Below are 57,671 nucleotides of genomic sequence, written 5' to 3'. Positions count from 1 at the left end.
TCGGCGGGGTGGGTCGCCTCGATGACGTGGACGCCGCCCGGCAGGAGCAGCGAGGCGGCGAGCCGGAGGTGGCGCTCGAGCGCCGCCGGCGTGGCCAGCTGGTGGATCGCCGAGAGCGGCACGAACGAGAGATCGACCGGCGCGACGTCCGGGCGCTCGTCGAGCTCCGCGCACGAGAAGCGGATGCACGCCCCGGCGCCGCGGGCGCCCGCGGCGCGCTCCGCAAAGGCGATCATCGCCGCCGAGCCGTCCGCGCCGGAGCAGCCGACGCCGAGCTCCGCGAAGGCCTCCAGGTGCCGCGCGGGCCCGCAGGCCCACGAGAGGACGCGCTGCACCGGGCGGCCGCCGAAGCGGCGCGCGCACGCGAGCAGGAAGTCGCGCTCGGCGGCGTAGTCGCGGTAGCCGAACGCCGCGTCGTAGAGCGCAAGCTCGGCCGGCGGCGTATGGCCGCGCGCGGGCGCGTCGCCGCGCGCGGGCCCCTCGCCGCGCGCCGGCGCCTCGCCGGCCGAGGGCGCCGCCGAGGCGCGCGCCGGGGCGACCCGCTTCGTGTAGATCATGAGATCGTCGCCCGGCGCGTAGAAGTCGGCGAGGACCGCCGCCCGCGTGAACTGCACCGCGTCGTAGAAGCGCACCGCCGCGCCGTGCCCCTCCCGGCTGCCCGTCTCCACGCGCACGAGGCCGCCGCCCTCGCGCGCGATCTCGCTCTCCATCGTGGCCACGAGCCCCCGCGCCACCCCCGACCGGGCGAAATCGGGCGAGGTCGCGATCCAGTACAGGTCGTACGTGGACTGCGTCATCGGCGTGCGGCCGTAGCAGAGGTACCCGAGGAGCCGCGGCGCCCCGTCCCCGCCCGGGGCGCCCTGGAAGCTCAGCACGAACCTGTAGCCATTACCGTCCGTCGAAGGCTGGCCGAGCGTCACGTCGACGAGCTCCAGCGCCACCGCGCGCTCGTCGTCGGTGAACGCCGGGACCGACTCGAGCAGCGCGGCGATGAGCGGCCGGTCTTCCGCGCGGAGGCCGCGCTGGGTGATCACGGCGCCTCGGGCGCGGCGGCGAGGGCGCCGCGGGCAGCGGAGCGCGCCGCGGCGCGGCCGCGCGCCGGCGCGCGGCCCCGCGCGCGGAGCAGATCGTCGTGGCGCGCGCCGCGGGCGAGCGCCGCGCGGAGGATCTCCCAGACGACGTCGGCGTACGTCAGGCCGGCGCGCGCCGCCGCCCGCGCGAAGCCGGCGTCCGGCGAGAGATCGCAGTTCGGGTTGACGTCGATGACGTGCGGCGTGCCGCGCTCGTCGAGCCGCACGTCCACGCGGCCGTAGTCGCGCAGGCCGAGCACCTCGAACGCGCGGCGGCCCACGGCGACGACCCGGCGCAGCTCGAGCGGCCGCAGCACCGCCGCCGAGGAGGGCGTCCCGGCCGACGCGGCGGTCTCCGGGCGCCACTTCGACTCGTACGTGACCACGTGCGGGTGCCCCTCTGGCAGGCCCTGAAACGTGACCTCGCCGGGCGGCAGCACGCGCGGCGTCGGCCACCCGAGCAGCGAGACCGAGATCTCCCGCCCGTGCACGTAACGCTGCACCACCACCGGCTGGCGGCACTGCGCGACGACCGCGGCGACCTGGTCGCGGAGCGCCCGGCGATCGTGGACGACCGAGCCACGATCGATGCCCATCGAGCCGTCCTCGCGCTCCGGCTTGACGATGACCGGGAACGCGACCTCCGGGATGCGATCCGGGCCTTCGACCCGCACCGTCGCCGGCACGCGCACGCCGGCGCGCGCGAGGATCCGGTTCGCCTCGGCCTTGTGCAGGCAGCTCCGGAGCGCGACGTGATCGCTGCCCGTGAAGCGGAGATCGAGCCCCGCGAGCAGCCACGCGCACATGACCTCGTGGCGGCTGTCGCCGTCGAGCGCCTCGCACAGGTTGAAGATCACGTCCGGGCGATGGTCACCGATGGCCGCGAGCACCTCGCTCGGCCGGAGCACGGGCCGGTGCGCCACGCGCACGCCCGGGGCCGCGGCGAGGGCCGCGAGCACGCTCTCCGCGACCACCGCGCTGCCGTCCTCGCGACCGAGCCGGAGCCGCCCGCTCCCCACCCGCTGCGCAAGTGGCGGCTCGTCGACGGCTTCCTCCGGATCTCTGTTGGACAGGATCAGTATCCGAGGCTCAGGCACCGCACGCCTCCGAGCCTGCGCGGAGCAGGGGAGCCCGCGACGGCCGCGCCGGGCTCAGGGAGCGGCCGGAGAGAGGCCTGGCCATCGGCGAACGCGGAGACGTTACCCTGTCGAGAGACACGCGAACGAAACGGAATCCATGCATGCAAGTGGCCACACTTCACCAGCTTGCCCGGCAATCGCAAGGGGAGATTTGCCTGTCTGGACGGAAAGGAAGGCGCGACGCAGCGCGGCTCAAAGCCCCGCGCCGGATCGGATCCGGCGCGCGCGGCCGGGAAGCGAGCTTTCCGAGCACAACGTATCTCGGACAACAGGCTCTTCACACGCCAGCCACACGCGCGGGAGCGTCGGAGACGAGAGGAGACGGCTGGGCTGCAGGGGGAAGGGTCGAGTCCGGCGGCGAGAGGGGAGAGCGCCGGACGCGCTCGCGGCGAGCGGGCGGCCTGCCGCCGAGGACGCCTGAAAAGGACTTCCCTTTCCGGCGCCCTCGAGCCTCTGTCGGTCAGGCGGCCTGGCCTTCGGGGCGCGGCCTGCGATCGGCCGGGAAACAGGCCTGGATCTCGTCCATGCCGAGCGTCTCCTTCTCGAGGAGCGCCCTGACGAGCGCCTCGATCTCGCCGCGCCGGGACCTCACGATCTCGATGGCGCGCGAGAGCTGCGCTTCCGTGAGCGCCCGCGCCGTCTCGTCGACCCGGTCGAGCAGGGCCGGGCTCCGCGAGGGGTGCCCGTCGCCGACGCAGATGGGGCCGAGGTGGCTCATGCCGAGCTCCGCGACCATCTTCCACGCGATCGTCGAGGCGCGCTGGATGTCGTCCGAGGCGCCCGCCGTCATCGTCCCGAGGACGACCATCTCGGCGGCGCGGCCGCCCATCAGCATGCAGATCTGATCCTCGAGGTACTCTTTCCGGTACATCAGCCGATCCTTCTCGGGCAGCGCCTGGGTCACGCCGAGCGCGCGGCCCCGCGGCAGGATCGACACCTTGTGCACCGGATCGCAGCTCGGCGCGAGGAGCCCGACAGCGACGTGCCCGGCCTCGTGGACGGCGGTCGCATAACGCTCGTCCTCGTCGACGAGCACCCCCTTGCGCTCGAGCCCCATGAGCACCCGGTCGCGCGCGCGGTCGATGTGCGTCGGGTCCACCGCGTCGGCGCCCTCGCGGGCCGCGAGGATGGCCGCCTCGTTCAGGAGGTTGGCCAGGTCGGCGCCCGAGAAGCCCGGCGTGCCGCGGGCGATGTAGCCGAGATCGACCTCCCCCTGGAGCGGGATCGGCCCGGCGTGGACGTTGAGGATCTCCTCGCGGCCGCGCACGTCGGGGAGCGGCACGGTGACCTTGCGGTCGAAGCGCCCCGGCCGGAGCAGCGCCGGATCGAGCATGTCGGCGCGGTTGGTCGACGCGATGACCACGATGCCGGTCTCGTGGTCGAACCCATCCATCTCGACGAGCAGCTGGTTCAGCGTCTGGTCGTGCTCCGCGGAGGCGGAGTCGCCGTGCCCCTTCGCGCGAGCCCGCCCCACGGCGTCGATCTCGTCGATGAAGACGATGCACGGCGCGGACTTGCGCGCCTCGGCGAAGAGCGCGCGGACGCGGGAGGCGCCCACGCCGACGAACATCTCCTGGAAGCTCGACCCCGACGCCGAGAGGAACCGCACGCCCGCCTCGCACGCGACGGCGCGCGCGAGCAGCGTCTTGCCGGTCCCGGGCTCGCCCGTCAGCAGCACGCCGCGCGGCGGGCGGCCACCCAGGCGCGCGAAGCGATCGGGGCTCTTCAGGAACTCGACCGTCTCGGCGAGCTCCTGCTTGACCTCGTGCATCCCCGCGACGTCGGCGAAGCGCACCGCCGCCCGCGCCGCCCCGGCCTTCACGTCGGAGAAGACCTTCGGGCTGCGCCGCCGGCTCACCGTGAAGAGCGCGAAGCCGACCGCGGCCAGCACGACCACCGGGAGCACCGCGGACGCGGCGTGCGACGGATCCTCCCGGGAGGCGAAGTCGACCGAGGCGCCGGCGCCCGCGAACCGGGAGACCAGCTCCTGCCGGAGCGTCGGCTCGTCGACGACGGCCGTCACCACGGCGCCGCCCGCCTGACGCACGAGGAAGCGATCCCCGCTCACCTCGACCGCGGTCGCCTGCCCCGCCTGCGCGATCTGGAGGAGCTCGGTGTAGGTCGCCGTACGCTGCGTGGACGACTCGCGCGCCGCGCGAAGCGCGAGCCCGAGCGTGACCGCAAGCACCACCCCCATGAACCCAAGCAACCAAAGCCGGCGCCCCGCGGGCCCCAGCCGCTTACTCACCTGCAAGAACCAGGAATTCACTGCTGCGCCACCTCACTGCTCCGGCGTCGGGCCGGAGCGGATCTCAGGTGTAGCAAGGATACGAACCTCAGGAAGTTCCTTCTGCCATCATTCTGACGATCTGAGCCGTAGAAACCTGCGAAAGGATGGCAGCAGCGCAAAACGGACTACGGAGAACGGACAGCGGCAGGATGAACGTCTATTCGATGTTGGGAGGATTGGGAGGATCGATTGACGAGCTCGCCGAGCGCGGATTGACGAGCTCGCCTGGTAGCCCCCTTCTCGGGGTGAGGTCGCCGGTGGAGCAGGAACCAGGAGAGAGGGGGCAGAGAGGGGCAACCTGCGCGCTACGCCCCGGCGGCTCGCGCGAACTCGGGCGCGAGCGGCAGCGAGAAGCGGAATGTCGTCGCGCCGCCAGGGCTGCTCTCGACGGAGATCGTGCCCCCGTGGGCCTCGACGAGGCCCTTCGTGATGTAGAGGCCGAGACCGACGCCGCGGACGCTGCGCGGATCGGCCTCGGGCGCGCGCGAGAAGCGCTTGAACAGGTACGGGAGCGACGCCTCCGGGATACCGCCGCCCCAGTTGGTCACCGCGATGTGCGCGCTGGCCCGCTCTGCGCCGACGGTGACCGCGATGTCGCCCTCGGGTCGACCGTACTTGGCCGCGTTGGAGAGCAGGTTGGTGACGATCTGCTCCAGCCGCCCGGGGTCCGCCAGGACGGCCGGCACATCGCCGTTCACCTCCAGGCGCAGGGCGTGGCCCGCGGTCACCTCGGCCGACTTCTCGAGGATCTCGCCGAGCTGCGCGCGCAGATTCACCGGCGAACGATCCAGCGTGAGCTGCCGCGCCTCGATCCGCGAGGCGTCGAGGAGGTCGTCGATCATGCGGCGCAGCCGCTCGATGGACGAGGTGATCCTGTCGAGCTGTTTTCGGCAGTCCGCGACGGGCTTCTCGCCGGCCGCGCGACCCAGGAGCTGGCTCGCGGTCGCGATGACCTGGATGGGCTGGCGGAGATCGTGAGCGATGACGCCGATCCACTCCTGACGCTGCCGCTCCATCTCCTTGAGCGCCGAGATGTCCTGAAAGACGGCGACGGCGCCCTGGAGCTCACCGTCGTCCGAGCGCACCGGCGCCGCGCTGACCAGCACCGGGACGAGGCCCCGGTCGGCGCGCCGCAAGAGCCCTTCGACGCCCGCCACGACCTCCCCGCGCTGAAGGGCCCGGATCAGCGGGCGCTCGTCCCAGACGAGGGGCTCTCCCGCCGGCGTCCTGTGCTCGAAACGCAGCCGGTTGCCCCAGGGATCGGGCTCGTCCACGGAGCTCGACGCGTACTGGAGCGCGAGCTTGTTGCAGCTGATGAGGCGCCCCTTGGCGTCGACCAGGATCGCCGCTTCAGGCAGCTGCTCGACGACCGCCTCGAGGCGCTTTCGCTCGTTCGCCTCGGCCCGGCGGATACGCCGCTCCGCCTCGTGAGCGCTCGCGATCTCGGCCTCCATCGCCTTGCGGCGCCCGATGTCGCGGCAGATCGTCGAGACGCCGGTGACGCGGCCCGACGCGTCCACGATCGACGACACCGCGACCTCGATATGGATGCTCTCCCCGCCCTTGGTCCGGCTCACGATCTCGTAGCGCTCGACGCGCTCGCCGCGGCGCAGGCGCGCGAGGATGGCCTCCGCCTCGCGGGCGCGCTCGGGCGGGCCCAGGACGGGGAGCTTCTTCCCGATCACCTCGCAGGCGTCGTAGCCGTAAAGGCGCTCCGCCGCCCGGTTCCAGCTCAGGATGGTCCCGTCGAGGGAGGTGCCGATCACGGCGTCGTCCGAGGCCTGCGCGACGGTCGCGAGGAAGGCCCGCGCCTCCTCGGCGCGCTGCCGCGCCTCGTCGAGGAGGTTCATGCGCGCCGCGCTGACCCAGAGCATGGCCCCGAGCAGGAGCGTCGTGATGGCGGAGGCGAACAAGAACGACGCCGCGATGGGGTAAGCCCCGATATCCGCGCCGAGCAGGAAGAGACGGCCGATCGCGAGCGGAATGAGGACGATGTAGGGCAGGAGGCGCCGCAGCAGGACGCCTCCGGGCCCCTTGGCCGTCAGCGTGGAGAGCACCATGCAATCGGGCCGCGCCATGAGGAGCCCGGCGCAGAGGGCGACCAAGGCGAGCGCGGTGTGGAGCGCCATGCCCGTGAACGGCAGGAGCGGCGGCAGCCCATAGAAGTAGCCGACGCCGAACACATAACCGGTCAGCGCGGTCGCGGCGAACGCCGCGGCCAGGAGCGCGCTCCACTCCAAGAGAAGGCACGCTCGCCGCGTCTTCACGGGCAGCGAGAGGAGCGAGAGGCCGATCAGGATGCAGCAGAGCGCGGTGTTCGGTGAGGACCGGCCGGGGAACGCGCCCGGGAAATCCACGCGCCCCGAGAGCAGCAGGCGATCGAAGCCGAGATCCCACGCGAAGACGTACTGCGCGAGGACCACGACGCCGAACGCGAGGACGACGGCGGCGCACACCCGTCCCAGCCGGCGGATCGCCGCCGGGCCGTCTCGCGCGCCCAGCGCCCAGAGCGACACCCCCGCCAGGACGAGGGCGGCGGCGGTGTTGGGCACCATGCTCGGCAGGCCGTCCGCGATGGAGATGAGGGCGGTCGACCCGATCCACCAACCGAGCAAGGCCACGCACCCCAGGGCGAACGAGCAGGTCGCCGCGACGGCGACACCGCGTCGTGCACCGCTCGAAGGCACCATCGCCCCGTCGTTCATCGGGTCCTCCCGGCCGGAGCATAGTACCGAGCCACCGGGAAAGCGGGGCTTCGCGCGCAATTCAAACGCGCAGACTGGCCGGCACACACGCCGTCCGATCCGGATGCATCCGGGCGGTCCAGCACGAGCCGACCTCATCCGCTGCGCCGGATGCAGGCAGGGAAGCGCGGCTCAGATCGGCCGCGCGAGCCCGAACGGCGGCGCCCTCGCGCGGACCGCGCGAGGGCGTGCGCGAGCGCTCAGCGCTTCGTCCCGAAGACCGCCGCGTCGACGGAGAGCCTCCCCGGCCCGACGAGGAGCAGCGCGAGGGAGATGCCGAGGTAGACCGCCGCCGCCTCCCAGGAGGGTCCGCCCATCGCAACGAACGGATCGCCGCTCGAGACGTGAAACGCGACAGCGACGGCCATGGTGACGGCGAGGCCCAGCGACGCGACCGGCGTCAGGAGGCCGAGGATCCAGGCAAGGCCGCCCCCGAACTCCGAGAGCGCCGCCAGCGCCTGCAGGAACCCCGGAATGGGCGCGCCGGCGGGCATCCAGCTGAAGGGGGCCTGGATCTTCCCCCAGCCATGAAACATGAACGCGGCGCCGATAACGACGCGCAGCGCGAGCAACCCGACCGAGGCCGAGAACGGCACGTCGGTCACCCGCAGGAATCTCTTGAGCATCGGGATCACTCCTCTCGGCTCGGTAGTAAGGAGGAACGCCCGGGACATCAAGCGCGTACGCGAGGGCCGGCGCCGCCGGCCCCGAGGCGCCGCGCCCCCGCGGCCCGGGCACGGCGCGCCGGCCCGCGCCTCACGCGCTGGTCCGGGCCTCCAGGTCGTGGCGGTGCGCGGCGGCGGCGCGCTCGTCGCGGAGCGCCTCGAGGCACCGCCGCTTGATCGCCGCGAACTCGCCCGAGCCCACGATCGCCGCGGTCCTCGGCCTCCCGAACGGCACCGCGATCTCCGCGCCGACGCGGCAGGGGCGGCGGGTCATCAGGGCGATGCGGTCGGACAGGAAGATGGCCTCGTCGATGTCGTGCGTGACGAACAGCACCGTCGTGCGGACCTGGCGGAAGACGTCGAGCAAGAGCTCCTGCATCGAGAGCCTGGTCTGGGCGTCCAGCGCGCTGAACGGCTCGTCCATCAGCACCACGCGCGGCTCGGTGATCAGCACCCGCGCGATCTCCACGCGCTGCTGCATGCCGCCGGAGAGCTGCGCCGGATAGGCGTCCTCGAACCCCGACAGCCCGACCAGCGACAGCAGGCGCCGGGACGCCTCCCGGCGCTCGCGCTCGGGGACGCCGCGCATCTTGAGGCCGAAGCCGACGTTGTTCAGCACCGTCTTCCAGGGGAGCAGGGAGCTCTGCTGGAAGACCATGCCGCGCGACGGCCCCGGCCCCTCGACCCGCTCGCCGCCGACGACGATGCTGCCGCGCTCCGGCGCCACGTACCCGGCGACGGCGTTCAGGATCGTCGACTTCCCGCACCCGGACGGGCCGAGCAGGCTCACGAGCTCGCCGCCCTCGACGCTGCCAGAGCTTCGGCGAGGCGAAGAGCTCCCGCGCCGCGGCGAGGACGTCGGTCGGCGCGGGCACGTTGAGGAACGTGACGACGCCGAGATCCGCGCGGGCCATCGACGCCCACTGCCAGAGGCCGACGCACGCCGCCACGGACAGGGCGCGCAGGAAGGCGCGGCGGAGGTCGCGCCGCGGGCGCCCCTCGCGGGGCGCGCGGCCCGGCGCGGGGGACGGCGCGCCCCGCCGGGCCGCGCTCGCCGGGGCGGGCGCGAAGGCCGCGCCCCCGGCGAGCTCCGCCCCGGCCGGCGCGCTGCGCTCGGAGATCATCGTCATGGCGCCGCCGCCGTGAGCTTCGCGCGCTCGGCCCGCAGGGTCGCGAAGTCGACGACCGCCGCGCCGTTCTCCGCGGCCCACCGCTCCGCGTCCTCCTTCGCCAGGAACGCCGACAGGCCGCCGTCCGGGCGCCTCGCGTACCACGCGCGATCGGCGAGGAGCTTCACCCCGCTCGCGCGATCGTGCACGAACACAGCGCGGATCTCCTTGCCCTCGATCGCCAGCTGCCCGAGCGCGGCGAGCGCCGTGCCCGGGCTCGCGTACGCGCGCACCTTCGGCTCGCCCGCGACCCAGATCTGCGCGACGAGCGTCGGCTCGGCGATCGGCTCGCCGGACAGCGCGTCCTTCCCGGACAGCGGGAGCTTCGCGTAGCTCGCGAGCCGCGCCTCGTAGTCGAGCCCGAGCTCCGCCGCCGCGCGCCGGATGTACCGGTCGTCCACGAACGCGCCGACATCGAGGGTCGTGTCCGTGCGCTTCAGCAGCGTGAGCGTGTCGACCGCCACCTGGAGGGCGCGTCGGACCTCGGGCTTGATCGTGAAGTCCCGCGTCTGGATGCCGAGCGGGCCGTGGAACATGTAGGCGACCTCGGCGTCCACGCCGGTCACCTTCTCGATGAGCTCGCTGTACTTCTCGGGCTCCTCCGCGAACAGGCGGTCGGCCTCGAGCGCGGCCTTGAGGAAGGCCACGACGATCTCCGGGTATTTCTCCGCGTACGCCTCGCGCACCAGCACGCCGTGCGCCGTCGGCACCTTCACGCTGGAGCCGTCGTAGATCTTCCTGGCGAAGCCGCGGAAGGGGAACAGCTCGGCGAACGGGACGAAATCGGCGCGCGCGTCGATCTTGTTCGCCTTGAGCGACGAGCCGCCCACCTCCGGCGACTGCGAGACGAGCGTCACGTCCTTGTCCGGGTCCCAGCCGAGATCGCGGATCGCCCGGAGCAGCATGCCGTGGGCCGACGACCCGAACGGCACCGAGATCTGCTTGCCCCTGAGGTCCTTCAGGCCCTGGGCCGGGGAGCCGCTCGGCACGACGATCCCGTTGCCGCTCCCCAGCGCGCTGCCGGAGAGCGTGGCGATGAAGCGGCTGCGGCTCCCCTGCTTCTGGAACGCCACGCCGTTCAGCACGCCGGGGAAGTCGGCCATCGCGCCGATATCGAGCTTCTCGGCCACCATCTCGGTCGTCAGCGGCGGCCCCGAGGTGAAGTCCTTCCACTCGATCTCGTAGGTGACGTCCTTGTACTTGCCGTCCCTCGGCAGGTGCTTCTCGAGCAGCTCGAGCTCCCGGATGAGCAGCCCGCCGGTGGCGCAATTGATGGTCGTGTCCTGCGTCCCGATCGCGATCCGGATCGTCTGCTTCGCCTCGGGCTTGCACGACAGCCCGGCGACGACCGCAGCGAGCAACGTGAGGACGACGAGCGCGCGAAGTGCCCTGGTCATCGGATCAATCCCTCGCAAAGGTCTCATGTCGTCCTGTCCCCGCCCGGATGGCATCGAGCGCGCGGCCGGCCGCCTTCCGCACCTCGACGTCGGCGTCGCCGAGCAGCCGGCGGAGCGGCGCCTCCGCGGCCGCCGCCTCGATCTCGCCGAGCGCCTGCGCGGCCGCCTTGCGCAGATCCGCGAGGTCGCTCCCGAGCAGCCCGACGAGGTCCTCCGTGGCCGAGGCGGCCCGGAGCCGCCCGAGCGCGAGCGCCGCCTCCTTCCGGACCTGCCAGGCGCCGTCGTCGAGCGCGCTCCGGAGGTACGGCGCCGCGAGGCCGTGCGCCGAGCGGCCGAGCACGATGGCGGCCTCGACCCGCACCCGCCAGTCCGGATCGGAGAGCAGCCCCACGAGGTCCTGGACGAGCGCGGGTTCGCCCGGCGCGCCCAGCGACTCGAGCGCGCCGATCGCCACCTGCCGCACCCGCGCGTCGGGATCGCGCAGGCTCGGGCGGAGCGCCGGCGCGGACTCGGGCCGCCGCAGGTAGGCCAGGGAGAGGACCGCCTCGCGCCGCACCTCGGGATCCGGGTCGCCGAGCGCGCCTTCGAGGGGCGCGAGCGCCCGCGGGTCGCGGATCTCGCGGAGCGCCACGATCACCGAGGTGCGGACGAACGGGCTCGCGTGCCCCAGCGCCTCGATGAGGTGCGTGGCGGCGTCTGCCCCGCGGATCTCGCGGAGCGTTGTGGCGGCCGCCTCCCGCACGTTGGCGTCCTCGTCGTCGAGCGCCCCGACGACGGCGGGCACCGCGCGGGCGTCGCCGAGATCCTCGAGGTGCCCGAGCGCGAGCGCCCGCACCGTCGGATCCTCGTCGCGGACGGCCGCGATCAGGGGGTGGATGATCTCCGGATCCGAGAGATCCTCTATCTGCGTCAGCGCCAGCTGGCGCGCGCCGGGGTCGGGATCCCCGAGGATGCCCTCGAGTTCCCGCGCGAGCGAAGGCTGTGTCATGTCGTCTCCGCCGTGGGGTCGCTATCGGATGAGAAAGGGGATCTTCACGGTGATGGCCTCTTTGGGGCAATCGATCTCGCACGCGAGGCAATACCAGCACTCGTCGTAGGCCATGCGGGCCTTCTTCGTCTCGGGATCGATGGCGAGGCAATCGACCGGGCACGAGTCGATGCAGATGCGGCAGCCCTTGATGCACGACGCCTCGTCGATGACGACGGGCAGATCGAGCCGCACGGCGGCCTCGGCGTGGCCCACGGACCTGGCGCTCTGCGCCTTGACGGATTCGCGGTTGAGCAGGTGACCCATCGCTTGATTGACCTCGTATTCTCGCGTTCTCGCGCGCTCGTCAGGCCGACGCGCGCTGCTCCTCGGCCGGGATGCGCAGCCGGTGGTAGGCATTGCGCTCGCCGTCGTCGATCGGGAAGAGATAAGGCTCCACCGGCCCGTTCGCGGAGTGGAGCTCCCGGTAGAACTCGAGCATCATCTGCCCGCTCCAGTAATCGCTCTCGATGAAGCGGTTCCCCCGCGCGTTGACCGTGTGCCCGCCGAGCGGGCCTGTCACGTACGCGCACGCCGGACCGTTGTAGTCCTTGATGAGCGGGTTCACCTGGAAGCACTCGATGCCCGAGAGCTCGGCGCCCGCGTGGTACGCCATCGAGTAGCCGTCTCCCGCGTTCGACGGGTTCTCGTACGTCCCGTGGAGGTAGCCCGACGCCGGCAGCCCGAGCCGCCCCGAGGCGCCGCAGCACAGGATGACCGCCCTCGCCTTGATGATCTCGAGTTGTCCTTCCCGGGTGTCGAAGCCGATCACCCCGGCGACGTGGCCGTCGGTGACGAGGATCCGCGTCGCCATCACGCGGTTGACGACCTTCACGCCGGCGCGCTTGACCATGCGCGTCAGGATCTTCTTGAGATCGTAGCCCTCGGGCATCGGGAGGACGTAGCTCCCGTTGTGGTGGACCTTCTTGACGTCGAAATCGCCCGATCGCGTCTTCTGGAACTTCACGCCCCAGGAGTCGAGCTCCCGGATCATCGCGAAGCTGTTGCGCGCATATTCATAGACGGCGCGCTGGTTCACGATGCCGTCGTTGGCCACCGTGATCTCCTTCACGTACTGCTCCGGCGTCGCGTGCCCTGGGATGATGGCGTTGTTCAGCCCATCCATGCCTATCGCGATGGCGCCGCTCCGCTTGATATGCGCCTTCTCGAGGAGGACGACCCTCCCCCGGGGCAACCGCTGTTGCGCCTCCACCGCTGCAGTGGAGCCTGCGCTGCCGCCGCCCACGACGACGACGTCCGCCTCTGTCACGCGAATGTCCATGACAAGCCCTCAAGGTTTCGGGCGCGCGCACACGACGACCCCACCGCCTCTCGGCCCAATGGCCAACGGCCAGCGGCCGGGGTCGGACGCCCGGCGTCTCTCATCACAGACGCGATATCCGTTTTAACAGACGGCCTGTGCTTCGGCAACGGCTTTGTTGTTGCTGGCGCAGCAACGGCCGGATGTCGGGCGCCGTGGGAGGGCGCCTTGCAAGCGAAGCGTCAGGGCCGGGGTCTGGCGGCGCCGCCATCGCGGATGTGCGGCGCGCGGGCAGGCTCACCCCCGGCGGGGATCCCCGAGCCACCCAGAAAGATTCGCCTTTCCACCCTGGTTGTCTCCCCGGAGACGCGGGCGGGACGCTACCATGCGGGTCAACCCGTAGTCCTCCCATGGATCGGGGGAACCGAGCGCGGACCTCGTTCATCACCGGTCACCCGATTCACCGCGCTCGGCGCCTCCCAGCCAGGGCGCCCGCGCGCCGCTTCGCTGCATGGCCAAGCACCCGTCCCAGCTCGCCGACCTAGAGATCCAGCGCCGCCTCGGCGCTGGCGGCATGGCGGAGGTCTTCCTCGCCAAGAAGCGGGGCGCCGAGGGGACGTACAAGCTCCTCGTCGTCAAGCGCATCCTCCCCGCGCACGGGGCCTCGCGGCGCTTCCGCGCGATGTTCGTGGAGGAGGCCCACCTCGCCACGCGCCTGAACCACCCGAACATCGTCCAGGTCTACGAGTTCTCCGACCACGGCGAGGACGGGCTGCTCCTCTCGATGGAGTACGTCGAGGGCTTCGACCTCGGCAAGCTGATGCGGGCCGCCCAGCAGAAGGAGTCGCGGATCCCGCCGCTCGTGTCGGCGTTCATCGTCTCCGAGGCGGCGAAGGGGCTGCACTACGCCCACGAGCGCAAGGACGAGGGCGGCATGCCGCTCGCCATCGTCCACCGCGACGTCTCGCCGCAGAACATCCTGCTCTCGCTCGAGGGCGTCGTGAAGATCGCCGACTTCGGCATCGCCAGCGCCAACCTGTTCCGCGAGGAGCCCGGCGTGCTGAAGGGCAAGTTCGGGTACATGTCGCCCGAGCAGGCGCGCGGCGAGCGCGTCGACCGGCGCAGCGACATCTACGCCCTCGGCGTCGTGCTCTACGAGCTGCTCGCCATGCGCTCGCCGTACGGCAAGCTCGACGACGAGGCGCTGCTCCAGGCCGTGAAGGAGGGCCGGTTCGACCCGCCGTCGTCGCACGCGCGCGACATCCCCGCGGAGCTCGAGGCGATCGTGATGCGCGCCATGGAGCGCGAGCCCGAGGCCCGCTTCCAGACCGCGCGCGACCTGGCCGGGGCGGTCGCGCGCGCGCTGCTCGCGCGGCAGGAGCTCGTCGACAACGCCTCGGTCGAGCAGACCGTGGCCCACCTGCTCGGCCGCGACCGCGCGGAGGAGGCGCGCGAGGGCGCCGCGCGGCGCATGGAGGGCGCGGACGGCGCGGAGGAGCAGCCCGCGGACGACGGCTCGGTGGCGCAGCCGCAGACGCTCGCGGCGGTGCCGGCCGCGCGCACGGGCGGCGACGCCGAGGGCACGGGCGCGCCGCGCGCCGTGCGCGAGGTGCGCCACGTCGCCGTGGTCACGCTGCGCATCGAGGGCGTCGACGCGCTGCTCGGGGCGCAGGGCCGGCTCGCCGGCAAGCGCAGCGGGCGCTCGATCCGCACGACCCTCGACGCGATCGCCTTCAAGCACGGGGCGATCTGGTCGTGGGAGTCGCACGCGAGCGCGCGCGCGGTGGTCGGGCTGCTCGCGAACCCCTCGCGCGCCGCGGCCGACGCGGCCTCGCTGGCGGTCGACGTGCACGAGGCGCTCGCGGGCGCGTCGGAGGACCTGCCCGTCGAGCTCCGCGCCGCGATCGGCATCGTCCGCGGCATCGCGTACGGCGAGCGCGACGAGCAGGGGCACCTCATCAACCACGCGCTCAAGGAGCCCGCGAACTTCCTCGCCGAGCGCATCGGCAGCCGCACCCCGTTCGGCAAGACGTGGGTCGCGGGCGGCGTCTACCGCCTCGTCCGCCGCGACTTCCGCTGGGGCGACGCGCCCTCGCTCGACCTCGACGACGCCCGCGGCTACCCGGTCCCGCACCAGATGCGGCTCTACGCGCTGCAGCGCCCGCTCACCCGCGAGGAGCGCATGGCGGAGATCGCGCTCTCCCCGAACGACCTCGTGGGGCGCGACGCGGAGCGGGCCGACCTGCACGCGGCCTACCACCGGGCGATCTCGCCGCCCGTGAAGGGCAACGTCGAGCCGCCCGCGCGCTTCGGCGAGAGCGAGCCGCCGGGGAGCCGGAAGAGCAGGCCCCCGAGCATCTCGAGCAGGCCATCGAGCCCGCCGGTCGGCGCGCTCCGCGGCCAGTCCGTGGCGCGCGTCATCGTCGGCGAGATGGGCATCGGCAAGAGCGCGCTCATCTCCACGTTCCTCTCGGAGCTCCCCGGCGACGCGCGCGTGCTCCACGTCGAGTGCTCGCCCGTGAAGAGCGAGCTGCCGCTCGCCACGGTCTGCGACGTGCTCCGCGACGTCACCGGGATGGGGCTCGACCACGCGATCGACGACGCCTCCCACGTGATCCGCGCCCTGCTCGGGCCCATCGCGCGCTCGCCGCTCGGCGCGCGCATCGTCACGCGGCTCGCCGAGCTCGTCACCGGCAAGCAGCTCGAGCACCCCGAGGAGGAGGCGGCCGCCTACGGCCGCGACGTGGTGGTGCGGGGCGTGAAGTACCTGCTCGGCTCGCTGGCGCGCCACCAGCCGCTCGTCGTCGTCATCGACGGCCTCCAGTGGGCCGACCGGCCGAGCCTGGAGCTGCTCTCGGAGCTCCTGAAGCAGCGCGCGGAGCGGCTCCCGGTGCTCGTGCTGCTCCTCACGCGCCCCGAGGAGCGCGTGACCCCGTTCATCGAGGGGCTCGTGCGGATCGAGCTCCGCGGGCTCGGCGCCGAGGAGCAGATGCGCCTCGTCGAGGCCCGCCTCGGCGTGCGCGACGGGGTGGCGGCCGTCTGCGGCGAGCTCGTGCCGCGCGTCGCCGGCAACCCGTTCTTCCTGCTCGAGATGATCGACGCGCTCCTCGAGCGGGGCACGCTGGAGATCGTCGAGCACCCGGGCGGGCGGCACGAGCTCGTGCGCCACGACCGGACGGGGGATCGCGGCGAGCCGCTGCCCTCGACGCTGGAGCAGCTCATCGGCGACCGCCTGCGCGAGCTGCCGCCGGCGGAGCACGACGTCGTGAACTGGCTGGCGGTCGCGGGGGGGCCGCTGCTCAAGGACGACATCCTGAACCTGACGCGGCTCGCCGACGACGAGGCGGTGACGCGCCTCTGCGCCCGCGGCCTGTGCGATCGCCGCGCCGGGGCGGTGGACTTCCGGCACCCGCTCGTGCGCGACGTGGCCTACCTCGCGCTCGACGGCGCGAGCCGCGTGCGCATGCACCGGCGGCTCGGCGAGCACCTCTCGACGACGCCGCTCTCGCAGGGGCTCTCGGCGGCGATCGTGGCGCAGCACCTCGCGCGGGGCGAGGCGCCCGGGCCGGCGGCGGAGCTCTACCTCGACGCCGCGCGGGCCGCGCGCGCGGGGCACCAGGCGCAGCTGTCGCGGCGGTACTACGAGCGCGCGCTGTCGCTCCTGCCGAACGGCGACACGCGGCGGATGATCGCGCACGAGGCGCTGGAGGCGATCTTCCGCCACCTCGGCCGCCGCCGCGACCGGCGGCGGCACCTCGCGGCGCTGCGCCAGCTCGCGAAGGAGAGCGGCCACGCCCGCTGGGCGGCGCTCGCCCTCGTGCGCACCGCGCGGTTCGACCTCGACGACGGCTACCTCGCCCGCGGCCTGCCGGTGGCGCAGCGCGCGGCCGAGATCGCGCGCATCGCGCGCCGTCCCGCGCTCGAGGTCGAGGCGCTCACGATCCTGTCGGAGGTGCTGCGCGAGCTCGGCGACGTCCAGGGCGCGATCAGCGCGTCGGATCGCGCGCTCCGGGTGACGCAGGCGGGCGGGCTGACGCCGCGGGCGCGCGCGGAGGTGCTGCGCACGAAGGGGGTGCTCCTGCGCCGGGTCGGCCGCGTGCAGGAGGCGGTGGAGGCCTACGCCGAGGCGATCGCGGTGTTCCGCGCGGTGGGGGCGCGCCGCAGCGAGGCGCGCGCGAAGAACTCGCTCGCGGTGGCGATGTTCGTGCTCGAGCGCTTCGAGGACGCGATCGCGGTCGGGCTCTCGTCGATCTCCATCGATCTCGCGATCGGCGGCCGGTTCCAGATCGCCAAAACGTTGAGCAACATCGGCCACGCCTACGCGAAGCTCGGGGACGTACCGCGGAGCCTGGCGTACATGAAGCGGGCGCGCGAGGCCCACGAGCGCTATGACGATCAGGATGCGCGGGCCGACACGCTCCTCTGCTCGGCAGGGATCCTCCTCGAGGCGGGCGATGTCGACGCCGCGCGCACGCTCTGCGCCGATGCGGGCGCGCTCATCGCGGTGACCGGCAGCGTCTACGACATGATCCACGAGCGCAACGTCCGCGGCCTTTTGGCCAGGGCGCGAGGCGATATCCAGGGCGCGATCGCGAACGCCTCCGAGGCGCGGCAGCTCGCCGAGTCGCAGGGGCTGATGAGCTACCACGCCCACGCGACGGCGATCGAGGCGGCGTCGCGGGTGGACGCGGGGGAGGTCCACTCCGGGGTGCTGCTCGCGCGGACGGCGCTCGGCGCTGTCGAGGCGGGCAGCTCGGAGTACGGCATCGAGGTGCGCGATCTCTGCTGCGAGGCGCTGCAGAAGGGCGCGCCGGCGAGCTCGACGGACGCGTACCACCGCGCGGCGGCGCACGTGCGGAGGGTGGCGGGCTACATCCGCGACGCGCGGCTCAGGGCGCTGTTCCTGGAGCGCACCGTGGTGCGGCGGGTCCTCGCCGCGGAGGCGGACGGACCGGCGGCGGCGCACGACCCGCTCCGCCGCGGGGAGATGGCATGACGGGAACGGGCGCGAGGACCGGGGCGAAGCCGCGGCGCAAGGTGGCGGTGATCCTCTCGGGCGGAGGCGCGCGGGGCGCGTACGAGGTCGGCGTGCTGTCGTACGTCCTCGACGCGTTCGCCCGCCTCCGCGGGGCGCCGCCGCGCATCGACATCCTGTGCGGGACGTCGGTGGGCGCGGTGAACGCGTGTTACCTCGCCGCGCACCTCGACGATCCGACGCTGGGGGTGCGGCGGCTCGTCAACCTGTGGACGCAGCTGAAGCTGGAGACGGTGCTCGGCTTCGGGGTCCGGCAGGCGATCTCGATGCCGAAGCTGCTGTTCGGGGGCGGGTCGGAGGGGGTGGGCCTGTTCGACGTGTCGCCGATGCAGCGGCTCGTCGAGCGGGAGATCCCGTGGCGCGCGATCGCGCGGACGCTGCGCCACGGCTACCTCTCGGCGGTGAGCGTGTCGGCGACGGAGATCGGGACGGGCCGCACGGTGATCTTCATGCAGACGGGCCCGGACGGGGCGCTGCCGACGACGGCGCCGCCGCGGACGATCATCCGGGGGGCGCTGATCGGCCCGCAGCACGCGCTCGCGTCCGCGGCGATCCCGATCCTGTTCCCGCCGGTGCGGATCGGCCGCGACCTGTTCATGGACGGGGGCGTGCGGCAGAACACGCCGATCGCGCCGGCGCTGCGGCTGGGGGCGACGCACGTCCTGGCGATCGGGCTGTCGCGCGAGGTGAGGAGCATCGACGCGGGGGACAGCGGCAAGCCGCCGGGGATGGCGCTCGTGCTCGGCAAGGTGCTGAACGCGTTCCTGCTCGACCACATCCAGACCGATTTCGAGGTGCTGACGCGGGTGAACCACATGATCGAGGACGGGGAGCAGGCGTTCGGCCCGGATTTCCTGCAATCGATCAACGGGGCCGCGGCGCTGCGCGGGGCGCTGCCGTACCGGCGGGTGGAGACGCTGGTGGTGCGGCCGAGCGTGGATCTCGGGCGCCTGGCGGCGGAGCACGTGAGGGCGGGCAAGCTGCAGGGCGGGCCGGCGATGATGCGGAGGCTGCTCTCGCTGGTGGACGTCGGCGCGGAGAACGACGCGGATCTCGCGAGCTATCTCCTGTTCGACGGCTCGTTCACGCGGAAGCTCATCGAGCTCGGGCGCGCGGACGCGGAGGCGAGGCGGCACGACGTCGTGGACTTCTTCGGGAGCGCGGCGGAGGAGGCGGAGCCCCGGTTGTCGGACAGCGCGGAGTGGTCGATCCCGCCGCCTGTGGGGCCGGGGAGATCGGTGTAGGGCCGCGGCAGCGGAGGTCGTTCGGTCGCGCTCAGGGCCCCAAGCGCGCCCCCCCCCAGCGTTCACCAACGTGAACGTGAACGTGAACGTGAACGTGAACGTGAACGTGGTCGTGGTCGTGGTCGTGGTCGTGGTCGTGGTCGTCGACGACATGATCGTAGACGTGAACATTCCGCCGGTACCTTGGTCGACGATTGACGGGACGAGACGTTCACGTTCACGCCTGAGCCGTTAACGACCACGACCACGACCACGACCACGACCACGACCACGTTCACGACCACGACCACGACCACGACCACGTTCACGACCACGACCACGACCACGTTCACGACCACGACCACGACCACGTTCACGACCACGACCACGACCACGTTCACGACGGCAGTGGTCGCTGCTGGGGGCTGGCTTGGGGCCCTGAACGCGCATGGTTAACACCTATGCCACGGGGGCCTACCGCGGCTGCCGTGGATGGGGAATCAAGCAGGACCTTCGGCGACGTGGGCCCAGGGCGCGGACAGTCAGCGCGCGTCGCGGCCCCGGCGGCCCCCTCAACGGCCCAGACCCATTGCGACCCCCTGGCGACGCCCCTCCCAACGGACTCGATCCGTTGCGCCCCCCCTGGCGACGCCCCTCCCCGCGGACTCGATCCGTTGCGACCTCCCTGGCGACGCCCCTCCCAACGGACTCGATCCGCTGCGCCCCCCCTGGCGACGCCCCCTTCCAACGGATCCGGTCCGCCACAACCCCCTGGCGACGCCCCCCTCCAACGGATCCGGTCCGCCGCAACCCCCTGGCGACGCCCCCTTCCAACGGATCCGGTCCGCCGCAACCCCCTGGCGACGCCCCCTTCCAACGGATCCGGTCCGCCACAACCCCCTGGCAACGCCCCCCTCCAACGGATCCGGTCCGCCGCAACCCCCTGGCGGCGCCCCCTCCCAACGGATCCAATCCGTTGCGCCCCCCCGGCGGCGCCCTCAGCGCCGAAGGCAAAGTATCTCGGAGACAACGATCTCAACGAGATCGTCGACGATATCGCCCTTATGATTGACATGCTTGTCGAGGAACATGGCCTCGACGTGCAAGCGCTGGCCGACAGCCCGCATCGTCACGGCGTCGAGGCCGGCCTCATCGGCGAAGCGAAGCACCACCCGCAACACCCGATCCCGCGACAGAGGCATGCGCGGGTCGGCCCCACCGCGACGCTCCTGCGCATCCATCGACCGAGCCTTGCGCGGCGTCCGTGGCGAGCGCTCCCGGGAGTTCGACCCAAGCCTGCTGGGTATGCCGCCATGACGCCATGACCCCTCCCTGCTTCGCCGTTGACAAGATTACGCAACAAACACATTGTCTATCGCCTCGTCACTCGAAGGCTCACACAACGCCAGCGTGCCTGTCCTTCACCAAGGCTGACGCCGCACCGATCGCCGGCATGACGGCGTTCAGAGGCCGCGCGACGTCGGGAAGAGCCGCGCTGGCAAACGCGTACTCGTCGGCGTGCGCGACAACATCGTCGTCACCGGCTGACGGCTCGGATTGGAGCGAGAACCATGACCATCAACTCGAAGATCCTGATCACGGCGCTGGGGGTGGGAATACTGGGTTGGGCATCCGTGGCGCGCGCCGAGGCTCCCTCCGCAGCACCCGAGGCGGAGAGCGCTCCGAACGAGTTCGCCCCGGCCCTGCGCCGCGGGGAATGGCTCTCGTCTCTGGGGCTGCACGCTTCGCTCGGCCTCGCCTTCGGCGGCGATGAGCTCGCCGAGCTCACGTACTCGGACGGCTCCACGACCGCCGTCCACGCCGGAGAAGGGGTCTCCCTCTCCGGTGGACTGACCTGGACGCCTCTCTGGCTCGGAGATCGCGTGGGACTCGGTCTCGGGCTGGACGCCGGGTGGAAGTACAAGAGCACCCTCGTCGACGCCGATGGCTCGATCAAGCTGGAGCGCATCCCATTGATGGCCTCCGTCCGAAGCCTGGTGGCAATCGACAGCTCGTGGCACGGCGTCGTGGCCGCGGGCGGGATCCTGGAGCTCAACCCGCACCTCTATGGCGACGGCGTCCTCGGCGGCGCCGATGCTCGGTTCGACGACGCCTTGGGCGGCATGCTGGAGCTGGGCGTTCTGTGGGGTCGTCCGGAGGGCTTCGGGTTCGAGATGACAGGGCGCTGGACGATCCTGAGCTACGAGTACATGGGCGAGAGCAGCAACGCCAGCAGCGGGTCCGTCAACCTGACGGTCCACTACTTCCTCTGAGGAGAGGAAGGAGCCGAGCCCTGATTCGACGCCAGGCGGGCGGCGCGCCGCGCGGATCGGCGATCGTCGAGCGATTCGGTACCAGCGGCGGACCCGGTTCGTTGCGAGCCGCCGGCCCTGCTCGGCCGACCGCCCCTCAGCGCTCCTTGTCCTTCTTGGCGCTCCCCTTCTCGCTCTTCTTCTTGGCGTCGCCGCCCTTCTTCTTCTCGGGCTTCTCGCTCTTCTCGGGCTTCGTTTTCGACGCCACCTTCTTCGACTCGCCGCGGCCGAGCGAGATCTCCAGGCGATCGCCGCGCGCCTTCGCCTTGTAGGCGGGCACGCCGTCCTTGAACTGCAGGGTGACCTCCGCGCCGTGCGCGGTGTTGACCACGCGCACCGACGCGATGCGCTTGTCTTTGCGGGCGAGGCCGCTGCCCGACGACAGCGCCCGCCGATCGGGCAGCGATACCGTGAAGCCCATCGCGCCAGCCGCGCCGTTCAGCTCCTCGATCGGGCCGTCCATCTTGAGCTTCAGGACGATGGGGTTCCTCACCGACCCCTGCCCCCACTCCCGCGGCCCCTCCCGGTCGCCGTCGTCCGCCGCTTCCACCTCGTCGTCCTCGCCCGGGCCGCCCGGGACCGCCGCGCCCGGCGCGAGCGCGCCGCCGGCCAGCGCGCTCGGATCCGCCGGCGGCGTCGGCGGCACAGGCTCCGTCGTCGACAGCGGCGTCGCACCGAACAGCGGGACGTTCGCCGTGAGCGCGCCGCCCGGCCCCGCGGCCGCCGCGAGGGCAGGCGCGCCGGAGGACGCCGACGCTGGCAGCGCCGGCGCGCCCGCGGCCGACTCGGCCCCGGCCGCGGGCGCGTCGCCGCCCCGCAGGCCCAAGAGGCGCGCCGCCCCGAACACGACGAGCACCGCCGCCAGCCCAAGGAAGCTGCCGACCGCGGCCGCCTTCTTGTTGAAGCGCGGCGGCTCCCCGTCCTCGCCCGCCGCCTCCTCGGGCTCCTCGCGCACCAGCCGGCGCCCGCCGGACTTCAGCGCGCCAGCCGGCGGCGGCGCCGTCTTGCGGCGCGGGCCGCCGTCCTTGCCCGACCCGTCGCCGTCGCCGTCGCCTGCCCGCGCGGCGCGCCGCGCCTTGATCCTCGCCACGAGGCCCGCCATCGCCGTGGCCGCGCGCGCCCCGGCGCCGGCGAGCGCCGGCGCGAGCTTGCCCGCCACCGCCTTGCCCGCCATCGCGGCCTTCTCGCCGACCTCGCGCAGCCGGCCCGGCTGCGCGTCGGCAGCCGCCTCGGCGCCCGCGTCCTCGGCCGCGCTCCCCGTGGAGGACGGCGCTCCGTCGTCCGCGGAGGACGGGGCCGCCTCGGCGCCCGCGCGCGCTTCCCGGGCCGAGAGCGCCGGCGACACGTCGCTGTCGTGGTCGTCGTCCGCGTGGGCCGCCGCGCCGCCGCTCGCGCCGCCGCTCGCACCGCCGCTCACGCCCGATGAGGCGCGCTCGCCCCGAGGCTCGGCCGCCGGCGCCGAGGAAGGCCGCGCCGTCGCGCGCTCGCCCTGAGGATCGCGCGCCGGAACCGTCGGCGCCGAGGAAGGCCGCGCAGCCGCGCGCTCGCTCTGATGATCGCGCGCCGGGACGGTCGGCGCCGACGACGGTCGCGAAGCGGCGCGCTCGCCCTGCGGCGGCGGCGACGACTGCGCCCGCGCCGGCGCGCCGGCGTCATGGGAAGATCGCGCCGGGGCCGGGGGGAGCGCCTCGGGCGACGAGGGCCGCGGCCGCGGCGCCCTGGCCGCGCGGGGCGCCTCGTAGGCCAGCGTGACCACGAGCTGCGGCACGCTCGTCGCCGGGTCGACCTCGACCTTCACGTGATCGATGTACGCCTCGCGGCGCGTGCCCTGATCGACCTCCTCCAGCTCGAGGGAGCGGCCCACCTTGAGGAACTCCAGGTTGGAGCCGACCTCGAGGTCGTCGAGCCCGCCGCCGCGCACGCGCGCCTTCATCGGCGAGCCCAGACCCTCGATGTGGAGCCGCACGCGGGAGCCCCGCTGCGCGGCCCCGGGCGACGCGGCCGCGGCCTGGACGGCGAGCGCCGGCGCAGGGCCCGCGGCGCCCGCGTCGATCGACGAGCACATCGCGCGCACCGCCTCCTCCGACCCGGCGTCGAGGCCGGTGAAGCGCAGGCCGAACTCGCCGCCGCGCGCCTGCTCGGCGCGCCAGCAGACCTCGCCCTCGACGACCAGCTCCTTGCCGAGCCCGTCGAACCGACAGATCAGGGCGTCGCCGACCCGCGGCAGGTACGCCGTGCGCAGGCGCATCCCCTCGGGTGACATGTCGATCGACTCGGCCTCGAAGCCGCCGCCCGACGTCTCGCCGACCGCGACGAGCGCCTCGACGCGGACCCGCTGCCCGGCGCCAGCGCGCCGCTCGCCGCCGCCCTCGCGCTCCCTGTCCAAGGATTCCGGCGCCTTGCGAACGCCCTCTCCCTCTGCGCCTCGACCGTTCATACGCCCATACCTCCGCCGCGAAGCCGCGTCCGCCGTCGCGGGCCCTCCGCGGTGCAGAGCGCCCATTGGCCGGCAGTACGGCGTAAGCCCCGCGCTGGCCAAGTTTTGGAGGCCCTGGCCATGCGCCACGTGCCACGTGAACACGCGCCGCCGTGATGCGCAGCGTTGTGGCGCGGGGAGCAACGGAGCCACCGAGCAACGGGGGCGGAGGCGGTGAGCGATGGGCGGCAGGCGGTGACTGGCGGTGACAGCTGGTGATCGCGCGCTCGCTTCACCTGGCGCTCGGGGGGGCAAACGTGGGAAACTCTCGCGATGGGCAAGGACGAGCCCCCGCAGAACCAGGACACGCCCGCGCCCGCCGCGAATCAGGATGTCGTCTTCATCCATGGCCCCGTCGAGCAGGGGGAAGGCTTCCGGGTGATCCGGAGCCGGGAGGACCGGCTCGAGATCGGCGAGCTGCGGCCCACCGAGCACGGGCGCCCGCTGAACGGGGAGCTCGTGAAGCTGACGCAGCGGTCCGAGCACGCGCGGCTCTTCGACGTGGAGGTGCTCCTCCCGGCGGCGCGCGAGTCGCCCCGGTCAGGCCCCGCTCAGGTCGCGACCGACGCCTACCGCTCGAACTGGGAGGCGATCTTCGGCCCGCGAGAGGCGAGCAAGCTCGCCAACTGAGCGCCCGCGACCGCGGGCCGTCAGCGAGGGGCCATGGCGGCGAGCTGCCGCGCCTGGCCGGTCTTCCGGAGCGCGTACGCGATCCCGCGCTGGAGCGTCCCCTGGACGACGGTCTCGCTGAGATCGATCCCGAGGCTGACCAGCGTCTGCGACACGTGGCCTCGGATCCCGGTGATCACCGCCTCGGCGCCGAGCAGCCGCAGCGCGGTCGCGGCCCGGACGAGCGTCGCGGCGACGCTGCTGTCCACGCCCTTCACGCCCGTGATGTCCAGGATGACGACCTGCGCCGACGTGTCCGCCACGCCGTGCAGCGCCGTCTCGAGCGCCTCGTCCGCCCGCTCCGCGTCCAGGGTCCCGATGAGCGGCATGACCATGATCTGGTCGGTGATCGGGATGAGCGGCGTCGACAGCTCGGCGAGCCGCTCGCGCTGCACGCGGATGAGGTCCTCCTGGAGGGCGGCGCGCGCCCGCTCGGCGCTCTCCCGCTCGACGAGCTCCGCCTCCAGCTGCGCCTTCGCCGCGGAGAGCTCCGCTGTGCGGGCGGCGACGGCCGCCTCGAGCGCGTCGTTGGCCCTGCGGAGCTCGTCGCTCGCCGCCTGGAGGCGCGCGTAGAGCAGCGCGTTCTTCACGGCGATGGCGGCCTGCGCGGCGACCAGCTCGAGCACGTCGAGGCGGGCGGGCGAGAACACCTCGGGCGCGGCGTTGTTCTCCAGATACAGGACGCCCGAGATCTCCCCCTGGCTCACCATGGGCAGCGCGAGCACCGATCGCGGCTTGCGCGCCGCGACGTAGGGGTCGCCGTCGAACCGCCCGTCCTGCGCGGCGTCGGCCACGACGACGGCGCTCCCGGTGCGCATCGCGAGCTCGATCACCCGCGCTGCGGCGGCGCCGCTCTCGCGCACGGGCGTCGACGGGCCGACGCGCACCTCGCCCTCGTCCTCGGCGACGGCCTCCACGCGCGGCCCGCCCTCGTGGTCCAGGATCAGCGCGCCCCGCTGGGCGCCGACGCTCTCGACGGCGAGCCGGAGCAGCCGCGTCATCACGCGGCCGAGGTCGATCTCGCGCGCCACCGCCTGCGCGGCGCGGATGAGCGCCGCCGCGTCGAGCAGCGCCACGCGCCGCGCCACCGTGTCGGTCGTCGACGAGCCGACCGAGGTCAGGCTCGACAGGACGCTCGCGGACGCGGGCTGGCCCGCCGCCGCGCGGGGGAGCAGCTCGACGTACGCCTCCTCCATCTGCCGCAGCTTGGCCGTGGCGCCCCAGCGCGCGTAGGCCTGGTACGCCTCGACGAGGCACGAACGCGCGAGCCACGGCACGCGCCTCGCCGCGAGGAACCTGCCGAAGAGCTCGCTGACGAGCGCGCGGTAGCGCACGTACCCCGCCTTCTCCGCCGCGTCGCTCGCCTGCTGGTAGAGCTCGAGGATCGGCTCCAGCGCCTCCCCGGCGACGCGCGCGCGCTCCGCCCGGACGAGCAGCTCCAGGTGCCGGAGCTCGGGGCAGTCCCGCGCGAGGACGGCGAGCTTGTCGTGGTTCGACGCGAGCATCTCGGCCAGCGCGCCGCCCTCTTCCCCGCTCGCCCGAGGGCCGAGCGCCAGGAGGGTGAGGCAGGTGTAGAGCGGCAGATCGACGATGCCGATGTACTGGCCCGTCACGGCGCGGGCCCGCTCGTGCGCGCGGCGCGCCATCCGCAGCGCGCCCTCGTAATCGCCGTAGAGGTACGCGAGCGCGAGCTTGTTCGTGTAGTAGAAGCCAGCGACGATCGCGAAGGCCATCACGTCGAGCTTCGGCACGAAGGCGTCCTCGTCGAAGCCGGCGTCGCTCAGCGTGCCGCGGTCCAGCGTGCGCCCCTCGAGGTTCTGGATCACCTGCAGCGCGACGGTCTGGACCGCCGTCGACAGCGGGTCCTTCGTGCGGGAGGTGAAGCGCAGGAACCCGCCGACGTCCTCGCGCACGCGCCGGAGCTCGCCTTCCAGGCTGAGCTTCATCTGGGCGACGAGGTTGGAGGCCGCCGACGCGAACATGAAGTCGCCGGTCTCCATCCCGGCGACCCGCGCCCGCTGGAGGACCTCGAGCGCCTCTCGCTGCGGCCTCGAGTGGCTCATGACGACCCCGAGGTTGAAGTCGACCTTCGCCCTGATGGCGTCGACCCGGTACCTCTCGTTCAGGGCGACGCCCATCCGCACGATCCTGTAGCCCTCATGCGGCTGGCCCCAGAACGCGGCCAGGTAGAAGCCGTGGAGCGCGTACGCCACGCTGGCCATCGGCGAGATCCCGTGCCGGAGCGACAGGTTCGTCATCCTGACGGCGAGGAGCTGGGCCAGCGGCAGGTTGACGATGTACGCCGAGGGCGAGCCGTAGCCGAGCATCTCCACCACGATCCTGACGCGCGGATCGGCGAGCTCCGGGCCCGCGACGATGTCCTCGCTCCGCCGGGCGGCGAAGCCGCGCTCGGCCTCGGCGAGCTCCGCGCGGAGCGCGGCGGCGAGCGCCTCGCCCTCGGTGGGCACCTCCACGCCGAAGAGGCGCAGGCCCTTGAGCGCCACACCGAGCGAGTCCCCCCAGCGGTGCTGCGCGTTGTAGAGGACCATCCGCAGGCAGTAAACGCGCGCGCGCTGGACATCCGACGTGGCGCGCTCGAGGAGGGCGTCGAAGAGCGCCTCCGCCTCGTCGCAGCGGCCGCTCAGGTACGCGCACTCGGCCTTCGCGGCATAAATGTCGAAGATGTCGAAGACGTCGAAGGCGAGGCCCGCCTCGCCGGCCCACGGATCCGGGCCGAGCGCGGACGCCGCGGCGCTCAGGTAGCCGAACGCGGCGTCGTACGCGGTCGCCGCCTGCGCGCGCCGCCCCGCGGCCAGGTTGAGCCGCACGAGCTCGCCGCGCTCCGCCGGATCGTCGATCGGGGCCGGGGCCAGGTTCAGGTGGCCGACGACGACGAACAGATCCTCGTCGCTCGGGTCCTCGCCGAGGCTCGCCGCGAGCAGCCGGCCGATGCGGCAATGCAGCCGCTTCCGCTCCGGCTCGTCGATGAGCGCGTGCGCCGCCTGCTGGACGCGATCGTGCAGGAACCGGTACGAGACGCGGAACGAAGGGTCCTCGAGCAGCCTGCCCGCGACCGCCGCGTCGCCGGCGTGGACGAGGCGGTACTCGGGATCGAGGGGCACGACGAGGCCCGCCCGCAGGGCCTCCCAGAGGGCCGCGGCCACCTCGCCCGGGGGCTGCTCGGCGGCGAGCGCGAGCGTCCGGAGGTCGAAGCGGTGGCCCACGCAGGCGGCGAGCCGGAGGGCGCGCTGCGCGCCGGGCGCGAGCCGCCGGATCTTCGCGGCCATCAGCTCGACGACGCCCTCGGCGCCCTCCGCGCTCCGGGCGCGCTCGAGGCTCCACGCCCACGCCCCCGCGGCCGGATCGAAGCGCACGATCCCCTCGCCGGCGAGGGCGTGCAGGAGCTGGTGGATGAAGAACGGGTTGCCCGCGGTCCGCTCCAGGATGAGCGCCGCGAAGGCGTCCGTGTCCTCGAGGCGGCAGCGCAGGGCGTCGGCGAGGAGCCGGCGGATGTCCTCGATCTCGAGCGGCCCGAGCCACACCTCGGAGGCGGACGCGCCCGCCGCCCGCAGGCCGCCGACGAACCTCGCCAGCGGGTGGGCGTCGTCGACTTCCTGGTCGCGGTAGGCGCCGATCACGAGCATCCCGCGGACGTCGGGATCGGTCATCAGGAGCTCGAGGAGCTTCAGCGAGGCCGGGTCGGCCCACTGGAGGTCGTCGATGAAGAGCACGAGGAGGTGCTCCTCCGTGACGGCGCGGACGAAGGTCTGAAACGCCAGGCTGAAGCGGTTCTTCGACTCGCTCGGCCCGAGCGGCTGCACGGCGGGCTGGGGTCCGACGACGCGCTCGAGCTCGGGGATCACGTCGACGACGACCTGCCCGATCGAGCCGAGCGCGGCGCTCAGCCGGGCCTTCCAGCGCGCCACGGACTCCTCGCCCTCCGACAGGATGCGCTCGCACAGCTCGCCGAACGCCCGCGCGATGGCCGCGTAGGGGGTGCGCTGCCTGAGCTGGCCGAACTTCCCCGAGACGAAGTACCCGGGCCGCCGCGCGAGCACCTTGTAGACCTCGCGGACGAGGGCGGACTTGCCGACGCCGGCGTGGCCGGAGATGAGGAACAGCTCGACGGCGCCGGCGCCGGCCGAAGCGCGCTCGCACGCGGCCACGATCGCCTGCGCCTCGGCCTCGCGCCCGTAGAGCTTCTCCGGCAGCCAGAGCCGGCCGCCCGCGTCGCGCTCGCCGAGCGGGAAAGGATCGACGCGGCCGTCGGCCTCGTACCTCCGGAGGCACTCCTCGAGATCGGCGCGCAGCGCCTCGGCGCACGGGTACCGATCGTCGGCGGCCTTGGAGAGGAGCTTCATGACGAGATCGGAGACGACGCGCGGGATCTCGGGCGACGCGGCGTGCGGCGGCGCCGGCGTCCTGGCCAGGTGGCAATGCACGAGCTCCATGGCGCTCGGCGCCGTGAACGGAGGCGCGCCCGTGAGCAGCTCGTAGAGGGTGACGCCCAGGGAGTAGAGGTCCGTCCGGCAGTCGAGGCTGCGGTTCATCCAGCCCGTCTGCTCGGGTGACATGTACGGAAGGGTCCCCTCCGCGGCGCCCGGGTTCTCGGCCCTCGGCGCCTCCTGCGACAGGCGCGTCGCGATCCCGAAGTCGGAGAGCTTGACCACCAGCGGATCGAGGCGGACGAGGATGTTGTGCGGCTTGACGTCCTTGTGGATGATGCCCGCGTGGTGGAGCGCCGCGAGGGCGTCCGCGACGTGAATGCCGATCCGAAGGGTCGTGCCCAGGCCGAGCCGCTCGCTCCGCGAGACGATATCGAGCGACGCGCCGCCGAAGTCCTCCAGGACGAGCACGGGCCCCCCGTCGCTCTCCTCGACGTCCAGGACGCGAAGGACGCCCGGGTGCGCGATCTCGCGCGTGATCACCAGCTCGTGGCGGAGCCTCGCGATCGCGCGCGGCGACGCCCGCCCGGCGCTCGGCCCCTTCAGCACGACCGGCTGCCCGTCCGACGCGCGGCGCGCGCGGCACACGGTGATCATCGTCCCCTCGTGGAGGGTGGCCTCCGCGGCGTAGCCCTGCGGTGAGCTCGCCGATCCGATGACATGAACCGCCCCGGGTGTCGTCATGCGTACAGGTTACAACCGATACGGAACGTGCCGTGAGAACGTTCACACAACGTCGGGAGCCGCCGCGGCCGCAATCAGTAGCCCAGCGCACATGGTATCGATATTCCTCAATCGTTACCTTGTCTCGATCTCCTCCGGTGCGCGGGCGTGCCGAATCTTGAGCCGCGGTGGACCTCTGGAGAACACTGCTGGGCGTGTTCCCGACGCGCCGGTCGACCGTCCCGCCCTTGACAGCGGTCGCGCCCTTCACGCAAAGGCGAGGCGTGCAGGCGCTACCGCTGACGGCGACCGACGACGAGGCGCTCGCGCGCGCCGCCGCGCAGGGGCACCCGGGCGCCGCGCCGATCCTCTGGCAGCGGTTCGCGCCGCTCGTGCGCCGGATCCTGACGCGCACCCTCGGGCCGGGCGACGAGGTCGACGATCATGTGCAGGACACGTTCCTGCGCTTCTTCCGCGTGGCGAAGGACCTCAGGGACCCTTCGCTGCTCTCGAGCTTCATCGTCGGCATCGCGGTGCGCGTCGCGCGCGCCGAGCTGCGGCGCAGGCGCGTGCGGCGCTGGCTCCAGCTGTCGCCCTCGGGCGAGCTCCCGGACATGGGGGGCGCGCAGCAGGATCCGCAGGGGCGCGCGGCGCTCACGCGGCTCTACCGCATCCTCGACCAGGTCGACGACAGGTCCCGGACGCTCTTCGTGCTGCGGTTCATCGAGGGGCTCGAGCTCACCGAGATCGCCGCCGCGCTCGGCTGCTCGCTGGCCACGACGAAGCGCCACCTCGCGCGCGCGTCCCACCGGATCCTCACCGCCGCGGAGCGCGATCCAGCGCTCTCGGCCTACCTCACCAAGGCCCCGCAGGACCTCGATCGGCCCGGGGCCCTCCCCGCCGACGGAGGAGATCGCGATGAATGAAGCGGAGAAGCTGAGCCGGCTCGCGGACCTCGTGCGGAGCGGCGTCCCCGCGGACGCCGGCGCGGCGCACGACGCCGCCGAGCGCGCCCGCTTCGTGGAGGCGGTGAGCCGCGGCGCGGGCCGCGCGGGAGCCCTGGGCCGCGTGGGCTCGTGGCTGCGCGCCTCGCCGCTGTGGAGCGCGCTCTCGGGGCGGCCGCGGTGGAGCTTCGCGCTCGCCGGCGCGGCGGCGTTCGCGCTCGCGCTCGTCGCGCTCTGGCCGGCGCGGCCGCTCGACTACGCCGTCGAGGGCGCGCCTTCCGCCGCGGGCCGGTACATCGCCGCGACGGCCGGCGGAGAGGCGCGGCTCCGCTTCACGGACGGCACCTCCGTCGCGCTCTCGCCGGGCAGCGCGATGCGCGTTGTCGACGTCGACGCGGCCGGGGCGCGCATGCTGCTCGAGGACGGCCGCGCGTCGCTGCGCGTCACGCGGCGGCCGGAGGCGCGCTGGTCCGTCGAGGCGGGGCCGTTCGCGGTGCTGGTCACCGGCACGGAGTTCGACGTGTCCTGGAGCCGCGGCGACGGCACGCTGCGCGTCGATCTGCGCGAGGGGAGCGTGACCGTACGCGGGCCGCTCGCGCCCGACGGGCTGCCGCTCCGCGCCGGGCAGCGGCTCGTGGCGCGGATGCGCGAGGGCGACGTGCAGATCTCGAGCGGCGACGCCGCGAGCGCGGCGGACCCGGCGCCGAAGGCGCTGCCGCCCGCGGGCACGGCGGCGCAGCCCCGGGAGGAGAAGACGACCATCGGACCTGGCGACGCTGGGGGCGGCGACGCCGGGGCCGTACGGCCGGAGGGCTCGCGGGCAGAGGGGGCGCCCGCGAGCTCTCCGACGGACGGTGCGGGGCCGGCGGCGCCGGCCGGCGCGGCGGCGGCGCCGAGCTGGGCCCAGCGCGTGGCGGCGGGGGATTTCCGGGCGGTCCTGGCCGAGGCGGAGCAGCGCGGCCTCGGGGGGGTGCTCGAGCGGGGCTCGCTGGACGACCTTGTCGCCCTCGGGGACGCGGCGCGGTACGCGCGGCGCGGCGACGTGGCGCAGCGCGCGCTCTCGGCGACGCGCAAGCGGTTCCCGGGGACGAGCCAGGGCAAGGCGGCGGCCTTCCTGCTCGGCCGCCTGATCCACGACGGCGGCTCGCCCGGGGCGGCCGTCGCCTGGTACGACACGTACCTTGCCGAGTCGCCTGGCGGCCCGTTCGCGGCCGAGGCGCTCGGCCGGAAGATGGTGGCGGTCGAGCGCACGGCCGGCCGGGCGGCGGCGCGCCCCGTCGCGGAGCTCTACCTGAAGCGCCACCCTCGCGGCGCGCACGAGCCCGTGGCGCGCGATCTCCTCACGCCGTGACGCCCGGCGGGTGATTCACCCGTTCTGGCATCCATCGTTTGAGCCGATCGGGAGCTGGGAAGGCGGAGGCCCGAGGGAGGCAATCCGGCACGCCCTCTCGCGCGCCGCGCTGCCCACCTCGGACCGGTGAGCTCGGAAGTGAAGGTGCTAGTTCGAGCGGGTCAGCGGGTACTTGTAGAAGTTCTGCGCCCACTCGATGGTCCAGATCGTCGGCTCCACGTACACGTTCTTGTCCGCGCCGAGGATCATGCCCCGCTTCATCTTCGCCATCGCCGTCAGGAAGACCTTGCGATCGTCCTCCATGCGCGGCCGCATCACGGTCGACGGGGGATACAGCTCCTTGACCTGAGCCACCGTCGCCGCGTCGTTGATCCACCCGTCGACCCCGTGCTCGCCCTTCGGGAGGCGCGAGCCGCCGGCGTCCAGCCAGTCGCGCAGGTCGTTGTTGCCTCGGTTCATGCCGTCGGCATGGCAACCGATGCAGGAGCTGCCGGTGTTCAGGCGGCGATCCTGGGTGGCGAAGCCCAGCGTGCTGTTGATCTGCGCGTCCGAGGCGTTCCGGAGGAGGCGTGGATCGCGCACGATGTTGCCGAAGGCGTCGACGCGGCGCTGGTTGATGCCGCCCCAGAGGGAGTACCCCTGAAGGCCGTTCGGCAGATCCCAGATCACCTCCTCCGCCGACTGCTGGAGCCCGTCGGTCCCGGTGTAATAGCGGCAGTTCAGGTAGCTGCCGCCCGCGTAGCTCGGCGCCCCGTCGCACCCCGGCGGCTCCGTGCCGTTCGGCTGAGCCAGCGTCGCGATGAAGCTGTAGTTGCTCGCCGAGCCGCCGGCCCCGCTGATGAACTTGGGGATCGGGTGCGCCCAGAAGGGGAACCGGATCTGGCCTGTGTCGTACGCCTGCTCGATGGTGGTCACGCCGTCGAGCTGCCCGGAGAAGACGTCCCACGTCTTCCAGTAGTACCCGCCGCTCTTCGTCCTGGCCCTGTAGTACATGCGGGAATCGACGGTGATGGCCTGCTTCGTGAGCATGTACTCGTACGACTTGATCCCCGCGTCCTTGATGACGCCGAGCTCGGCCTCGAGATCCTGCGCGTACCAGGGGATCGCCATGATGGCGTTGTAGACGTCCGGGCGTGTCAGCGTGTAGACGAGCTGGCTCGCCTCGATGTAATCGGTCTTGAAGCCGTTGACGTTCGGCGGCAGCACCTGGCTGTCCGTGGCGCCCTCCACGTTGCCGGCGAGGACGCGCCCCCAGACGAGCCTGGCGAAGCTCGGATCCACCTGGACCGTCGAGGTGTATCTGTACCGCTCCCTGAACGTGACGTCGGAGCCGACGGGCTCACCCAGGTAGTTGACCGAGGTCCTCCCGAAGAAGACGTCGTCGTCCGATCCGCCGAAGTGGAGCTTCGTGACCCCCTTGTTGTAGCCCCAGTAGTTGCGGGTATCGAAGCGGTAGACCATGCCCTTGCCGTTGATGTCCACCGGGTTGACGATCGTGGGGGCCCAGCGCGCGGTCGAGTTCAGGGCCTTCGACAGCCCCACGCGGGCCACGTTGAGCTCCTCTGCGCTGACGCCCGCGTTGTGGAGCTCGTGCAGCGAGGCGTACTTGATGAACTCCGCGTCCGCCGCGGCGACCGTGGCCTTGTCCGTCGCGATCCACGCCTTCACCTGGTCCTCGGTGACCTTCTCGCCGGCCGCGACGGGGCGCGGGGTGGCCGGCAGGGTCGGCGCGACGGCGTTCGCCCACGCCGTGACGGCGTTGAGCATCTGCGTGTTCGCGTCTCTGCAGCTCGTTCCGAAGCAGTTGTGCCGGTCGATGCCCATCCGGACCACGAGCTTGGAGTCCGCCGGCTTCTTGAAGTTGACGCGCGTGAGCGCGTACTCGTGGGCCAGCGCCGGATCGACGTCGGCGTGCATGGGCGCCTGGGCCTTGCCCGTCGAGCTGTGGCAGCCAGAGCAGTTGGCGGTCAAGAGCGGGTAGACCGTCGTCTTGAAGGCCTCCAGCGACGCGGCCATGTTGAAGTTCATCTCCTTCGGAAGGCAGACGGCCTCGACGTTCTTGCCGCCCTTCCCGTCCGGGAGCTGGCTGTAGCCGAGCGTGCAGCCCGACGCCGGGTTGACCCCCGTGTCGGCGTCGCTGCCGCCGGAGCCGCCCGAGCCGCCAGCACCGCCGGAGCCGCCAGCACCGCCGGAGCCGCCCGCACCGCCCGAACCACCGACGCCGGTGCTCGCGCTGCTGGAGCTGGTCGCGCTGCTGGAGCTGGTCGAGCCGCCAGCGCCGCCAGCCCCGCCCGAACCACCTCCGCCGGTGCTCGCGCTGCTCGAGCTGCTGCTCGCGCTTGAGCTGCTGCTTGAGCTGCTTGAGCTGCTGCTCGCGCTGCTTGAGCTGCCCCCCACGACCTTGAACGTGAACTTCTGGTTGTCGCCGTTCGCCCAGCTGTACTGCTGGAGGCCGGCGCCTTCCGCCGTCGATCGCCCGATGACGTCGAGCGCCTTGTTGCTGTTTCGGGCCATGATCCGCTGGGCGTTGTTGCCGACGTCCACGAACGAAAATTGCTGGCTCGTGGCGTTACCGCAGCTGGATTGGACCACGGAGGCACCGTTCGCCGTCGATCCCCCGTTGATCCCGAGGCAGAGGCCGCTGTTCACGTTCCGCAGCCGGAAGTATCCGCTCCCCGCGGACTCCGCCCGGAACTGCTGTCGCGTGGCGCCGTTGCACGTGGCGATCTGCGCGGCCGCCGAGCTCGCCGTGCTGCCCCCGCGTATCTCGACGCACTTGTTGCTCTGCACGCCGACGAGCGTGTAGGCCGCGTTCGGGTCGATCGTGAGGCTCTCCCCGAGCGCGTCGCCTTGCTCGCTGCCGGTGTCGTCCAGACCAGCGATGCATGAGACGGCGAGAAGGCTCGTCGCGGAGGCGAGCAAGGCGCCCCTTGATGCGAATCTCATGTTGTTCTCCTCTGTCAAGTAAGAAGTACGGTCTATCTACAGCTCGACGCTGCCCTTGCGCTGGTCAGGGGCTCTCGACACGCAATGCGCGATGGAGGCTCCGGAGGGACGGCCGCGGGCTTCATCGGTCATCACCCCCCCAGGGGATCTCGATCACGAGGTGCGGAGCTGGAGGACTCGTTCAACAGGCGGTCAGGCACCGCTAAGAGGATTACTCTTGTCCCGTATCGTGTTGCGAGTCAAGCCCATCATGCGTCCCACCGCGTCATTTGTGTGGTCGTTTGCATGGGCTTGCATGGGCTTTTGCATGGGCTTTTGCAAGATCGTTTACGTGAACGTTCACATGGCCGTTCACATGACTGAACGCAGGATCGTTTGCGCGATCGTTTATAAATCCGCGCAAACACGCACAATTTTGCGCATCTCCGCGCCGGTCCCCCGCCCCCGATCGTCGTCACTTTGCCGCGCACCTGTCCGTCTCGTTCACTTTACCGGCATTTATGAACGACTATTTACGAAGCCACGACCACGACAGTTGATGACCAATGACCTGTGCCGCAATGTCCCACATTGACCGAGACATTTGGCTTCTCGCGCCCTCTTCGCCCGTGTCACTGAACCGGTCGAGTCTCGCCTGAACGAGAGTTGCCGCGGCACCCCTGGATCGTCGGATGACCAGGGATTCGCCGTGCGTTGATTCCTGCACAAATCCAGGCAGGTCGCTCCCCGAGGCGGTACCCGAGGGGCACGGGGCGGATCGCCGAGGCGCCAGGGCACGGAGCGAGCGTCAGGCGATGGTCAACATTGACAAGTCGAGAACAATTTGTCAAGCTCAGGCCTTGACGGTCGGCGCGCCGATCCCAAAGCTCGTCCGGTGCGTGAGCGAGCCACCCTGGCCGAGCGCGCGCTCCACCCGGAGGAGCCCACGCCTCCTCCGGCGACCAGGCCGCGGAATGGTCGCCTTCAAGGTCGTGTTCTGTCTCGCCAGACACCGCGCCTGGCAGGAGGTCGTCCCCTCATGAACGATTCACGGCGTCGCAAAGGGCTGCGGCTCGAGCGGGCGCGCGCTTCAGCCCAGTTCAAGGACGGCAAGTTCGAGAACCCGTCGGGCGCCGGGCCCACCATGACCAAGGGCTCGACGCTGCCCGTGCTCGGCGAGTTCTTCTTCCGCCGCGGCCGGCGGGAGCCGCCCGCGCCGCTGCCCGTCGTGCGGCCCCACGAGACCTGGGCCCGGCAGAGCGACACCGGCCTGCGGGTCACCTGGCTCGGCCACAGCACCGTCCTCCTCGAGCTCGATGGCCGCCGGGTGCTCACCGATCCTGTGTTCGGCGAGCGCGCCTCGCCGGTCTCCTTCGCCGGCCCGCTGCGCTTCCACCCGGTCCCGGCCGCGCTCGACGAGCTGCCGCCGCTCGACGCGGTCCTGCTCTCCCACGACCACTTCGATCACCTCTGCGCGCCGACGATCGAGGCGCTGGCCCGCACGCGCGTCCCCATCGTCACGCCCCTCGGCGTGGGCGCGCTCCTCGAGGCGCTCGGCGTCGACCCGGCGCGGATCACCGAGCTCGACTGGCACGAACGCGCGGAGATCGGCGGCGTCCGCTTCACCGCGACGCCCTCACAGCACTTCTCGGGCCGCGGGCCGACGAGCCGCAACGCGACGCTCTGGGCTTCCTGGGTCATCGAGACAGAGCGGCGCAAGGTCTTCTTCTCCGGCGACACCGGGCTGTTCCCCGGGTTCGAGGACATCGGCAAGCAACACGGCCCCTTCGACCTGGTGATGCTCGAGGTCGGCGCGTATCACCCCGCATGGGGGACGATCCACCTCGGCCCCGAGAACGCCCTGACCGCGTTCGAGATGCTCGGCGGCGGCACGCTCCTGCCCGTCCACTGGGGCACCTTCAACCTGGCCCTCCACGACTGGGACGAGCCGGCCGAGACGCTGCTCTCCCTGGCGACCGAGCGCGGCGCGCGCGTCGTGACCCCCGGGATCGGCGCCGCGTTCGAGCCCGAGCGCGTCGGCGCGCCGACCCCGTGGTGGCGCGCGGTCGCGGGCCCGCGGTGACGGACGGCGGCCAGCCCCGTTCCGCCGGAAGGCCGCGCCACGCCTCGCGCTGTCACGCCGCCCGGGGCCTCGTCTCGGGCGAGGGCGGCGTGAGCTGCTCGACGGTGTAGGCGTATTCGTAGGTCTTGCGGAACTCGCGCCAGCTCCGGAGCTGCGGCATCCACTCGTCGTCCCGCAGCGCGCTGAGCAGGAGCAGGATGCGCGACTCGGAGGACAGCCGTATCACGGCGTCGCGCGTCTCCTGCGCCGCCATGCAGAGCTCGAGATCGGTCGCGGTGCGGATCCCATGCGCCTTCAGCCTCGAAAGGATGCTCGACGGCGCGCTCCGGGCCGGCTCGGCCTCGTCTCGCGCGTGGAGATACAGGATGGCCTGATCCACGAGGTCGACCAGGCGCGGGGCCGGGATGCGCGTGCGCAGGATCAGCTCGATCAGGTTGTGGTGCGCGAGGTTCTCGATGTTCTCGATGCCCTCCTCGAGCAGGCGCGCCTTGTCGTAGAGCGTGATGCCCTCGAGATGGGTCAGCGGGTCGCGGTCCTTCAGGGTCGGGACGAAGAAGGTGACCATGCGCGTCTTGAGCAGGTCATGGAGCACGGCGAGCCCGGTGTCCGGGACGATGCCGATGAAGAAGGCGAGCAGAAGCAGGTGCCAGGGCGCGCTGTCGATGGGCGCCGCGCCGCCCGAGGGCGAGGCGCCCTCGAACGTCTTGCTCATGACCCAGGCCAGGATCGTGGCGATGATGATGCGCACGGAGATGTGGCTGTACGCCTTGGGCCCGAGATCCGCCCGCACATAGCGGCGGAATACCATGTTGAGCGCGAAGAAATACGTGCCGAGGAACGCGAACGTGAAGGCGGTCCGGTTGGGGATGAACAGGGAGTGAAGCTCGACCGGCTCGTCCCCAAGCGTCTCCGCCACGGACGCCACCGTCGGCAGCGCCGAGATCACCCAGCCGACCGAGAGGAGGAACGTGCTGAGGATGATCGGGACGAAGAACAGCGGACCGCGCCGGGTGTCGAGCGCGTCCTTCATCAGCGGAGAATAGGCCCGCTCCGCCTCGTCGATCGTGCGGAGCGCGGGATCGAGCCGCAGCACGTCGCGGTGAAACTGCTCCTTCACCACGTTCCGGCGCTGCTCGGCGAACAGAAAGAACAGGAGCGCGGGCAACGTCGCCGCGGCGCCGATGAACAGCGCAAAGAGGAGCAGCAGCGCCATGCTGCGCATCGATAACGTGAAGATCTCGTGAAGGCGCTTCTCGGCCTGCAAGAGGACCGTGGCGGCGGGGATGCCGAACCCGACGAGGCACACCGCCAGCATGCCGATCGCGCGCCAGAACTGGTCGCGCAGCATCAACGCGGTGCTGCGATGGCGATGCCGGGCCCAGCGCTCCAGCGACGGGAACACGGTGAACGCGATCATCCCGACGCCGACCGTGCCGAAGGCCAGGCGGGCCCAGCCGTCCAGGGTGACCACGAACAGCGACGTGAGCCCGCCGAGGACCAGCACCCCCGCGATGGCGGCGGCGTCGAGGCTCGGCTCTTCGGCCTGGACCGGGGCGCGCTTCTCCACATAACCACGCTCGAGCCAGACGCTCAGATCCAGCCCCTGCGCCGCCGTCTCCGTCGTGCGCACCACGTCGAAAGGCGCCACGACGAGATCGCTGCCATCGCGCCTGATGCAGATCCGGCGAGCCGTCTTGTTGACGAGCTCGATCTCCTCGGCGGGCGGCGCCTGCCGCTGCAGATCCTCGAGCTCCCCATCTGCCATGGCGTTTCCCCTCGATCGGCGCGGTCGCCCCTGATCCCTGCGGCGGCGCCTCGACGGCAGGTTGGGACCCAGTCGAGCTTGGAGCTTATGCCCATCGACGCTCCGCCGCGAGAGCGCGCCGCATCGTGGAGGTCCTCCCGGTCCTGGCCCGTCCGGACGGACGCTGCGGGATCGCCGTGGCTCGGCTCCTCGGGTACGCCGCTGGGCCCCGTGCCCGCTCCCCTCCCCTCCTCCCCTCCTCCCCTCCTCCCCTCCCCTGGCCCCTCCCCCTGGCCCGCTGCGATGCGCCTCCACCCCCGCCTGCGATCTGATAGAGCCCTGGCGCGTGCGCTCCCTCACTCTCCTGCTCTGGCTCCTCCTCGCGTCGGCGCCGGCCGCGGCGCGGGCCGACGCGGCGCCGCCCGGCGCGCCCTCACGGAAGGCGGAGGCGGCCGCGTCACGGGTGGTGATCGTCGAGGCCGGCGTGGACGACCCGCTCGTGCTCGAGGCGGCGACGCGGCTGCGGGCCGAGCTCGGCGCGGCGGGGTTCGAGGTGGTGCGCGTCACGCGAGCGCCCGAGAGTGATCTGCGCGCAGGGCTGGAGCGCGCCGCGAAGGAGGCGGACGCGTTCGCGGCCGCGACGATCGTCCGCTCGCGGACGGGCGCGACCGCCGACCTCTGGATCGTCGATCGCGTGACACAGAAGACGGTGGTGCGCGCCGTGGAGGCGGCCGGCGCGGCGGCGCCGTCGGTGATGGCCGTGCGCGCGGTCGAGCTCCTGCAGGCGAGCTTGCTGGAGGCGAGCCTTCAGGAGCCGCACGGGCGCGCCGCGGAGGACGGCGGCGCCGCCGTTCCCGACGACGTGCGGCGGTGGATGGCGCCCGTCCGGCGGCGGGCCGGGATGCCCCCTGCGCCGGAGCGGGCCGGGATGCTCGCGGGCGTGGGCGTGGAGGCCGGCTTCGTGGCGCTCCTGAGCGCGGACGGCGTCGGGCCGGCGCTGGGGCCCGCGCTGCGGCTGTCGTACGGGGTCGGCGCGGACGGCCGCGGCGGCGCGCTGCCCGCGGGGCTCGCGGCGCGGCTGACATTCGCCGGGCCGACGCTCGGGGCCGCGCTCGAGGGCGAGCTCGGCACGGTGTCCGTCCGTCAGGAGATGGCCTTTCTGGAGGCGGTATGGGCGCTGGACACGGGCGGCGCGATCTCGCCTGTGCTCTCGGCCGGTGTGGGCGGAATTCACCTGTTCGTCAGCGGTGATCCCCTGCCGCCGCTGCGGAGCGCGACGGGCGATGTCTTGTCGGTCGCCGCGGCCCTGGGCGGGGGCGCCGGGCTGCGCCTGACCGACCGCGCGACCCTCCTGGTGGATGCACACGCGATCTTCGCAGAGCCCCGCGCCGTCGTGACGCTCGGCGGCGAGCGGCTCGGCACCGCGGGGAGACCGACGTTCGCCGGGTTTCTCGGGCTGCTCGTGCGGCTCTGAGCGGGGCCGCGCCCGGATGGCCCGGCGGGGGGCAGCGAACGCCGGCACAAGGTGGTTTGCCGATGTTGGAGAGGCACCGATTCCGGTACCGTCTGTGAATCAGTCGACGGCGCGCCCGATGGGGGCGCGGCCTCCTGGTTCGGGTGACAGCGATGAGAGTGCGAAGAATTGCGGCGGCTTTGCTCAGCACGGTCGCCTTTTCGACGGGATTTCTCGGCTGCTCTGACGATTCCGAAGACGTCGCGGGAGGCACATCGACGAGCGACGGCGCGGGCGCCGGCAGCAGCGGCGCTGGCGCGGCGGGCCAAGGCGGCTCCGGCGGCGGCGGCTCGGGCGACGGTGGCTCGGGCGACGGCGGCTCCGACGGCAACGACGGCGGCTCCAGCGCCCAGAGCGGCGCCGGAGGCGGAGACGGCGGCTCGGGCGCCGGAGGCGGAGACGGCGGCTCAGGCGAGGCGCGGGGGCTCGGCGCCCGGTGCGAGAAGGACGCGGACTGCGGCCGGCGTGGCCTCTGCTTCACGGAGTCGGGCGACGAGTTCATCGGCGGAGGCCCGGCGGGCGGGTACTGCACGACCACGTGCACGGGAGACAGCGATTGTGAGGGCGAAGGCAGCGCGTGCTTCGACGGCCTCTGCCTCCTCGGCTGTACCCCGGGCGAGCCCCCGCTCGAGACCATCCTCGACGAGCTCGATCCGACGAAGTGCCGCGGCCGCGAGGAGCTGCGCTGCGAGGAGATCGAGGATGTGGCCGTGTGCATGCCGAACTGCGGTTCGGACAGCCAGTGCGGCGGCCGGGTGTGCGATCCCCGCATGAACATCTGCGTCGACAAGCCCACGCAAGGGCTGCCGGCAGGCGCCGCGTGCGCGCTCGGAGCCAACGGCACGGATCCCTGCGCGGCGTGGTGCATCGACATCGGCGCTGACGTCGGCGTGTGCGCCGGTGTGTGTGGGCTCGGCGGGGACGTCGCCAACGAGGACTGCGGAGGGCTGGAGAACGGCGTCTGCATGTATCCGCTGGTAGCCGAGCCCGGGGTGGGTGACCTCGGAATGTGCGCGCCCGCGTGCAACAGCCACAGCGACTGCCTGCTGCCGCACGCCTCGTGTGTGTTCCTCGGCGTGGAGACCAACGGATTCTGCCTCCTCGACGTGACGAAGTGCCCGAGGGGCCAGAGGAACTGCGCGAACGGAGAGATCTGCACCGTGACGCCCGAAGGCCGTTTGTGCCTCGACGAGAATTACCCCCTGGAGGACCCGGGCACAGGCGGTGCGGGTGGTGGTGGCGGCGCCGGTGGAACGGGCGGCGCGGATGGCACCGGCGGCGCCGATGCAACGGGCGGCGCCGATGCCGCGGGTGGTGCAGGCGGCACGAATGGCGCAGGCGGCTCGGATGCCGCAGGTGGCGCGGGCAGCACGAGTGGCGCGGGTGGCGCTGGCGGCACGGATGCCGCAGGCGGCACCAATGGCGCTGGCGGCACGGATGCCGCAGGCGGCGCAGGCAGCACCAATGGCGCTGGCGGCACGGATGCCGCAGGCGGCGCAGGCGGCACCAATGGCGCTGGCGGCACGGATGCCGCAGGCGGCGCAGGCGGCACCAATGGCGCAGGCGGCACGGATGCCGCAGGCGGCGCAGGCGGCTCGAATGGCGCAGGCGGCACCAATGGCGCAGGCGGCACCAATGGCGCAGGCGGCTCCCTCGATGGGTCGTCGGTGTCTGCCGGGGGCGCCGAGTAGCGGGAAGCGCGATCAGGGCGCTGGCCGCTCCTGTCCAAGCAGCAGCGCTGTCGCTTCGGGCGCTCGCCAGTCCCTCGCGCCCGTGAAGCGGAGGGACATCCTGCCGTCCGCGTCCACCAGGAAGGTGTCGGGCAACGTCGAGACCCCGAACCGCTGCTGCACCGCAGGGGATCCAGCCCGCACGACGCCGGGAGGGATCTCGCCCCCGAAGAAGGCGCGCACGACTTCCCAGTTCTCGTCGACGCTCACGGCCACGACCTGGAGCCTCCCGGCCTTCTCCAGCTCCTGGCCGAGCTCCAGCAAGCGCGGGAGCTCGGCGCGGCAGGGGCCGCACCAGGTGGCCCAGAAGTGGAGCAGCACAGGCCGGCCGCGCAAGGCGGCGGCGCGGAGCGAGGTCCCGTCCGGCTGCTCGAAAGCAGCGTCGGGCATGCGCTGGCCCTCGTGGAGCCGCTCGACAGCGAAAGGGCGACCTGGCCGCTCGGCGCTGCGGCGGCGCTCCACGGCCCAGTAGAGCCCCACCGCGAGCGCCTGGACGAGGATCAGGACGCCCGCGGCAGCGGCGATCGCGCGGAGGCGGGAGCGCACACGCATCGCCTACTCCGCGGCGGGCGACAGGGCCGCGCCGGCGCGCCGCGGCGGCTCGGAGGCGCTCGCCTCGCCGGCGGCGTCCGCGCGGAGCCTCCCGCCGACCACGCTGTAGAGCGCCGGCAGGACGAGCAGCGTGAGCAGCGTGGAGGAGATCACGCCGCCGATCACGACGGTCGCGAGCGGGCGCTGGACCTCGGCGCCGACGCCCGTGTTCAGCGCCATCGGCACGAAGCCCAGCGAGGCGACGAGCGCCGTCATGAGGACCGGGCGGAGGCGCCGCTCGGCCGCGAGCTCGATGGCGTCGCGCACCGGCATCCCGGCCGCGGTGAGCTGCCGGATGGTCGAGACGAGCACCATGTCCCCGAGCACCGCGACGCCCGACAGCGCCACGAACCCGACGCCCGCGGAGATGCTGAACGGCAGATCGCGGAGCCAGAGCGCGACGACGCCGCCGATCGCGGCGAACGGGACGCCCGTGAAGACGCGGACCGCGTCCAGGAGCCGCCCGTACGTGAAGTAGAGCAAGAGCAGGATCAGCCCGAGCGCGATGGGCACGACGACGAGCAGGCGCGCCTGCGCCCGCTCGAGGTGCTCGAACTGCCCGCCGAAGCGGACGTAGTAACCGGGCGGGAGCTCGACCTCCCGATCGAGCCTCGCCCTCGCCTCCTCGACGAAGGTGCCCACGTCGCGGCCCCGGACGTTCGCCTGCACGACGATCCGGCGCTTGGCCCACTCGCGGTTGATCGCGGCCGGCCCCTCGGTCGTGCGGATCTTCGCGAGCCGCGCGAGCGGGATGCGCTCCCCGCCGGCCGCGGTGACCAGGATGCGGCCGATGGAGGCGGGGTCCTGCCTGTAGCGATCGTCGATGCGCAGCACCACGGGGAAGCGGCGCTCGCCCTCCTGGAGCTGCCCCACCTCCCGCGCGCCGAGCGCCTCGACGACATCCAGGACGTCGGCGGCCGCGATGCCGTGGCGGGCGATGGCGGCGCGGTCGACCTCGATCTCGAGCACGGGCTGGCCTGTCACCTGCTCGGTCACGACGTCCGCGGCGCCGGGGATCGTCTTGAGGGCGGCCTCGATCTCGCGCGCCTTCCGCTTGAGCGTGTCGAAGTCGTCGCCAAACAGCTTCACCCCGAGATCGGCCCGGATCCCCGCGACCATCTCGTTGACCCGCATCTCGATGGGCTGCGTGTAGATGACGCGCATGCCCGGCATCCCCGCGAGCTCGGACTCCATCGCCTCGACGAGCTCGTCCTGCGTGGCGGCGCGCTTCCACGCCTCCCGCGGCTTGAGCGTGATGAACATGTCGGACAGCTCGAGCCCCATCGGGTCCGTCGCCACCTCCGCGGTGCCCGTGCGCGTCCAGACGCGCTCGATCTCGTCCGGAAACCTGTCGAGGAGGACCCGCTCGAGCCGGGTGCCGTAGCGGATCGACTCGCCCGCCGAGACCCCCGAGAGCCGCACGGTGTTGGCGACGAGGGTGCCCTCACGGAGCCGCGGCACGAACTCGGCGCCGAGCCGCGTCGCGAGGAAGGCCGCGTTGCCGAGGAGCAGCGCGGCCCCGGCGAGCACCGCCCAGCGCCACCTCAGCGCCAGCTGCAGCGCGGGCCGGTAGGCCCGCTTGAGGAGGCGCACGAGCACGTTCTCGCGCTCCTTCACGCGGCGCGGCAGGAGCAGGCTCGCGAGCGCCGGCATGAGCGTGAGCGACAGGATCATCGAGCCGATGAGCGCGAAGATGACGGTGAGCGCCATCGGCCGGAACAGCTTCCCCTCCGCCCCCTCGAGCGCGAGGATCGGCAGGTAGACGATCATGATGATCAGCTCGCCGAACATCGTCGGCTTGCGGACCTCGATCGAGGCGTCGCGCACGACGTCCGTCGTGCTCCGGTCGCTCGCGTCCTCCGAGAGCCGCCGGACCGAGTTCTCGACCATGATCACCGAGCTGTCGACGACGAGGCCGAAGTCGATCGCGCCGAGGCTCATCAGGCTCCCCGCGACGCCCGCGCGCAGCATGAGGTCGAACGCGAAGAGCATCGACAGGGGGATGGCCGAGGCCACGATGAGCCCGGCGCGGAGGTTGCCGAGGAAGGCGAAGAGCACCGCGACGACGAGGAGCGCGCCCTCGAGCAGGTTCTTCTCCACGGTGCCGAGCACCCTGTCGATGAGCTCGGTGCGGTCGTACACGACGGCGACGTCGACCCCTGGCGGCAGGCTCTTCTCGACCTCCGAAAGGCGCGCCTTGAGCCGCGTCGTGACGTCGTGGCTGTTCTCGCCCATCAGCATGAAGCCGAGGCCGAGCACGACCTCGCCCTGGCCATCGGCGGTGACGGCGCCCCGCCGGATCTCGCGCCCCTCGACCACGCGCGCGACGTCGCGCACCCGGATGGGCGCCCCGCCCTTGGCGGCGACCACGATGTCCTCGATGTCGCTCACGCGCGTGGCGATGCCGATGCCCTGGATCAGGCTGGATTCGCCGGCCTGGTCCAGGTTGCCCCCGCCCACGTTGGCGTTGTTGCGCTCCAGGGCCTCGGAGAGGTCGTGGAGCGAGAGCCCCCGCGCGGTGAGCTCCGCCGGGTCGACGAGCACCTGGATCTGCCGCTCATCGCCGCCCCACGCGTTCACCTCGGCCACGCCGCGCACCGAGCGGAGCTGCGGCGCGATGACCCAGTCGTGGACCGTCCGCAGCTCGCTCAGCGACTTGCCCTTGCCCGTGACCACGTAGTGGAACACCTCGCCGAGCCCTGTGGCGACGGGGCCGAGCTCCGGGCGATGGATCCCCGGCGGCAGCGCCACGGTCTGGAGCCGCTCCATGACGACCTGGCGGGCCAGGTAGATGTCCGTGTCGTCCTCGAAGCGGGCGGTGACCTGCGAGAGGCCGAAGCGGGAGAGCGAGCGGACCTCCTCGAGCCTGGGCAGCCCAGAGATCGCCTGCTCGACGGGCGCCGTGATCTGGCGCTCGATCTCGACGGGCGAGAGGGCAGGCGCGACGGTGTTGATCTGCACCTGCACCGGCGTCGTGTCCGGGAAGGCGTCGATCGGCAGGCGGCGGAAGGCGAGGAGGCCCGCCAGGGAGAGGCCGATCGAGGCCAGGATCACGAGGAAACGGTGGCGGAGCGACCACGTGATGACGGCGTTCAGCATGGCCCGCGGCTCAGTCCTCGCCGCAGCAGCCGGCGCCGATGCTCTCCTTGAGGGTCTCGGTCTTGAGCAGGAAGCTCCCTTCGGTCGCGACCTCCTCGCCCGGGCGCACGCCCCTGGTCACCTCGACAAGGTCGCCCTCGGTCGCGCCGACCTCGACCCGCCGCGCCTCGAACTGGTCGTCCGCGAGCCGCACGAACACGAGCTTCACCGTCCTCGCGCGCTGCACCGCGGCGCGGGGCACCACGACCGCCGCGCGGGATGGGGCGAGGATGCGCGCCCTGCCGAACATGTTGGCCCGCAGCGCGCCGCCTGGGTTCGCGAGCGGGACGCGCGCCTTGGCCGTGCGCGAGGCCGGGTCGATGGCGGGCGCCACGTACGTGATCTCCCCTCGGAGCTCGCGCCCCGCGATGCCGTCGACCTCGATGACCACCGGCTGCTTCAGCGAGACGGCGGCAAGCTCGGTCTCGGGCACGTCGAGCTCGGCCCACATGCTCGAGACGTCGACCACCTCGAACAGGGTCTCCTCGACGCCGACGAGCCTGCCCACGGTCGCCTTCCGCTGCGTCACGACGCCTGCGAGCGGGGTCGCGAGCGTATAGCCCCCGCTCCCGCCCGCGCTCGCGCCCACGACGGCCAGGGAGGCCGCGAAGGAGGCGCGCTCGGCGCGGGCGGCGTCGAGCTCCTGCTGCGCGGCGAGGACGCTCCGGCGCGACGAGATCCCCTCCTTTTCGAGCTGCTCCTCGCGCTTCAGGTTCTCCTCGGCGATCTTGAGGCGCGACTGCGCGCCGGCGAGCCGCGAGCGATCCGCCCCCACGCCGGCGCTGTCGATGATCGCGAGCGGCGCGCCCTTCTTGACCTCCGCGCCCACGTCCACGTGCAGCTGCCGGACGACCCCCGCGGCGCGGGCGTTGATCTCCGCCACCTTGAGCGCGTCGTAGACGATCCTGGCGGTCACGGGGATGCCGCCGCCGCCCTGGCGCTCGACGGCCTTCGCGGTGAGGATGCCGGCGAGCCGGGCCGTGTCCCTGGTCTTGAGCTTGACCTTCGTCCCGTCGGCAGGCGCGCCGTCGCTCGCCACGTCGGCCGCCGGCTTGCCTCCGCGCTCGGGGTGGCAGATGGGGCAGATGGACTCCGGGAGCTCGTGCTCCTTGCACCAGTCTCCCTTGGCCTGGAAGACGGGGACGAGCCTCGGGTTGCACTTCGTGCAGAGGGCTTCCAGCACGCCGTGCTCCTTGCACATGGCGCCCTCGACGGCCGGCGCCGCGCTCCGCTTCGCCCCGGCCTTCTCCGCCGCGGAGCTGTCGGTCCCCTTGCCCCCGCAGGCCGGGAGCGCGGCGAGGAGCAGGAGCACCGCGATGCCAGCGCGGCCTGGCACGTCAGCTCCCCTTCGGCGGCCGGACGATCTTCAGATCAGGATTGCACTTGAGGCACTGCGACTCGGGCAGCCCGTGCTCGGCGCACCAGTCCCCCGTCGCCTTGAAGGCCGGGATCAGATCCGCGTTGCAGCGGGTGCACTGCGACTCGGGCACCTGGTGCTCTCCGCACCAGTCCTCGTGGGAGCCGGGTTTCACGTCGGCCGGCGCGTGCGCCGCCTTCGCCTGCTCCGGCTCGGGCGCGGTCTTGCCGGCGCTCGGCGCCTCCTTCGAGCACGACGCAGCGCCGAGGGCGAAGGCGCAGATCAGGACCGAGAGGGAACGAAGCTTCATGGGCCTTTTCTCTTGATTGTTCGCGGCGTCACGCGACGGGAGCGCCTCGGACGCGCGCCATCGCACCGCCACCACCGTTACCGCCGCTGACCCTGGCCGCAAGCGTAGAGCGCGAGCCGGGGACACGTCCGGCCATGGCCCTCCCTGGGCGGACCTCTGGCGGGCAGAGCCATCGCCGGCGGGCGGCGCCCCACCGCCCGCCGTCTTCACACCGCTGCGCGCTTGTCCGAGAGCGACTGGATGCACATGCGCAGCCCCTCCCGGAGGTTCCGCTGCGTGGTCACGGCGGACAGCTCCAGGCCGAGCGACGTGATCAGCGCGGCCACCGCGGGGCGCACGCCGGTGATGACCCCCTTGGCGCCGAGCAGCTCGACCGCGCGGATGATCCGGATCACGTGATCGGCCGTCTCGCCGTCGATGCTGTCCACGCCGGTCATGTCGAGGATCGCATAGCGGGAGCCCGTCCTGACGATGGCGTCGAGCAGCTCCTCGGTGATCACGCCTGCCCTCACGCCGTCGAGCGTGCCGATCAACGGGAGCGTCAGCACGCCGTCCCACACCTGGATGATCGGGGTGGCGAGCGCGCGGAGCTCGTGCTGCTGCCGCTCGATCAACGACAGCTTGTCGCGGAGCTCCTGCTCGGTCCGCTGGAGCTCCTCGGCGATGCGGGCGCGCTCATCGACCTCGCGCTTGAGCTTGTGCAGCGCGATGGCCAGATCCGTCTTCGTCGCCCGCTCCTCGTCGAGCAGGCGCTGCAGCCGGTCCTCCAGGCTGGTCGTGGCGGGGCGCACCGTGAACTCGTCGCAGGCGTCGCCCCGGGCGGCGAACGACGTCTGCTCGACGTCGCACTCCTCCCCGAAGAGCCGGGTGCAGTATCCGGCCAGCTTGCCCGCGATCATGCTGCTGCCCCAGCAGACGTCGAGCTCCTTCTGGTAGACGGACTCCCACCCGTTCACCACGCGGAAGCAAGCCTCCTTCCGCTCCCGGTCCAGGGAGAGCATGTGCCACACGCCCCAGCCCGCCGTGGCCGCGCCGGCGCCGAGCGCCTTGAAGCCCTCCTCGAACGTCGGATAACCGGAGATGTAGTCCCAGTCGTCGTCGATGCTGAGCCGCCCTCCGCTCTCCACGGCGAGGTTGAAGCGCTCGGTCCCCGCCATCCGCTGGAAGCCGGACATCAGCCCAACCACGCTGCTCGGCAGGAACATCGACACCGAGGGGACGCCGGCCCAGCTGCACTGCCCGTTCTCGAGATCCCACTCGACCGCCATTCCCCCGACGACGACGCGGATCTTCTTGTCCAGAAGCTCAGAGCTTGTGCTCATAAATTCCCCGAGTCCACGAGCGCACCCGCCCGCCCGCCGCAGTGTACCGGCTCGACCCGGCGCCCGTCGCCCTCGACGGGCGAGCCACGACTGGCCTCGATCCGGCCAAGACGGCGCTCTGGGGCTCGCGCGGGAGCGCACGTCCGAGACGGCCCCTCGGGGGGTGGGGCCAGAGCCGCGGCGACGGCGCAGGCGGCGGCGAACAGGCCAGAGAACGAGAGCAAAGCGCTGCTCGTCCCGCGGAATCCCCCGCTCGTGGCCGAGGACCTGGCGCTCGTCGGTTCGTCCCTGATCTTCGCGAGCTCGGCTGGCAGTCTGGCGCGGCATGAAACCGATATTGCAATGGCTGATGGCAGCCGGCCTGGTGACGCTGGCTGTCCCACAATTTGCGTGCAGCGGGGAGTCGCCCGCACTCCCCGAGCGGGACGAGCTCCGCGAGGAGCTCGAGCGTCGCCTCTCGGACGCGGCGGCGGCCGGGTTCTCCGGGTCGGTGCTGGTCACGGTCGACGGGGCCGAGGTGCTCGCGAGCGGCTACGGCTTGGCGGATCGAGACAACAACATCCCCAACGTGGCCGGCACGGCGTACGACTTCGGCTCCGTGATGAAGGACCTGACCGCGACGGCCATCTTCAAGCTCGAAGGCGACGGCGCGCTCGCGGTCACCGACTCGCTCGCGACCCTCTTCGATGACGTGCCGGCCGACAAGGCCGAGATCACGCTCGTTCAGATCCTCCAGCACCGCGCCGGGTTCGATGAGTACCATGACACGGAGGGTGACTTCGAGCCGATGACGCGGCTCGAAGCGCGCCAGCGGATCTTCGCGCAGGAGCTGCTGTTCGAGCCGGGGAGCGACGAGGAATACTCGAACTCCGGCTACACGCTGCTCGCCGACGTCGTGGAGACCGTCTCGGGGCGAGCGTTCACGGACTACGTGCGTGACGAGCTCTTCGCTCCCGCCCACATGCGACAGAGCGGGTTCTTCGGTGACCCGATCTGGGAGCAGGTCGACACCGCGATCGGATACGACGCCTCGACGTTCGGTGAGAACGACCCCGCCGGATGGCCGTACACCTGGTCGCTCGTCGGCAATGGCGGGCTTGTGACGACCGTCTCCGACCTCGAGCGCTGGCTGGTCGCCGTCTGGAAGGGGGAGGTGCTCGGTCCGGCCGCATTCGCGTCGTACGAGACGCATTACCTCTCGGGCGGCGCCCACGACCTCGAGGGCAAGACGGTCTACGCCGCGGCCGGCGCCGGGGACTATGGCCTCGGAGGGGTCGCGGTCGACTGCCCGGCGGCGAACACGCGCGTGATCCTCGGGACGAACACGTACGATGTGTTCGACATCGAGGGCTTCGGGATCGAGCTCGGGAAGCTCGTCCTCTCGGCCGAGAGAGGCGAGCTCAGTCGGGCAGAGTGATGCCGACGGTGTTCTCCAGGAGCCGCTGGCGGACCTCGCGCGCGCGATCGCGCGAGACGGGCACGCGGAGACTTGGACCGACCTCGAGGATCAGCTCCCCGTCGAGCCGGCCGAGCCCGCGCACGTACGCCGGGGCGACGAGCCAGTTGCGGTGCACGCGAAGGACACGGTCGCCCAGCGTGGCCCCGAGCGCGTTGAGCGAGAGGTCCACCGAGAACACGCCGTCCACGTGGTGGAGATAGGTGAGCCGCTCCGCCGCCTGAAATGCCAGCATGCCGTCGAGGTCCAGGAAGACCAGGCGGTCGTCTCTTCGCGCGACCAGTCGCGGCTTTCCCGCGCTCGGGGACGGCGCCCGGCGTCGCTCGAGGAGCCGCGCCACACACGTGGTGACGCGGTCGAGCGTGAACGGCTTGAGGAGATAGTCGACCGCGCCCATCTCGAACCCATCGAGCGCGTGGTGCGCCAGAGCGGTGGCGAGCACCACCGCCGGCGGGCTCGCGCGATCCGAGAGGGAGCGGGCGAAGTCGAGGCCCGACGTGTCTCCAGGGCGATCGACGAGCCGGATATCGACGAAGACGGCGTCGATGCCGAGGTCGATGCGATCGAGCGCCTCTCGAGCCGCCTCGACGTTCGTCACCGCGGCGATGTACCCGAAGCTCCCTGTATCGCGCAGCAGCTGGACGAGGAAGTTGCGCGCCGGCCACTCGTCCTCGACGACGAGAGCGGAGAGCTGCTTCATGCGGTCCTCCTGGGCAGCGTGACCTCCAGGCGCGTCCGGCCGGGCCTCGAGTCGATGCGCAGCGACGCGTCGGCCGACTCCAGCGCGACGCGGCGCCGCACCAGCGCGAGCCCCCGCCCCTCCGGCGGGACAGCGCCCAGGTCGAAGCCGGGGCCCTCGTCCTCGACGGCGCAGCGCAGGTGTCCTGCCTCCCCGGTGATCTGCAGGACGACGCGGCCGCGCTCCCGCCGGCGCAGCGCGCCGTGGTGCACCGCGTTCTCCAGCAGGGGCTGGAGCAGCAGCACCGGGAGCACGCAGTCGTCCACCGAGGCGTCGACGTCCCATTCGAAGGCGAGCCGCCCGAAGTGCCGGGACTCCAGGATGCGCGCGAAGCCCCGCAGCCAGCTCACCTCCTCGCGGACCGTGTGATGGGATCGCCGCGATCCCTGCATGATGTCCCGCAGCAGGTCGCCGAGCGTCGCGATCAGGGCGCGAGCCTCGGCCGGCTCTTCGGTCACCAGGCCGGCGATCGTGTTGAGCGTGTTCAGCACGAAGTGAGGCTCGAGCGCGGCGCGGATGTGCGCGAGCTCGACCTCCTGGCGCAGCGCGCGCCGCTCGCTCTCGAGCCTCCGCTCGGCGCCGATCTGTCGAGGCAGCTCGATCAGGAGCGCCCAGAAGCCGAACAAGGCGTCGCCGTCGAAGAAGCCCACGACGGCGGTGGCCACGAGCGGCCGCCGCGGTCCCTCTGGAAACACCTCGGGCAGCGCCGTGGCGACCAGGAAGAAGGAGGTGTTGGCGATGGAGCTGGCGATCCCGGCGGTGAACGCGAGCACGACGAGCTGACGCCAGATCGGCGCGCGCTGCGGTTCGATGCGGCGCGCCACCAGCGTGAGCGCGCCGAGGACCGCGGCGACCCACGCCGCGGTGCCCAGCCCGCGCCAGGGCTCGAAGCTTCCATGGTCGATCCAGTCGAGGAGCCAGAGCACGGCCGTGGTGATCACCACGGCCTCGCCGACGTGGGCCTTTCCCTGGCTTGCGGGCTCCTGCGTCACCCGTTCAAAATTAGCAGCGCCGGGCCCCCGTGTCGGTGAAGCCGCCTCCGCGCGGTCGCGCCGAGCGTGTCGCGCGTCGTCCCTCTCGCGTAGACTCGGGCCCCCGATGCTCCTGACGCTCACCACCACGCACCGGCCGGCGACCGACCTCGGTTACCTGCTCGTCAAGAACCCTGCGAACACGCAGTCGTTCCCGCTGTCGTTCGGCAAGGCGCACGTGTTCTATCCGGAGGCGACCGAGGAGCGGTGCACCGCCGCGCTCCTGCTCGACGTCGACCCCGTGGACCTCGTGCGCGGGCGCGGCGCGGGCGAGCCCGGGACGCTCGCGCAGTACGTGAACGACCGGCCCTACGTCGCCTCGTCGTTCCTCTCCGTGGCGATCGCGCAGGTCTTCGGCTCGGCGCTCGGCGGCAAGTGCCGCGACCGCCCGGAGCTCGCGGACGCGCCGATCCCCCTCTCCGCCACGATCGAGGCCCTGCCGTGCCGCGGCGGAGAGGCGCTGCTCCGGCGGCTCTTCGAGCCGCTCGGCTACGAGATCGCGGCCGAGCGCCTCCCGCTCGACGAGGCGTTCCCGGAGTGGGGCCAGAGCGCCTACCTGCGCGTCTCGCTCGCGAGGACGTGCCGGCTCAGGGAGCTGCTCGCGCACCTCTACGTGCTCGTGCCCGTGCTCGACGACAAGAAGCACTATTACGTGGGCGACGCCGAGGTCGACAACCTCCTCGCCAAGGGCAAGGGGTGGCTCTCGGAGCACCCGGAGCGCGAGGCGATCGCGCTCCGCTACCTGAAGCACAGCCGGCCGCTCTTCCGGGCCGCGCTCGCGCGGCTCGTGGCCGACGACGAGGCGAGCCCCGAGGAGGCCGAGGACGAGAAGGCCGCGCCCGAGGACCGGGGCGAGGCGCGGATCAGCCTCGACGAGGCGCGGCGCGAGGCCGTCGTCGCGGCGCTCCGCCGCGCCGAGGCGAGGAGCGTGCTCGACCTCGGCTGCGGCGAGGGCAAGCTGCTGAAGCGCCTCGTCGACGAGCGCGTCTTCGAGCGCGTCGCGGGCGCGGACGTCTCCGTGCGCAGCCTCGAGATCGCGAAGAACCGGCTGCGCCTCGACGACCTGCCCGACAAGCAGCGGCGGCGCATCCAGCTCTTCCAGGCGTCGGTCACCTACCGCGACGCGCGCTTCTCGGGCTACGACGCCGCGACCCTCGTCGAGGTCATCGAGCACGTGGACCTCTCGCGGCTCGGCGCGCTCACGCGCAGCGTCTTCGAGCACGCGCGGCCGCGCGTCGTCCTCGTGACCACCCCGAACGCCGAGTACAACGCGCTGTTCGAGGGGCTGCCGCGCGGCGCGCTCCGCCACGGCGACCACCGCTTCGAGTGGACGCGCGCCGAGTTCCACGCCTTCTGCGAGGGGGTCGCGGCCGCGCACGGCTACGCCGTCGAGCACCTGCCCATCGGCCCGATGGATCCCTCGCTCGGCGCGCCGACGCAGATGGCGATCTTCACGCGCGAAGGCGGCGCGGGCGGCACGAGCGGCGCGGGCGGCGGAGAGGCCCAGGACGGCGGCGCGGGCAGCGCGGGCAGCGCCCTCGCGCAGGCGACGGAGGTCGCGTCGTGAGCGAGCAGGCCCCCCTCATCGTCCCTTCCCTCTCGCTCGTCGTGCTCGTCGGCGCGTCCGGCTCCGGCAAGAGCACGTTCGCGCGGGCGCACTTCAAGCCGACCGAGATCCTCTCGTCCGATCACTACCGCGGCGTCGTGTCCGACGACGAGAACGATCAGGCCGCCAGCGGGGCCGCCTTCGAGGTCCTGCACTTCATCGCGGGCAAGCGGCTCGCGTCGGGGCGGCTCGCCGTGGTCGACGCGACCAACGTGCAGGCGGACGCGCGCAGGCCGCTCGTCGCGCTCGCGCGCGAGCACCACGTGCTGCCGGTGGCCATCGTGCTCGACATGCCGGAGAAGCTCTGCCACGCGCGCAACGCCGGCCGGCCGGACCGGCAGTTCGGCCCGCACGTCGTACGGGGCCAGAGCCGCGAGCTGCGCCGCTCGCTCAAGGAGCTCCGGCGCGAGGGCTTCCGCTACGTGCACGTGCTCTCCTCGCCCGAGGAGGTCGCGGCGGCCACGATCGAGCGGCAGCGCCTGTGGACCGATCGCCGCGACGAGCGCGGGCCGTTCGACATCATCGGCGACGTCCACGGCTGCTTCGACGAGCTGGTCGAGCTGCTCGAGGCGCTCGGCTACAAGCTGGAGGGGCTGCCGGACGCGCCGCGCGTGTCGCCCCCCGAGGGCCGGCGCGCCATCTTCCTCGGCGACCTCGTGGACCGCGGGCCGCGCTCGCCGGACGTGCTGCGCCTCGCGATGGCGATGGTCGCGTCGGGCGCTGCGCTCTGCGTGCCCGGCAACCACGACGTGAAGCTGCTGAAGAAGCTGCGCGGGCGCGACGTGAAGCCGACGCACGGGCTCGAGCGGACGCTCGAGCAGCTCGAGGCGGAGACGGACGCGTTCAAGGCGAAGGCGGCGGACTTCATCGACGGGCTCGTCAGCCACTACGTGCTCGACGACGGCAACCTCGCTGTCGCGCACGCGGGGGTGAAGGAGGCGTTCCAGGGCCGGGGCTCGGGCGCGGTGCGCGAGTTCTGCCTGTACGGCGAGACGACGGGCGAGACCGACGAGTACGGCCTGCCCGTGCGGTACAACTGGGCCTCGGAGTACCGCGGCAAGGCGATGGTGGTCTACGGCCACACGCCGACGACGGTGGCCGAGTGGGAGAACCGCACGATCTGCATCGACACGGGGTGCGTGTTCGGCGGCGCGCTCACCGCGCTGCGCTACCCGGAGCGCGAGCTCGTCGAGGTCAAGGCGCGCCGCGTGTACTACGAGCCCGCGAAGCCGCTCGCGCCGCTCGCGGGCGAGCCGAAGGCCGAGCCGCGCGGCCAGGCCTACGACGTGCTCGACATCGACGACGTGCGCGGCCGGCGCGCGATCCGGACGCGGGTGCACGGCATGGTGACGATCCGCGAGGAGAACGCGGCGGCGGCGCTCGAGGCGATGAGCCGCTTCGCCGTGGATCCCCGGTGGCTCATCTACCTGCCGCCGACGATGTCGCCGAGCGAGACGGCGAAGGACGGGGGCCTGCTCGAGCACCCGCGCGAGGCGTTCGCGTACTTCCGGCAGAACGGCGTGGGCCGCGTCGTCTGCGAGGAGAAGCACATGGGGTCGCGCGCGGTGCTCACCGTGTGCCGCGACGAGGCCGCGCGGCGGCGGAGGTTCCGCCTCGACGAGGGGCCGCTCGGCGTGTGCACGACGCGCACGGGCAGGCCGTTCTTCTCGGACGAGGCGCGGAGCCGGGAGCTCATCGACCGGGTGCGGGCGGCGATGGATCGGGCGGATCTGTGGGCCGAGCTGCGCACGGACTGGGTCTGCCTCGACGCGGAGCTCCTGCCCTGGTCGGCGAAGGCGCAGGATCTCCTGCGCGGCCAGTACGCCGCCGTGGGCTCGTCGGGCCGCGCGTCGCTCGACGCGGCGGTGCGGGCGCTCACGATGACCGCCGCGCGCGACCAGAGCGCGCGGGAGCTGCTCGAGCGGCACGCGGCCCGGAAGGCGGCGATGGACGGGTACGTGGCGGCCTACCGGCGTTACTGCTGGCCGGTGCGGTCGCTCTCGGACATCCGGCTGGCGCCGTTCCACCTGCTCGCGAGCGAGGGCGCGGTGCACGCGGCGCGGGACCACGGCTTCCACCTGCGGCAGCTCGCGCGGCTCGCCGAGGTCGATCCGGCGTTCTTCGTGGAGACCCCGCATCGCGTGGTCGACCTCTCGGACCCGCAGAGCGAGGCGCAGGCGGTGGCCTTCTGGACGGAGATGGTCGAGCGCGGCGGCGAGGGCATGGTGGTCAAGTCATGGGAGTGGGTGGTCCGCGGCCCGCGCGGGCTCGTCCAGCCGGCGATCAAGTGCCGCGGGCCGGAGTACCTGCGCATCATCTACGGGCCGGAGTACCTGGCGCCGCAGCACCTCGCGCGGCTGCGGAGCCGCAGCGTGTCGTCGAAGCGCGCGCTCGCGCTGCGGGAGTACGCGCTCGGCCTGGAGGCGCTCCACCGCTTCGTGGAGGGGGAGCCGCTCCACCGCGTGCACGAGTGTGTGTTCGGGGTGCTGGCGCTGGAGAGCGAGCCGGTCGATCCGCGGCTGTGACGGGCGGCTGAGCGTCGCCGTGGCCAGACGTCTGGCCGTCCATGGACAGACGTCTGGCCGTCGAGCTAGGCGGCGCCAACCCGCGAGACGCAGCGAGCAATCGAGACTGAGCCCCAGCTCAGCAAGCTAGCAAAGCGCTTACATTCTCTCCTGAAAACGGCGGGACGGGCCGCAAGCAACCCACGCAAGTGCACGTTGGAACCGCAGAGGAGACAGAGCTCTTTTGCGGAAGCTTGTGGGAAGTCCCTACCCTGCCGGCACAATGAAACCGCCAAGGCGCCACGAGACGCCAAGATGATTGTTGTTTTCTTGGCGTCTCGTGGTGTCTTGGCGGTTCAAAAACTCACCGCGCAGGTCGCGGCGGGAGGGGGCCCGCGGGGCGCGGGCCCGCTTCGTCACGGCGACAGCGTCACGGACTTCGCGTCGAGCGCGACCTCGTAGTAGCCGTGCGGATCCCAGCTCAGCGGAACGCCGTTCTGCTTGAGCGTGCCGCCGGTGACCGTCACGCGCAGGTACTTGCCCGGCGGGAAGTTGGCGGGGAGCTGCCACGTGTAGGTCGTCGCGCCGCCTGACGTCGAGGTGGTGGCGGAGGAGACCGCCTTCTGGCCGCGCCAGTAAGCGCCGACGTTGACAACGCTGTCGAGCCACATGTCGCCGAGCGCCTTCGAGTGCTTGACGTGATCGACGAAGGCCTGCAGCCCTATGGGCTGATAAGCGCCGTCGGAGCCGCCGGTGAAGCCGTGCACAAGGACGGTGCGCCACTTCCTGGCGTCCCGCGCGCTCGTGACCTGCTGGTCCAGCACCGTCGTGGAGGCGCCGGTCGGCGGGATGTAGCAGGGCAGCGTGAACGGATCGGTCGAGTCGTTCGGGCCGATGAGGTTGTTGGCCACCCCCCGGTTGATGAGGAAGCGCGTCCTGGCGATGTTCGAGTACACGGACGAGCCGTTCGGAGCCGCCATCGTCCACACCTTGGTGCCGAACCTGCTCTCGATGAACTGCGTCGCGGCGTCCGTATCGGCGCCGCTGTCGTTGCTCGAGTGGCTCTTCGTGTGGTTGCCGAGCTCGTGCCCGTCGCTCAGCGCCCTTTGCCACACCGCATTGGTCGATTCGCTCTTGCCGGTCTGGAGGTAGAAGGTGAACGGAACGTCGAGCGCGTTCAGCGTGTCGTAGTTCTGGATCTGGCTCGAGTTCGAGTCGTCGAACGTGTACGAGACGGCGCCCGTGAAGCCGGCCCAGTTGATGACCCTGAACCCGCCGGCCGCGCCGGACGGCTTCGCCACATTGCTGGGTCCGGGCGGCGTCGGAAGGCCGGAATTGACCACCGGGCCTCCACCGCTGCCGCCGGCGCCTCCGCCGCCCGAGCCCCCGCTGCCGCCCGCGCCGCCTCCGCCAGAGCTGGCCGAGGAGCTGCTGCTGGAGCTGCTCGTAGCGCTGCTAGAGCTGCTCGAAGCGCTGCTGCTGGAGCTCACCGACGTCGAACCTCCGTTCCCGTTGCCGTTGACCGATGTGATCGAGGGCTTCCCTGTGCCGTTCGCGCAGAACCCCCAGGTCGTCGACGCTCCGGCTCCCGTCGACGCTCCTGCGCCCGTCGACGCTCCTGCTGCCAGCGAGCCGTTGTAGCTCTCGTTGGTGGCGTTCAGCTGCCCGTTCGACTGCGTGATCCGCGCGTTCCACGAGTTGGCCAGCGTCGCTCCGTTGAGCCCGATCGAGAGGCCCCAGGA

35 protein-coding genes and 1 pseudogene (2 of these 36 only partly in view) are annotated in these 57,671 nt (G+C 72.3%); 13 read left to right on the top strand and 23 right to left on the bottom strand.

The window, feature by feature from the left end; all coding sequences use genetic code 11:
- The 6 genes from WMF44_RS15010 to WMF44_RS14985 form a co-directional block, all read right to left on the bottom strand.
- On the bottom strand, window positions 1-1,034 hold the 5' portion of the coding sequence (locus WMF44_RS15010; RefSeq protein WP_437299802.1) for a GNAT family N-acetyltransferase. It extends 346 nt beyond the left edge of the window; only the first 1,034 of its 1,380 coding nucleotides appear in the window; it begins with the start codon at window positions 1,032-1,034; the stop codon falls past the left edge of the window.
- Window positions 1,031-2,167, bottom strand: coding sequence for a D-alanine--D-alanine ligase family protein (locus tag WMF44_RS15005; protein ID WP_437299801.1), 1,137 nt, complete (start codon window positions 2,165-2,167; stop codon window positions 1,031-1,033). The genes WMF44_RS15010 and WMF44_RS15005 overlap by 4 nt, the downstream gene beginning before the upstream one ends.
- A gap of 502 nt (window positions 2,168-2,669) precedes the next feature.
- On the bottom strand, window positions 2,670-4,406 hold the full coding sequence (gene ftsH, locus WMF44_RS15000) for an ATP-dependent zinc metalloprotease FtsH (protein WP_437299800.1): 1,737 nt from the start codon (window positions 4,404-4,406) through the stop codon (window positions 2,670-2,672).
- Window positions 4,407-4,804: 398 nt separating this feature from the next.
- Entirely contained in the window at window positions 4,805-7,204 is a 2,400-nt protein-coding gene (locus WMF44_RS14995) for a PAS domain-containing sensor histidine kinase (RefSeq protein WP_437299799.1), read from the bottom strand.
- 239 nt (window positions 7,205-7,443) lie between these two features.
- Window positions 7,444-7,869, bottom strand: coding sequence for a DoxX family protein (locus WMF44_RS14990; RefSeq protein WP_437299798.1), 426 nt, complete (start codon window positions 7,867-7,869; stop codon window positions 7,444-7,446).
- A 130-nt stretch (window positions 7,870-7,999) separates the two neighbouring features.
- Window positions 8,000-8,809 carry an ABC transporter ATP-binding protein gene (locus WMF44_RS14985; RefSeq protein WP_437301564.1) on the bottom strand — a complete coding sequence of 270 codons (810 nt, stop codon included), beginning with the start codon at window positions 8,807-8,809 and terminating at the stop codon, window positions 8,000-8,002.
- On the opposite strand from WMF44_RS14985, the gene WMF44_RS14980 reads away from it, so the two are divergent.
- Complete coding sequence (locus tag WMF44_RS14980) at window positions 8,794-9,054, top strand: hypothetical protein (RefSeq protein WP_437299797.1); 261 nt, start codon at window positions 8,794-8,796, stop codon at window positions 9,052-9,054. The genes WMF44_RS14985 and WMF44_RS14980 overlap by 16 nt on opposite strands.
- On the opposite strand, the gene WMF44_RS14975 is transcribed toward WMF44_RS14980, so the two are convergent.
- The 4 genes and pseudogenes from WMF44_RS14975 to WMF44_RS14960 form a co-directional block, all read right to left on the bottom strand.
- Window positions 9,035-10,474, bottom strand: coding sequence for an ABC transporter substrate-binding protein (locus tag WMF44_RS14975; RefSeq protein ID WP_437299796.1), 1,440 nt, complete (start codon window positions 10,472-10,474; stop codon window positions 9,035-9,037). The genes WMF44_RS14980 and WMF44_RS14975 overlap by 20 nt on opposite strands.
- Window positions 10,475-10,478: 4 nt before the next feature.
- Window positions 10,479-11,462 (bottom strand): HEAT repeat domain-containing protein, encoded by a 984-nt coding sequence (locus WMF44_RS14970; protein WP_437299795.1) that lies wholly within the window; start codon window positions 11,460-11,462, stop codon window positions 10,479-10,481.
- Between the two features lie 21 nt (window positions 11,463-11,483).
- Window positions 11,484-11,768, bottom strand: coding sequence for a 4Fe-4S dicluster domain-containing protein (locus tag WMF44_RS14965; RefSeq protein ID WP_012235387.1), 285 nt, complete (start codon window positions 11,766-11,768; stop codon window positions 11,484-11,486).
- A 130-nt stretch (window positions 11,769-11,898) separates the two neighbouring features.
- Window positions 11,899-12,783: pseudogene (locus WMF44_RS14960) on the bottom strand (FAD-dependent oxidoreductase); the annotation flags it as partial.
- Between the two features lie 490 nt (window positions 12,784-13,273).
- Here WMF44_RS14960 and WMF44_RS14955 point away from each other — a divergent pair.
- Both WMF44_RS14955 and WMF44_RS14950 read left to right on the top strand, forming a co-directional pair.
- Window positions 13,274-17,758 (top strand): serine/threonine-protein kinase, encoded by a 4,485-nt coding sequence (locus tag WMF44_RS14955; RefSeq protein ID WP_437299794.1) that lies wholly within the window; start codon window positions 13,274-13,276, stop codon window positions 17,756-17,758.
- Window positions 17,755-19,041, top strand: coding sequence for a patatin-like phospholipase family protein (locus WMF44_RS14950; protein WP_437299793.1), 1,287 nt, complete (start codon window positions 17,755-17,757; stop codon window positions 19,039-19,041). The genes WMF44_RS14955 and WMF44_RS14950 overlap by 4 nt, the downstream gene beginning before the upstream one ends.
- 977 nt (window positions 19,042-20,018) lie before the next feature.
- Here the strand turns inward: WMF44_RS14950 and WMF44_RS14945 are convergent.
- Window positions 20,019-20,261, bottom strand: coding sequence for a hypothetical protein (locus WMF44_RS14945; protein WP_437299792.1), 243 nt, complete (start codon window positions 20,259-20,261; stop codon window positions 20,019-20,021).
- 330 nt (window positions 20,262-20,591) lie between these two features.
- Between WMF44_RS14945 and WMF44_RS14940 the strand changes: the two genes are divergently transcribed.
- Window positions 20,592-21,293, top strand: a complete 702-nt coding sequence (locus WMF44_RS14940; RefSeq protein WP_437299791.1) for a hypothetical protein — start codon at window positions 20,592-20,594, stop codon at window positions 21,291-21,293.
- 136 nt (window positions 21,294-21,429) lie between these two features.
- On the opposite strand, the gene WMF44_RS14935 is transcribed toward WMF44_RS14940, so the two are convergent.
- On the bottom strand, window positions 21,430-23,718 hold the full coding sequence (locus WMF44_RS14935) for a PilZ domain-containing protein (protein ID WP_437299790.1): 2,289 nt from the start codon (window positions 23,716-23,718) through the stop codon (window positions 21,430-21,432).
- A gap of 363 nt (window positions 23,719-24,081) precedes the next feature.
- On the opposite strand from WMF44_RS14935, the gene WMF44_RS14930 reads away from it, so the two are divergent.
- The gene (locus tag WMF44_RS14930; RefSeq protein ID WP_437299789.1) at window positions 24,082-24,438 is read left to right on the top strand and encodes a hypothetical protein; all 357 of its coding nucleotides are present in this window, start codon (window positions 24,082-24,084) and stop codon (window positions 24,436-24,438) included.
- A 20-nt stretch (window positions 24,439-24,458) separates the two neighbouring features.
- Here WMF44_RS14930 and WMF44_RS14925 read toward each other — a convergent pair whose 3' ends face one another.
- Entirely contained in the window at window positions 24,459-29,606 is a 5,148-nt protein-coding gene (locus tag WMF44_RS14925) for an AAA family ATPase (RefSeq protein ID WP_437299788.1), read from the bottom strand.
- A gap of 263 nt (window positions 29,607-29,869) precedes the next feature.
- Here WMF44_RS14925 and WMF44_RS14920 point away from each other — a divergent pair, with 263 nt between their 5' ends.
- The gene (locus WMF44_RS14920; RefSeq protein ID WP_437299787.1) at window positions 29,870-30,511 is read left to right on the top strand and encodes an RNA polymerase sigma factor; all 642 of its coding nucleotides are present in this window, start codon (window positions 29,870-29,872) and stop codon (window positions 30,509-30,511) included.
- Complete coding sequence (locus WMF44_RS14915) at window positions 30,504-31,880, top strand: FecR domain-containing protein (protein WP_437299786.1); 1,377 nt, start codon at window positions 30,504-30,506, stop codon at window positions 31,878-31,880. Before WMF44_RS14920 ends, WMF44_RS14915 begins: the two co-directional genes overlap by 8 nt.
- A gap of 147 nt (window positions 31,881-32,027) precedes the next feature.
- Here WMF44_RS14915 and WMF44_RS14910 read toward each other — a convergent pair whose 3' ends face one another.
- Window positions 32,028-34,826: an RICIN domain-containing protein gene (locus tag WMF44_RS14910; RefSeq protein ID WP_437299785.1), complete on the bottom strand. Its 2,799-nt coding sequence runs from the start codon at window positions 34,824-34,826 to the stop codon at window positions 32,028-32,030.
- Between the two features lie 1,018 nt (window positions 34,827-35,844).
- Here WMF44_RS14910 and WMF44_RS14905 point away from each other — a divergent pair.
- Window positions 35,845-36,888: an MBL fold metallo-hydrolase gene (locus WMF44_RS14905; protein WP_437299784.1), complete on the top strand. Its 1,044-nt coding sequence runs from the start codon at window positions 35,845-35,847 to the stop codon at window positions 36,886-36,888.
- A 52-nt stretch (window positions 36,889-36,940) separates the two neighbouring features.
- Here WMF44_RS14905 and WMF44_RS14900 read toward each other — a convergent pair whose 3' ends face one another.
- Complete coding sequence (locus WMF44_RS14900; protein ID WP_437299783.1) at window positions 36,941-38,653, bottom strand: hypothetical protein; 1,713 nt, start codon at window positions 38,651-38,653, stop codon at window positions 36,941-36,943.
- Window positions 38,654-38,978: 325 nt separating this feature from the next.
- On the opposite strand from WMF44_RS14900, the gene WMF44_RS14895 reads away from it, so the two are divergent.
- The gene (locus WMF44_RS14895) at window positions 38,979-40,106 is read left to right on the top strand and encodes a hypothetical protein (protein WP_437299782.1); all 1,128 of its coding nucleotides are present in this window, start codon (window positions 38,979-38,981) and stop codon (window positions 40,104-40,106) included.
- Between the two features lie 152 nt (window positions 40,107-40,258).
- Window positions 40,259-41,836: a hypothetical protein gene (locus tag WMF44_RS14890; RefSeq protein WP_437299781.1), complete on the top strand. Its 1,578-nt coding sequence runs from the start codon at window positions 40,259-40,261 to the stop codon at window positions 41,834-41,836.
- Window positions 41,837-41,848: 12 nt separating this feature from the next.
- Here WMF44_RS14890 and WMF44_RS14885 read toward each other — a convergent pair whose 3' ends face one another.
- The 5 genes from WMF44_RS14885 to WMF44_RS14865 form a co-directional block, all read right to left on the bottom strand.
- Complete coding sequence (locus WMF44_RS14885; RefSeq protein WP_437299780.1) at window positions 41,849-42,427, bottom strand: TlpA family protein disulfide reductase; 579 nt, start codon at window positions 42,425-42,427, stop codon at window positions 41,849-41,851.
- 3 nt (window positions 42,428-42,430) lie between these two features.
- Window positions 42,431-45,565, bottom strand: coding sequence for an efflux RND transporter permease subunit (locus WMF44_RS14880; RefSeq protein WP_437299779.1), 3,135 nt, complete (start codon window positions 45,563-45,565; stop codon window positions 42,431-42,433).
- A gap of 10 nt (window positions 45,566-45,575) precedes the next feature.
- On the bottom strand, window positions 45,576-46,940 hold the full coding sequence (locus tag WMF44_RS14875; protein WP_437299778.1) for an efflux RND transporter periplasmic adaptor subunit: 1,365 nt from the start codon (window positions 46,938-46,940) through the stop codon (window positions 45,576-45,578).
- A 1-nt stretch (window position 46,941) separates the two neighbouring features.
- Complete coding sequence (locus WMF44_RS14870) at window positions 46,942-47,271, bottom strand: hypothetical protein (protein ID WP_437299777.1); 330 nt, start codon at window positions 47,269-47,271, stop codon at window positions 46,942-46,944.
- Window positions 47,272-47,477: 206 nt separating this feature from the next.
- Window positions 47,478-48,593 carry an STAS domain-containing protein gene (locus WMF44_RS14865; protein WP_437299776.1) on the bottom strand — a complete coding sequence of 372 codons (1,116 nt, stop codon included), beginning with the start codon at window positions 48,591-48,593 and terminating at the stop codon, window positions 47,478-47,480.
- Window positions 48,594-48,942: 349 nt separating this feature from the next.
- On the opposite strand from WMF44_RS14865, the gene WMF44_RS14860 reads away from it, so the two are divergent.
- Complete coding sequence (locus WMF44_RS14860) at window positions 48,943-50,010, top strand: serine hydrolase domain-containing protein (RefSeq protein WP_437299775.1); 1,068 nt, start codon at window positions 48,943-48,945, stop codon at window positions 50,008-50,010.
- Here WMF44_RS14860 and WMF44_RS14855 read toward each other — a convergent pair.
- Window positions 49,994-50,749: a LytR/AlgR family response regulator transcription factor gene (locus tag WMF44_RS14855; RefSeq protein ID WP_437299774.1), complete on the bottom strand. Its 756-nt coding sequence runs from the start codon at window positions 50,747-50,749 to the stop codon at window positions 49,994-49,996. The two genes, WMF44_RS14860 and WMF44_RS14855, sit on opposite strands and share 17 nt — an antisense overlap.
- Complete coding sequence (locus tag WMF44_RS14850) at window positions 50,746-51,780, bottom strand: sensor histidine kinase (RefSeq protein WP_437299773.1); 1,035 nt, start codon at window positions 51,778-51,780, stop codon at window positions 50,746-50,748. The genes WMF44_RS14855 and WMF44_RS14850 overlap by 4 nt, the downstream gene beginning before the upstream one ends.
- Window positions 51,781-51,886: 106 nt before the next feature.
- Here WMF44_RS14850 and WMF44_RS14845 point away from each other — a divergent pair, with 106 nt between their 5' ends.
- Both WMF44_RS14845 and WMF44_RS14840 read left to right on the top strand, forming a co-directional pair.
- On the top strand, window positions 51,887-53,386 hold the full coding sequence (locus WMF44_RS14845) for a 3' terminal RNA ribose 2'-O-methyltransferase Hen1 (protein ID WP_437299772.1): 1,500 nt from the start codon (window positions 51,887-51,889) through the stop codon (window positions 53,384-53,386).
- The gene (locus tag WMF44_RS14840) at window positions 53,383-55,950 is read left to right on the top strand and encodes a polynucleotide kinase-phosphatase (protein ID WP_437299771.1); all 2,568 of its coding nucleotides are present in this window, start codon (window positions 53,383-53,385) and stop codon (window positions 55,948-55,950) included. Before WMF44_RS14845 ends, WMF44_RS14840 begins: the two co-directional genes overlap by 4 nt.
- A 395-nt stretch (window positions 55,951-56,345) precedes the next feature.
- On the opposite strand, the gene WMF44_RS14835 is transcribed toward WMF44_RS14840, so the two are convergent.
- Window positions 56,346-57,671: the 3' portion of a cellulose binding domain-containing protein gene (locus WMF44_RS14835; RefSeq protein WP_437299770.1), read on the bottom strand. The gene runs 222 nt beyond the window's last position; only the last 1,326 of its 1,548 coding nucleotides appear in the window; the start codon falls outside the window, past its right edge; the stop codon is at window positions 56,346-56,348.

Source organism: Sorangium sp. So ce426, from assembly GCF_051475585.1.
GTDB lineage: Bacteria > Myxococcota_A > Polyangia > Polyangiales > Polyangiaceae > Sorangium > Sorangium cellulosum_B.
Note: the sequence above shows the minus strand (reverse complement) of the source record. Positions and strands in the feature narration are given on the sequence as shown.

Coding starts and splice junctions, on each gene's coding strand:
- ftsH (WP_437299800.1), bottom strand. CDS start 4,406: ATGGGGGTGGTGCTTGCGGTCACGCTCGGGCTCGCGCTTCGCGCGGCG.
- WMF44_RS14995 (WP_437299799.1), bottom strand. CDS start 7,204: ATGAACGACGGGGCGATGGTGCCTTCGAGCGGTGCACGACGCGGTGTC.
- WMF44_RS14990 (WP_437299798.1), bottom strand. CDS start 7,869: ATGCTCAAGAGATTCCTGCGGGTGACCGACGTGCCGTTCTCGGCCTCG.
- WMF44_RS14975 (WP_437299796.1), bottom strand. CDS start 10,474: ATGACCAGGGCACTTCGCGCGCTCGTCGTCCTCACGTTGCTCGCTGCG.
- WMF44_RS14970 (WP_437299795.1), bottom strand. CDS start 11,462: ATGACACAGCCTTCGCTCGCGCGGGAACTCGAGGGCATCCTCGGGGAT.
- WMF44_RS14965 (WP_012235387.1), bottom strand. CDS start 11,768: ATGGGTCACCTGCTCAACCGCGAATCCGTCAAGGCGCAGAGCGCCAGG.
- WMF44_RS14955 (WP_437299794.1), top strand. CDS start 13,274: ATGGCCAAGCACCCGTCCCAGCTCGCCGACCTAGAGATCCAGCGCCGC.
- WMF44_RS14950 (WP_437299793.1), top strand. CDS start 17,755: ATGACGGGAACGGGCGCGAGGACCGGGGCGAAGCCGCGGCGCAAGGTG.
- WMF44_RS14945 (WP_437299792.1), bottom strand. CDS start 20,261: ATGGATGCGCAGGAGCGTCGCGGTGGGGCCGACCCGCGCATGCCTCTG.
- WMF44_RS14940 (WP_437299791.1), top strand. CDS start 20,592: ATGACCATCAACTCGAAGATCCTGATCACGGCGCTGGGGGTGGGAATA.
- WMF44_RS14930 (WP_437299789.1), top strand. CDS start 24,082: ATGGGCAAGGACGAGCCCCCGCAGAACCAGGACACGCCCGCGCCCGCC.
- WMF44_RS14925 (WP_437299788.1), bottom strand. CDS start 29,606: ATGACGACACCCGGGGCGGTTCATGTCATCGGATCGGCGAGCTCACCG.
- WMF44_RS14915 (WP_437299786.1), top strand. CDS start 30,504: ATGAATGAAGCGGAGAAGCTGAGCCGGCTCGCGGACCTCGTGCGGAGC.
- WMF44_RS14910 (WP_437299785.1), bottom strand. CDS start 34,826: ATGAGATTCGCATCAAGGGGCGCCTTGCTCGCCTCCGCGACGAGCCTT.
- WMF44_RS14905 (WP_437299784.1), top strand. CDS start 35,845: ATGAACGATTCACGGCGTCGCAAAGGGCTGCGGCTCGAGCGGGCGCGC.
- WMF44_RS14900 (WP_437299783.1), bottom strand. CDS start 38,653: ATGGCAGATGGGGAGCTCGAGGATCTGCAGCGGCAGGCGCCGCCCGCC.
- WMF44_RS14890 (WP_437299781.1), top strand. CDS start 40,259: ATGAGAGTGCGAAGAATTGCGGCGGCTTTGCTCAGCACGGTCGCCTTT.
- WMF44_RS14885 (WP_437299780.1), bottom strand. CDS start 42,427: ATGCGTGTGCGCTCCCGCCTCCGCGCGATCGCCGCTGCCGCGGGCGTC.
- WMF44_RS14880 (WP_437299779.1), bottom strand. CDS start 45,565: ATGCTGAACGCCGTCATCACGTGGTCGCTCCGCCACCGTTTCCTCGTG.
- WMF44_RS14870 (WP_437299777.1), bottom strand. CDS start 47,271: ATGAAGCTTCGTTCCCTCTCGGTCCTGATCTGCGCCTTCGCCCTCGGC.
- WMF44_RS14865 (WP_437299776.1), bottom strand. CDS start 48,593: ATGAGCACAAGCTCTGAGCTTCTGGACAAGAAGATCCGCGTCGTCGTC.
- WMF44_RS14860 (WP_437299775.1), top strand. CDS start 48,943: ATGGCAGCCGGCCTGGTGACGCTGGCTGTCCCACAATTTGCGTGCAGC.
- WMF44_RS14855 (WP_437299774.1), bottom strand. CDS start 50,749: ATGAAGCAGCTCTCCGCTCTCGTCGTCGAGGACGAGTGGCCGGCGCGC.
- WMF44_RS14845 (WP_437299772.1), top strand. CDS start 51,887: ATGCTCCTGACGCTCACCACCACGCACCGGCCGGCGACCGACCTCGGT.